Consider the following 54869-nt stretch of genomic DNA (forward strand, 5'->3'; position numbering starts at 1 on the left):
CCGCGCCCCTGACTACCAATGAATCCGAGAGAGCGCCGCGCGGCGCGTCACCAGCTGCCGCCCTCCGGGGCCGGTACCGGCCCCGGGACGCGGCGCCGCAGAGTCCCGATCACCGTGGCGCAGGTCGTCGACACCGCGCTGGACGTCATCGCCGCAGAGGGCTACGAGGCGCTCACCATGCGCCGTCTGGCCGGTGCCCTCGACACCGGACCCGCCTCGCTCTACGCCCACGTGGTCAACAAGGCCGACCTGGACGAGCTGCTGATCGCGCGCCTGTGCGCCGGGCTCGTCCTGCCCGAGCCCGACCCGGCGGCCTGGCGCGAGCAGATCCGCGGCGTGTGCGGCCAACTGCGCGACGCGTACCTGAGATACCCCGGAATCTCCCGCGCCGCGCTCGCGATGGCCCCCACCGACCTGGAGACCGTACGGCTCAGTGAGGGCATGCTCGGCATCCTCCTCGCGGGCGGCGCCGCCCCCCGGGCCGCCGCCTGGGCCGCCGACGCCCTCTTGCTGTACGTGGGCGCCTACTGCCTGGAGATCTCCGTCATGGACCAGCGCAAGGTCGACAACGACGCGGACTGGGTCGTCGACACCGACGAACTGCGGCGCCGCCTGACCGCGCTGCCCGCCGCGACCTTCCCGCACATCACCCGCCACGCGGCCGAGATCACCGCGGGCGGGGGCCACGACCGCTTCGACTTCACCGTCGCCCTGATGATCGACGGCCTGGCCGGTACGGCGGGCGGAGAAGCCTGACCGCGCCCGGTCGGGAACCCGGTGGGCCGCCGACGGCCGTCGCCGCGGGCAGGTCCCAGCCGGTACGGACGGGGGCGGGCCCGCCCCCGCCGACGTTCAGCCGCGCCGCACGGGGTGGATCGTCGCGGAGGGCGGTTCGAGGTCGACGCGGCCCCGCAGTTCCGCCTGGTCCTCGGCGAAGGCGTCCAGGAGCGGACGCAGTTGACGGCCCGTGAGGTAACGGTCGGAGACATCGGTGCCCCGCGCGTGGCCGAAGGCCAGGAAGTTGGCCGCCTCACCGTCGCGGCGCGCGGTGGCCCGGCCGAACTCCTCGCTCGTCATCGGCCGACGAGTGTCGCCGCCGTCCGAGGGGGAGACGTTGTGCGTCAGCAGCCGTTCGAAAGGCCGGTCGGTCCAGTCGCCGTACCAGCCGGAGAACTCGACGGCCGTCCTTCCGCTCGCCGTGTCCGTGAGCGAGCAGCCGGTGACCGAGGCGTCGGTGCCGGTGTGGGGCACGACGCCCCAGGGCGCGCCGGAAGGGTTCTTCGGCAGGGTGACCCCGGCCGGCCGGCCGCAGACCGTGCCCTTCGCCGCCTCGGCCGGCGGCACCGCGCTCGGCGGCTCGTACGCGTCGCTCCCTGCGGGCGGCGTCGGCAGGGGTGAGCCGGTCGTGGGCCTGTCATGAGCCGGGCGTATCCGGCCGTGCCGCCCGTTACGCCTCGCGCTGTTGCGGCGAGCGCGCCGTGACCATGACCATCGCCAGCACCGCCGCGAACAGCAGGATGGCCGCCGCCCAGGCGATGGCGACCGTGAAGCCGTGGACCGTGGCGGTGTTGGCGAGGGCGGTCTTCTGCGCGGGAGTGAGCCCGCCTTGCCTGGCCGCCTGCTCGGCCGCCTTCGCGAAGTGGCTCGTCGCGTACGCGGTCCCGCTGGTGATGGCGATGGTGTTGAGGAGCGACGTACCGATGGAGCCGCCGATCTGCTGCGCCGTGTTGACGGTCGCAGAGGTGACACCCGCGTCCTTCGGCGCGACGCCGGAGGTGGCGACGGACATGACGGGGAGGAACGTCAGGCCCATGCCCAGGCCGAGCAGCAGGGTGCCCGGCAGGATGTGGGCCAGATAGCTTGAGTGGGTGTCGATGAAGGTGAGGGTGTAGAGGCCGCCGGAGGCGAGCAGCAGACCGGGGCCCATCAGCAGGCGCGGCTGTACGTAGTGCATCAGACGGGCCGCGATCTGGGTCGAGGCGATGATGATCATGGCGCTCATCGGGATGAAGGCGAGGCCCGTCCTGAGCGGCGAGTAGCCGAGGATGTTCTGCAGGAAGAACGTCATGAACAGGAACAGCCCGAACATCCCGATCGTCGCCAGACACATGGTCAGCACCGAGCCCGCCCGGCTGCGTTCCTTGATGATGTGCGGCGGCAGCAGCGGACCGGCCGCGCGCGTCTGCCACCACGCGAAGCAGGCGAGAAGCGCCACCGCGCCGCACAGCAGCCCCAGTACCAGCGCGGACGACCAGCCGCGCGACTCGGCCTCGCTGAACCCGTAGACGAGGGCGACCAGGCCCCCGCAGCCGAGGATGACGCCGGGGATGTCGAGGCGCGACTCCCGGTGGCCCTCGCGGTCGTGCAGCAGCCCGAACGCGCCGAAGACGGCGATGACGGCGATCGGCACGTTCACGTACAGGCACCACCGCCAGGACAGGAACTCGGTGAGTACGCCGCCCAGCAGCAGCCCGATCGCCGCGCCGCCGCCCGCGATGGCGCTGTAGATCCCGAACGCCTTCGCGCGCTCCCTGCCGTCCCGGAAGGTGGTGGTGAGCAGCGAGAGCGCGGACGGTGCCAGGATCGCGGCGAACATGCCCTGGAGCGCGCGCGACGCGAAGAGCATCCCGGGGCTCTGGGCGGCGCCGCCCACCGCTGAGGCGGCGGCGAAGCCGATCAGGCCGATGATGAAGGTGCGCTTGCGGCCGACGAGGTCGGCGATCCGGCCGCCGAGCAGCAGCAGCCCGCCGAAGGCGAGGGTGTAGGCGGTGATGACCCACTGCCGGTTGCCGTTGCTGAGGCCCAGCTCGCGCTGGGCGGACGGCAGGGCGATGTTCACGATGGTCGCGTCGAGCACGACCATCAGCTGGGCCATCGCGATGACGGCCAGCCCCCACCACCGGTGGGTCTCGGGATCGGTGTCGGTGGTGCCACGCGGGGCGCCCGGCGGTGGTTCGGTGTTGCTGTTGCTGTTGCTGTTGCTGTTGCTGTTGCTGTTGCTGTTGCTGTAGCCGTCGCCGGGGTTCGTCGGGTCGCTCATCGACGTTTTGCCTCCCCATGGTGTTCCGTGGTGACACATGCGCACACCACCACAGAACACCATGAATCGGGTGCGCCCGCTACGGCTCCAGCACCACCTTGCCCATCGTGCCGCGCGTCTCCAGAGCGCGGTGGGCCTGTGCCGCCCGCGCGAGGGGGAAGCGCTGTACGGCGGGACGGAGGCGGCCGGCCTCCGCCTCGGCCAGGGCACGCTCTTCGAGGGCGCGGAGGTCACCGCCCGCCTTCTCGATCATGGCCGGGCCGAGCACGGACCCCGACGTGATGCCGCGCTCCGCCAGCTCCTCGGCGGTGAAGGTCAGCGGCGCCCCGTCGTGCGCCCCGCCGCCCGCACCAGCGCCCGACCAGCCGAACACCAGGTGCCTCCCGCCCCGGGCGAGGAGGTCGACGGCCGCCGCCCCGGTCGCCCCGCCGACGGAGTCGAAGACGACGGTCGCGCCCCGGTCGCCGTGCCGGTCGCGCAGGAAGCGGCGGACGCGCTCGGGCCAGTCGGGGAGGGTGTAGTCGACGGCGAGGTCGGCGCCGTTCTCGGCCACCCGGGTGACCTTGGCCGGGCCGCCCGCGAGGCCGACGGCGGTGGCGCCGACGTTCTTCGCGTACTGCACGAGCAAGGTGCCGATACCGCCCGCGGCGGCCGGTACGAGCGCGATGTCGTCGGCGCCGAGGTCCGCGAAGAGGAGGATGCCCATGGTCGTACGGCCCGTTCCGATCATGGCGACGGCCTCGGCATCGCCGAGGCCGTCCGGGATCTCGTGGAGCCGGCCGGAGTCGGTGACGGCGAGTTCGGCGTAACCGCCCGGGACCATCCCCAGGTGCGCCACGACGCGCTTGCCGAGCAGGTCGGCGGCGACACCCTCGCCGAGCGACTCGACCGTACCGGCGACCTCACGGCCGGGGATGGTCGGCAGCTCGGTGGGGGTGGGCAGCGGACCGAGGCGGAGCCCTTCGCGCAAGGCGGTGTCGACGAGATGGACCCCGGCGGCGGCCACCGCGATGCGCACCTGGCCAGGGCCGGGAACGGGGTCGTCGGTCCGCTCGTAGCGGAGGTTCTCGGCGGGACCGAAGGCGTGGAGGCGGATGGCGTGCATGGCGGGGCTCCTCGGGGCGGCCCCGGCGGGTGCGGGCACGGGGCGGTGGGCACGGGCGTGGGCACGGGCGTGGATACGCCCTGGGGCCGCCCGCTCGATCAGCCTCCGACCTCAAGCGCTCTTGAGGTCAAGCACCCTTGAGATCAGGCCCCTGCTCCCGTACGACCCGCTCCCGTACGACCCGCTCCCGTACGGCCCGCTCCCGTCTCCCGTACGGCCTGTTCCCGTACCACCGGCCCTCGCAGCCGCCGCACGGCCAGCGTCGCGGCCTCGATCCCGCTGTTGAAGGACACCTCGCTGAGCACTCCAGGCGCCGCCACCTGGTCGCCCGCGAGATAGACCCCGTCGCCCCGGTCGATCCGGGGCCGGTCCCGCCAGGTGGTGCCCGGCGGGTCGACCGCTCCCGTACGGCCGGTCGCGAGGGACTCGCACCGCCATACGACGCGCTCGCGCCAACCGGGAAACCCCAGGTCCAGCAGGTGTTCGCCGCGCGCGACGCCCTCGGCCCGCGACTGGCCGGGACCGAGGGGGAACTGGCCCTGGAACAGCTGCTCCCCGGCCGGGGCCAGGGTCGGGTCGTGCGCCGTGAAGCGTTCGAGCCAGCCCGGTGCGTCGAGATCCGAGACGAAGAGCGGACCGTGCCCGTCGGTGCGCAGCGCCAGGTCCAGCAGCGCCGTCCGGCCGCCGGTCCAGGTCAGCCCGTCGTCCCCGAGGAGGCGGCGGGCCGCCTCCAGGGAGGTCGCGACGATCACCGGCGCGTCCTGGGCGCTGTGTTCCGGCAGTACGTCGATCCGCGTGGACGTCTCGACCCGTACACCCAGCTCCGTGGCGCGCCCGGCCATCCGGTCGACCAGCCGTCCCCAGCCGCCCACCGGGAAGCGCGCCTCGGGCGGCAGCGCGGCGGCCCGCCGCAGCCGCTCCTGGACGAAGGCGGCGGACAGCGCGCCAGGATCGTGGTGGAAGAGGGCGACGGCGACGTAGTGGGCGGCGGCACGGGCGGTCTCGCGCCCCGCCGTCGCGGTCGCCCACGTCATGAAGTCGACATCGACCGGCGCCCGCCCCACCCCGCGCAGGCTGAGGGCGAACAGCCCCGGGGGCGGCGTCCTGCGCAGCACCCCGCCCCGGTGGAAACGGATCCGGGGCAGCTCGCGCGGCGGCGAACCGGCCATGGGGCCGAGCAGCCCGCGCCGCCGCAGCCAGGCCCAGTGCGGGCCCTGGCGGTAGAGGGCGTGCGGGCCCTCGTTGGTCAGGTACGGCCCCTCCGACGTACGCGCCCGGCCGCCCAGGGCGCGGTGGCCCTCGTACAGGGTGACGGGCACACCCGACTCGGCGGCGGTGATGGCGGCGGCGAGCCCCGCGAGGCCGCCTCCGACGACAGTGACGCGCGGACTGGCATCCATGGGTCCTCTTCTCTCCTCGGGCTCGGGCTGGGGCTCGGGCTGGGGCTCGGCCTCGGCCTCGGCCTCGGGCTTGTGCGCGGGTGCTTCCCCGCTGCGACGGGAACGCGCGAGGTGAACGTGCGACGTGAACCGGCCGTCCGTATGTGACATCGGCGTGTTGTCAGAGGCGTACGTCACCATGGGGACATGGCACGGAAGACGACCAAGAGCGACACTCCCGCGGCGAAGCGGGCGGAGGTGCGGCTGCCGCCGCTCAGCCCGTACGGCGGCGGGCTGGAGCCGGACGGCGACTACGACGGGCTGGAGTTCAAGGACCTCGACCTGGGCGGACAGGAGGGGCCGGGGGCGCGGTTCATCGACTGCGCGCTGCGTGACTGCGGGTTGGACGAGACCGCTCTCGGGAGAGCGCGCTTCGTCGACTCCGTGCTGAGCGGGGTCCGGGGTGTGGGCACGGACCTGTCGGGCGCCTCGCTGCGCGATGTGGAGGTGGTGGACGCGCGGCTGGGCGGCGTGCAGTTGCACGGCGCGGTGCTGGAGCGGGTGCTCATCAAGGGCGGGAAGATCGACTACCTGAATCTGCGCAAGTCCCGGCTGAGGGACGTGGTGTTCGAGGGCGTCGTCCTGTCGGAGCCGGACTTCGGGGGCGCGGAGCTGGAGCGGGTCGAGTTCCGCGACTGTGTGCTCAGGCGCGCGGATCTGAGCGGGGTGCGGATGAAGGACGTCGACCTGCGGACGGTCGCCGAGCTGGATATCGCCCGGGGGCTCGACCGGCTGGCGGGCGCGGTGATCAGCTCGGCGCAACTGCTGCAGCTGGCGTCGGCGTTCGCGGCGCAGATCGGGGTGCGGGTGGAGGACTGAGCAACACCGGAGGCCCCGATCCGGGGGGATAGATCGGGGCCTCGGCGGTGCTCAGGGGGTACGCCTTGTGTGGGGGGAGGAAGCGGTCACCCGCTTCCCGGCAGTACTCCCTCGGTCAAGCGTGTGCCCGGTGGTGCGGGATGTACGCGGGGCAACGCGGAAAACGATGGGGGGACTGTGTGTCCACTGTGTGGTGGCTGAGTGAGGGCGGCGATTACGGAGGGCGATCACAGAAGTGGCCGCGGCCCGGCTGCGGGCGCGGCCGTGGGCCCGGCTGTGGGGTCTGTTGCGAGGTCTGTTGCGGGGTCAGCTGCGAGGGAAGCGGGCCTGGAGGTCCCAGATGATCGGGTTGCCGGCCAGACCCTCGTGCAGATCGGCCAGATCCGCGATCAGATCGTGCAGGAAGTCGCGCGCCTCGCGCCGCAGCAGCCGGTGGCCGAAGGTGAGCGGCGGCTCGTCGCCGTGCATCCAGTCGGCCTCCACATCGACCCAGCCGAAGCGCCGCTGGAAGAGCATGCGGTCGGCCGACTCGGTGAAGTCCAGCTCGGCGTACTGCGGTTTGGCGGCCCGGCTGCCGCGCGGGTCGCGGTCGAGCTGCTCGACGATGTCGCACAGCGCCCAGGCGAAGTCGAGCACCGGCACCCATCCCCAGGCTGTGGACACCTCGCGGTCCGCGACGGTGTCCGCGAGGTAGACGTCCCCGCAGAACAGGTCGTGGCGCAGCGCCCGCACGTCCGCCTGGCGGTAGTCGGTCTGCGGAGGGTCGGGAAAGCGCCGGGAGAGGGAGTAGCCGATGTCGAGCACGGGCTCGATGGTGTCATGGCCGAACGGGTGAACGGGCCACCGAGGCATCCGCGCGACCGTACGAGCCGTACGAGCCGTACGAGCCGTACGAGCCGTACGAAGGCGAGGACGACGACGAACTCGCCTACCAGCGTCTGCTCGGCAAGCTCAAGCCGGCGCGAGGAGTCGTACCAGCTTTCCGAGGCGGTTCCGCTGCCCGAGCCGTTCGGAGTCGAGCGGGACACCGGCGCGTTCTGAGTCCGGCCGGGGTGTGACAGAGGTGGCCCGCTCTACGATCGCCGGGTGCTTCGACGCCCCACGACCCCTCTCGTACTGCTGCTCGTCCTCACGGGCTGTACCGGCGACGGCATTGCCCCAGCCGCCCCTGCCACCCCAGCCGCCCCAGCCAACCCAGCCACCCCAGCCAACCCAGCCGATCCTGTGGGGGCGTCCGGCCTCGGGGATCCGTACTTTCCCCGGCTCGGCAACGGCGGCTACGACGTCCGGCACTACGGGCTGACTCTCGACTACACCCCCGCCACCGGCCGGCTCACGGGCACCGCCGACATCACCGCCCGCGCCACCCGGGATCTCGGCTCGTTCCACCTCGACCTCGCCGGGCTGACGGTCGACTCCGCCAGCGTCGGGGGCGCCGATGCCGCCGTCCGCCGCGCCGGTACGAAGCTGACGCTGCGGCCCCGCGAGCGCCTCCGCCGGGGCGAGACCTTCCGTACGGTCGTCCGCTACTCCGGCGTCCCGCGCCGGATCACCGACCCCGACGGGTCGCGGGAGGGCTGGCTCGGGTCGGACGGCAGGGCGGTCGCGCTGGGGGAGCCGACCGGGTCGATGGCCTGGTTCCCGGGCAACCACCACCCGAGCGACAAGGCGTCGTACGACATCCGGATCACCGTTCCGGCCGGTCTGAAGGCCATCTCCAACGGCGAGTTGAGGAGCGAGCGTACGAAGGGCGGGCGTACCGCCTTCGACTGGCACGTGCCCGAGCCGATGGCGAGCTATCTCGCCACGGTGGCCATCGGCCCGTACAGGACCCACGAGACGAAGGTCACCAGAAGCGTCGAGGGCATCGAGGGCGCCGAGGCCGCCGAAGACACCGGAACCACCGAAGACACCAGGGACGCCGAAGACGCCGAAGACACCGGAACCACCGAAGACACCAAGGGCACCGGGGGCGCGCACGGTACGGTCTCCAGCTACACCGCCGTCGATCAGGCCACCGCCGCCGACCCGGCCACCGCCGACGACAGCGCGAAGCTGCTCGCCGCGATCCCCGGGATCCTGAAATGGGGCGAGAAGAACTTCGGCGCCTACCCCTTCTCCGCCACCGGTCTGATCATCGGCAGACCCGGCCAGGCGGGATACGCCCTGGAGACCCAGACCCGGCCGTTCCTCCCCGGCCCGACCGACACCGAGACGCTGGTGCACGAGCTGGCCCACCAGTGGTTCGGGGACTCGGTGACGCCCAAGTCCTGGCGGGACATGTGGCTCAGCGAGGGCTTCGCCACCTACGCCGAGTGGCTCTGGCTGGCGGACCACCGGGGCGTGCCGGTCCGGGACAGCTTCGCCGAGGCGTACGCCGACGAGGCGAACTGGGCCTTCCCGCCGGCCGTGCCGCCCTCGGCCGCGTACCTCTCGGAGCCGCCGGTGTACGGGCGGGGTGCCATGGTGCTCCAGCGGGTCCGCGAGGCCCTCGGGGACGCCGCCTTCTTCCGCGTCGTGCGCGGCTGGGCCCGGACGCACCGGCACGGCAACGCCGATACGGCCGACTTCACCGCCTACGTGGAGCGGCGGTCCGGCAGGGACCTCGGCCCGCTCTGGGCCGCGTGGCTGTACGGGGACGCCAAGCCGCCGCGCGGCTGAGCACCGGGCCACCGGCGCAGGGGCGGGTGGCCCGGTGCGGGCACGTCAGCGGAGCGTCAGAGGTTCACGCCGAAGTCCGTGGCGATACCGACGAGGCCCGAGGCGTAGCCCTGGCCGACCGCGCGGAACTTCCACTCCGCGCCGTTGCGGTACAGCTCGCCGAAGACCATGGCGGTCTCGGTGGCGGCGTCCTCGCTCAGGTCGTAGCGGGCGATCTCCGCGTCGCCGGCCTGGTTGATGATGCGGATGAACGCGTTCCGGACCTGGCCGAAGTTCTGGCTGCGGGTCTCGGCGTCGTAGATGGAGACCGGGAAGACGATCTTGTCGACCTCGGCCGGCAGGCCCGCCAGGTTGACCTTGATCGACTCGTCGTCGCCCTCGCCCTCGCCGGTCGTGTTGTCACCGGTATGGACGATCGTCTGGTCCGGCGTCGACTTGTTGTTGAAGAAGACGAAGTGGCTGTCGGAGACGACCTTCCCCGCCGCGTTCACCGCGATCGCCGAGGCGTCGAGGTCGAAGTCGGTGCCGGTGGTGGTACGGACGTCCCAGCCGAGGCCGACCGTGACGGCCGTGAGGCCCGGCGCCTCCTTGGTGAGCGAGACGTTGCCACCCTTGGACAGGCTTACAGCCATGGGATGTCCCTTTCGTTGTCGAGTGCGGGCTTCGAGTGGTCCCGAAGCTACCGTCACCCGCCATAACGCGAGCAGAGGACCAGGAGGTTCCAGCCTCTTTACTTTCTTTACCCAAGGCGGGTGAATGGCCCGAAGTCGTCTCTCCCCCCGCCGACGCCGCAGCTCGCCGCGCCGGAACGGCCCGCGTACCGGCGCCCGGCGGAAAAGATGGTGACGGGAGCGCCCCGGACACGGGACCATGGACACATGTCCGGGCCCACGCATGTCATCCGTGGCTCGGTCTCCCTGCCGGAGGCCGAGCTGATCTGGCGTTTCTCGCGCTCGTCGGGGCCCGGCGGCCAGCACGTCAACACCAGCGACTCGCAGGCGGAGCTGCGCTTCGACCTCGCGAGGACGAAGGCCCTGCCGCCGGTCTGGAAGGAGCGGGCGCTTGAGCGGCTCGCGGACCGGCTGGTGGACGGCGTGATCACCGTACGCGCCTCGGAGCACCGCTCGCAGTGGCGCAATCGCGAGGCCGCGTCCGTACGGCTCGCGGCCCTGCTGGCGGAGGCGACCGCGCCACCGCCGCGAGCGCGCCGGAAGACGAAGATTCCGCGCGGTATCAACGAGCGCAGGCTGCGCGAGAAGAAGCAGCGCGCCGACACGAAGCGGGGCCGGACCGGCCGCGACTGGTCGTAGACGGTACCGCTCTACTGCCCCAACTGCCGGTAGCGCCCCTTGAAGTACATCAGCGGATCCCCGTCCCCGCCCGGCAGCTCCGCCGCCAGCACCCGGCCGATCACCAGCGTGTGGTCACCCGCCTCGACGCGCTGCTCCGTACGGCACTCCAGCGTCGCCAGCGCCCCTTCGATCAGCGGCGCCCCGCTCAACTCGCCCCGCCGGTGGGGTGTGTCCGCGAAGAGCAGCCGGTCGCTGATCCGGCCCTTCATCGAGAACCGGCCCGCGATCTGCCGCTGGCTCTCGGTCAGCAAGGACGCTGCCCACAGCGGCTGTTCGAGGAGCAGGTCGTCCATCCGTGACCCGTTGCGCACGCTGACCAGCACCAGCGGCGGGTCCAGCGAGACGGACATGAAGGCGGTCGCCGTCATCCCGGCGTCCTCGCCGCGCGGCCCGTCCGGGCTCAGCGCGGGCTCGTGCGCCGTCACCAGCACCACACCCGCCGCCAGCCGGGCCAGGGCGGCGCGGAACTCGTCGTTGCTCACCCCCTCAGCATGGGGGATGGCGCCCCCGGCCCGGGGGAGGGTCTCACCGGCGGTCCTGGGAAGGGGCTCATCGGCGGGGGAAACGCCTTCCCCGGCGGGGGGCCTGCCCTGCTCTGTGCGGAGGGCGGCTTCGGTACGGGGGGCGGGACTCGTCTGGGGCACGCGGGAGACGCTAGTCTCGACGGTCCCCCGGTCGCATCGGGCCAGGGGACGAGTCTGGTCCTAGGACCAGACTTCCGGAAGCCGGACCGGTGACCGGAAACAGCGCGGAACGCGAGCCCGCCACCACCCGGGTTTGCGTTCAAGAACGCCATGGGGCCGCTCCCACCTGGGGCTTCGCCCACAAATGGCTGATGTGACTTGGCTCACAGAGATGGGTATTTGTTGACCCTGTGTACCGGGCGTGCAGCACCCTGTGATTCAGTGGCGAAGACCTGCAACACGAGAGCCGATGCGCATCCTGGAGTTGTTGTCGAGGTCTCGGGGAGAGCGAGCAATGGAGACCGAGTCGGAGCCCTACGTCCGCCTTGCGACCATGCGGCAGCTGCATGCGGCCATCGCCGAACTCAACACGGCGCGCAGCCTGGCCGACACCCTGCAGACCGTCGCCGACGGCGTCATCAGCGGACTCGGCTACGAACTCGCCTGCGTCAACGTCGTCCAGGCGGACGGTGATCTCGTCGTCGCCGCCTTCGCGGGCAGCGCCGCCGCCGAGTCGCTGATCACCGGCCGGGTCGGCTCCCGGGGCTCCTGGGAGCGCCGCCTCACCATGGGCGAACGCTGGGGCGACCTGCGGTTCATACCGCACACCGAGGGCTGGGTGCTGACCGAGGACGACGTGCCCCAGTGGTTCACCGAGGGCCCGTACCCGCGCTTCGAGGACGAGTGGCACCCGCAGGACCGGCTGTACGCCCCGATGTACGCGGCGGCCCGCAAGGACCCCCCGGCGCACGCCATGGGCGGCGGGGGCGAGCTGCTCGGCGTGATATCCGTCGACCGGCCGCGCGGCGGTCGCCGCCCGGGGCCCTGGGGCCAGGAAGCCCTCCAGATGTACGCGTCCCAGGCGGCCATTGCGATCGGCAACGCCCGGCTCCGAGCAAACATGCAGCGCGCCCTCGTCCGGCTGGAGCGTGAGCAGCAGGCCCTGCGCGCCAGTGAGGAATCCTTCCGGCAGGCCTTCGAGTACGCGCCCAGCGGCATGGCCATCGCCGAGATGGGCGGCGACCAGCACGGCAGGCTGCTGCGCACCAACGACGCCCTCTGCCGGCTGCTGGGCCGCCAGGCGTCGGCGATGCGCCGCTACTCCTTCGCCGACCTCGTCCACCCCGAGGACATCGGGACGCTGCTGCGCACCTCGGCCGAGGGTGGCCGCGCCGAGCTGCGCCTCGCGCGCCGCGACAGCACGTACGTCTGGGTCTCGCTCCGCAACTCGGTGGTGGCGGACACCACCGACGGCCCCCGGCTGCTGCTCACCCACGTCGAGGACATCGAGGAGCGCAAGGGCCGCGAACTCCAGCTCGCCCACCGCGCCTCGCACGACTCGCTCACCGGCCTGCCGAACAGCGCCGAGCTGCGCTCCCGCCTCAGCGCCCGGCTCTGCTCGCGTCCGCACGCCCTGCGCGAGACCGCCGTAGAGGCGCTGGACGCGGCGTACGGGGGATACGACGGCACGGTGCTCCACGAGCCGGGCTACGACCCGTACGACGGCTATGACGGTTACGACGGCTACGACAGCTACGACGCGTACGAGGAGAAGGCGCGCAGGCGCGGCGCCGCCGCCCGCGCGGCCGGCGGCCCCTTCGACCACCATGTGCACCTGACCGCGCCCGGCGAGGGCGAAGGCGCGGCCGACGACGGCACGAAGGGGCTCGCCGTCCTCTTCTGCGACCTCGACGGTTTCAAGTCGATCAACGACAGGTTCGGCCACAACACCGGTGACGAGGTCCTGATCGAGGTCGCGCGCCGGCTCACCACGGGTGTACGGGACGGCGACACGGTCGCCCGGCTCGGCGGCGACGAGTTCGTCGTGCTCGCGGACGGGCTCGGCTCGGCGGACGCCGCTGATCTCGCCGTACGCCTGCGCAACGCGATCATCCCGCCGATCAGGGTCGACGGCCGGGCGGTGCGGGTCGGGGCGAGCTTCGGCATCAGCTGGGCGAGTTGTGGAATGTCGGTGGAGGAAGTGCTGCAATCGGCCGACCAGCGGATGTACGTGGAGAAGCGCTCCCGGAGCAAGGTGCACCGGCGAGCGGGGTGACCTGGGGCCTCTCGTTTGGATCATGCCGGGCTCGCGAGCCTTGGCACCGCGCCTCGCCGCGTTGTCGTCGGTCATCCCCAAGGTCTCGGCTTCGCTCGACCAGGGGAGACCCCATCCGCTCCGCGTGGGCTCCCTCCTCCGCCTTGCGATCCACGGCACCAGACCCCGCTCCCTCATCCGGCCTGATCCAAACGAAAGACCCCAGCCCGATCGCGGGACAAACGGGCGTACCCGGAAACGCACCCAGAAACGTGCGGAGGTACGTACAAAGGAGCGCCGAAGCGTTTCCCCGGAGTTCGGGACAGGGCTGGGACATGTCCGCTATCCGTTCTTCACCCGGAGATCGCAGACTGGCTGCTACCCGTCAAGATCCGTCCGTAGGCTTACCCGCACGAGGTAGGCTCGGCCGGTCGGCGACGCTGGCGAGATGGTAAGGAGTGACCAGGGATGACGGCCGGGAACAACGGCGCGAGCAAGCCCGAGGATGACGATCCCTTCGGCTACCTGTACGAGGACGGCCAGGCCGCGGCGGCCGGTCAGCGGCGCCAGGGCGGTTACGGCTACCCGGGTCCCGCCGTGCAGCCCGGCGTGCCCAGGACGTCGTACAACCAGGTCAGGGCGGTCGGCGAACGCCAGTACGGGCAGCAGCAGGCCGCGCCGCCGCAGCAGGCGTACGGCCAGCAGCAGGGCTACGGGCAGCAGCAGGGGTACGGCCAGAGCCCCCACGGGCAGCAGGCCGCCACCGTCCAGCACTCCGCCGCGCCGCCCAGCCAGCAGCTGCCTGGCCAGCGCTCCGGCGGACGCGGCAGCGGTGGCGGACCCAACACCAAGGGCCTGCTGATCGCGGCGATCGCCGTGGTCGCGGTCGTGGTGATCGGTATCACGGCCGCGCTGCTCTCCAGCGGCAGCGGCGACGACGAGAAGAACAACGACGCGACGCCCACCGACGGTCCCGCGCCCAGCGGCGACTCCTCGCGGGAGCCGAGCGCCGACCCGTCCGGTGACGGCGGTGACGACGCGTCGGGCGAGCTGCCCAAGGGCGACGCCGTGACGATGAAGCTGACCTCGCCCGCCGCGCTGTCGACGGACATCAAGGGCGCGAAGGGCGCGACCGGCGCCTATGTGTCGCTCAACGGCGTCGGCGCGTCGGCCAGTTGGACGTTCGACGCTCCCAAGGCGGGCGAGTACACCGTCTTCGTGACGTACGGCGTGCCCGGGAAGGACGCCCGGACGACGCTGAACGTCAACGGCAAGGCGCACGGCGACGGCCTCAACATGGAGAACTTCGCGAAGGCGCCGGAGGGCGACTGGGAGAAGGGCTGGACGGTCACCTACGCCTGGGTCAACCTCGAAAAGGGATCGAACACCATCAAGATCTCCTGCGAGGAAGGCAACCAGTGCGAGACCGTGCTCGACCAGTTCACGCTCAAAGAGGGCCACGTCAAGCGCTGACGCCCTCCCGCGCGAGCTGACCGACGGCTGTTGATCCGCGACTGCTGATCCACGGCTGCTGATCCAAGACTGTTGATTTAGGGTTGCTGACCCGCGACTGCTGATCCGCGACTGCTGATCCGCGACTGCTGATCCGCGACCGTTGATCCGCGACTGCTGATCCCCACGCGCCGTCTCACCACGAAAAGCTTCCGCCCCGGCCTCGCCCCGCGAGCCGGGGCGTCGCCTTTCGCGCCGCCTTCAGGCCGGCGGATACTCCGTCACCGTGACGCGCGGCAGCAGCTCCTCGTACACCGCCGCGTCGAACTCGCCCGCCACCGGGGCCAGTACGGTCGCCGTGGACAGCGCCACCGCGCGGCTCAGCCGGGCGGGCCACGGCAGGCGTTCGACCAGGCCGGAGAGCAGCCCGGCCACGGCGGAGTCGCCCGCGCCCGTCGGGTTGCCCCGCACCGGGGCGGGCGGGCCCGCCCGCCAGACGCCGTCCGGGGTGGCGGCCAGGACGCCGTCCGGGCCGAGCGAGGCGACGACGGCGCGGGCGCCGCGGCGCCGGGTGTCGCGCGCGGCGACCAGCGGTTCGCGGGAACCGGTGAGCAGGGCGAGTTCGTCGGCGTTCGGCTTCACCAGATCGGGGCGCGCGGCGACGCCCCTGCGCAGCGGCTCGCCGCTGGTGTCGAGCAGGACGGGCACCCCCGCGCCGCGCGCCCGCCGGATCAGCTCGGCGTACGCCCCCACATGCACGCCCGGCGGCAGGCTGCCGCACAGGGCCACCGCCTCGGCGCCGGGGACCAGCCGGTCGTAACAGCTCAGGAAGGCCCGCCACTCGGCGGCCGAGACGGTCGGACCCGGCTCGTTGAGCTGGGTCGTGTCACCGGTCGCGGCGTCCACGACGGCGATGGTGCGGCGCGTCGCCCCGGAGATCGGCAGGAGCGCGTCCACCGGCCGCGCGTACGCGGCGTCGGCCCGCGACCGCGTCCCGGCGCCGCGAGGGCCCACCGGCCCGCAGCCGCCCAGCAGCTCCCGCAGCACGTCGCCCGTGCGCCCGCCCGCGAATCCGGTGACCACCGTCTCGTGGCCGAGCGCCGCCAGCACCCGCGCGACGTTCAGCCCCTTGCCGCCGGGCCGTTCGACGACCTCGTCGACGCGGTGGGTGGTGTGCGGGACCAGGGCGGGGGTCCGGTACGTGATGTCCAGGGCGGCGTTGAGCGTGACCGTGAGGATCATCCGTCGTCACGCCTCGTCATCCGTCACGCCTCCGGGACCGCGCTCGCTGCGCCGGCTCCCTGCCGACCGCCGACCGCCCGGGGCGATCATTTCAAAAAGTAAGCGGTCGGCCCAGCCCCCTGGCCGTGGTGAACCGGCAGCTGTCCGGTTGCCGCCGTCCGATTCTCGACGGACCCACGGCCCCGGGTCAGCCGACGCGGGGGTCGATCAGCCACGCGCCCTTGTGCAGCACGCCCTTGAGCCCGAAGTCCGCGTCGAGCACCACCGCGTCCGCGTCCTTGCCCGGCTCCAGCGACCCGACCCGGTCGTACACGCCCAGCAGCCGCGCCGGATTGGCGGAGATGGCACGGACGATGTCGTCCACCGGGAGCCGGTCCACGGTGGCGGCGCGCTGGAAGGCGGTGTCGAGGGTGAGCGTGGAACCGGCGATCGAGCCGCCCTCGGCCAGCCGCGCCACCCCGCCCTCGACATCCACGGCGAGCGGGCCGAGCTGGTAGCGGCCGTCGCCGAACCCCGCCGCGTCCATCGCGTCGGTGATGAAGGCGACGCGGTCGGCGCCCGCGCGGTGGAAGGCGAGTTCCAGGGCGGCGGGGTGCAGATGCGTACCGTCGTTGATCAGCTCGACGGTCACCCGCTCGTCCTCCAGCAGCGCGGCGATCGGCCCCGGCATCCGGTGGCCGAGCGGCGGCATCGCGTTGAACAGGTGCGTGGCGACGCTCGCGCCCGCGTCGATCGCCTCGACGGTCTGCTCGTACGTCGCGTCCGTATGGCCGATCGCGGCGATCACCCCGTGCTCCACGAGCAGCCGTACGGAGTCGGTGCCGCCGGGCAGTTCGGGGGCGAGCGTCATCATCCTGGCCGTACCGCGCGCGGCGTCGAGCAGCTTGCGCACCTCGGCCGGGTCCGGGTCGCGCAGCAGGCCCTCGCTGTGCGCGCCCTTGCGGCAGGGGGAGATGAACGGGCCCTCGAAGTGGATTCCGGCCAACTCGCCCTGCTCGACGAGTTCGGAGAGGACTCCGGCGCGCTGGGCCAGGAAGTCCATCTCGCCGGTGACCGCGGAGGCGACGAGGGTGGTCGTGCCGTGCTCGCGGTGCGTACGGATGCCGCGCAGTACGTCGTCCACCGAGCCGGAGGTGAACGAGGCGCCGCCGCCCCCGTGGTTGTGCAGGTCCACGAAGCCGGGGACGAGCCAGTGGCCCGTCAGATCGATCCTGACGGCGTCGTCCGGGGCGGCGCCCGCGATCCGGCCGCCCTCCACGATGACCCGGCCCCCGTCCACGATCCCGGTGGGGAGCACCACGCGGGCGCCGGTGAGAACGGTGCTTCGGGCGCGTGCGGCCATCAGGCGGTTACCTCCGTGGCGAGTGGATCGGCGGGTGCGGCGGGTGCGGCGGGTGTGGCGGGTACAGAGGATTCGACAGATTCGGCGGATTCGGCGGATTGAGTGGTTCGGGTGTCTCCGGCGACGTCGGTGGCCTCGGCGGCGTCGGTGGACCGGTCGGCGGAATCACCGGTCTCACCGGTCTCACCGGTCTCACCGGAATCACCGACCTCACCAGTGGTCTCACCGGCCTCAGCGGCCTCAGTGGATTCACGAGCCTCACCGGCCCCAGCCGCCACCAGGTCCCAGGCCAGCAGTCCGGCGCCCAGGCATCCCGCCGTGTCCCCGAGCGCCGCCGGGACGATCTCCGGCAGCGCCTGGAACGTGACGCGCGCCTCGACCGCCGCCCGCAGCGGGGTGAACAGGGTGTCCCCGGCCTCGGCGAGACCGCCGCCGATGATCAGCGTGCGCGGGTCCAGCAGAGTGAGCGCGGTGACCAGCCCGGCGGCCAGCGCGTCGACCGCCGCCCGCCAGACCCGTACGGCCGCCGGATCGCCGGACTCGACGGCCTTGGCGCAGTCGGCGGCGTCCGCCGTGGGGTCGCCGCTCGCCGCCGCCCAGGCACGGGTCACGGCGGCGGCGGAGGCCAGCGTCTCCAGGCAGCCGCGCTGACCGCAGCCGCACTCGGGGCCGTCGGGCCTGACGACCACATGGCCGATCTCGCCCGCCGAGCCGTGGGCGCCCGCCTCGATGGCGCCGTCGATGCCGATGGCCCCGGCGATCCCGGTGCCCAGCGGCACGAAGAGGAAGCGGTCGGCGCCGCGCCCCGCGCCGAGCCGCCCCTCGGCCAGCCCGCCGGTGCGCACGTCGTGCCCCAGCGCCACCGGTACGCCGCCCAGCCGGGCCGCGAGCAGCTCGCGCAGCGGTACGTCGCGCCAGCCGAGGTTCGCCGCGTACAGCGCTATGCCCCGCTCGGCGTCGACGATCCCGGGCACCGCGACCCCGGCGGCGACGGCGCCCGCGCCGAAGCGCTCCGCGCCGTACGCGCGCAGGTCGGCGGCGAAGCCGAGGATGCCCTCCACGACCGCCTCGGGCCCGCGCTCCCTGCCGGTCGCCCGGCGCACCTCGTGGAGCAGCGTGCCGTCCGCCCCCACGAGGGCGGCTTTCATGCCGGTGCCGCCCACATCGAGGGCGATGACGTGTCTCACGGGAACAGTCTCGCGCGTGGAACCGTAAAAGGTCTAGTCCACTGCTCTGCATAGATCACCGCGACAGGTGTTGCCGAAGCGAAACCACCCTCGGGTAGACCTCAAACCTCCGCATAGGAGAAAATCATGTGCCTCATCACATCGCGTCACCTTGGCCGGTTCTGTTGAGTACGGCGCGCGTGCCCCACGTACGTGCGTGTTGAGACGCGAGAAACAAAAGGGCGGGAACACAGCTGTGCGACAGCGCTACTCCGGAATGACCGCGGCGATAGCCGCACTGGGCATGACCATGGCGCTCGCCGGTTGCGGCGGTACGGGAGGCGCCGCAGACGTCACCCTCAAACTCGTGGCCGCGGATTACGGCACCAACGCGCGGACCAGTTCGGAGAAGTACTGGAAAGCGCTGGCCTCGGAGTTCGAGAGCAAGAACCCCGGTATCAAGATCGATGTCGATGTCCGCCCCTGGAAGACCATCGACGCGGATGTCGCCGAGATGGTCGAGAACGGCAAGGCGCCGGACATCGCGCAGATCGGCTCGTACTCCCACTACGCCAAGCAGGAAAAGCTCTACACCGCCGACGAACTCCTCTCCGTTCCCACGCAGTCGAACTTCCTCAGCCAGCTCTCCGAGGCGGGCAAGGTCCACCGCGTGCAGTACGGACTGCCGTTCGTCGCCTCCACCCGGCTGCTCTTCTACAACGAGGACCTCTTCACCGAGGCCGGTATCAGCGCCCCGAAGAACTGGGCGGACATCAAGTCCGACGCCGAGGCGCTCAAGGAGAAGGGCGTGACGACGCCGATCGCGATACCGCTCGGCTCGGAAGAGGCGCAGAGCGAGACGATGATGTGGCTGCTGAGCGGCGGGGGCGGCTACACGGACACCGCCGACGGCTCGTACAACATCGACTCGCCGCAGAACATAGAGACCTTCCAGTGGCTCCAGAAGGACCTGGTGGGAGCCGGGCTGACCGGTCCGGTCGCTCCTCGTGAACTGGACCGTGCCACCGCCTTCAAGGCGTTCACCAGCGGCCAGGTCGGCATGCTCAACGGCCACCCCACGCTGATGCAGGACGCCAAGAAGAGCGGGATCAAGGTCGGCATGGTGCCGCTGCCCGGCACCAACGGCAAGGCGAAGTCCACCATGGGGGTCGCCGACTGGATGATGGCCTTCAAGCAGAACGGCCACCGTCGCGAGGTCGGCCGCTTCCTGGACTACACGTACGAGGACAAGAACGTCCTGAACTTCGCCGGTCAGTACGATCTGCTGCCCGTCACCTACAGCGCGAACGACGCCATGGTGGCGGACGACTCCCACGCCGACCTGCGGAAGTTCCTGGAGGCGCTGCCGGCCTCCGAGCTGCTTCCGTACGGCAAGAACTCCTGGGGGACGGTGAGCGACAGCCTGAAGAAGAACATCGGCAGGGCGGTCGAGAAGGGCGCGAGCCCGTCCAATGTCCTCGGGCAGATCGCGCGTGACGCGTCGTCCGCCGAGGCCGCCGAGTAGCGTGTAGGTCAGATGACCGCCGCCGAGACCCCTGATACGCCGGACGCGGAGCGCCCCGCGGAGCCCGCGGAGCCTGGGGCGCCCGCGGAGCCCGCGTGCTCCGCAGCGCCCGGGGCACCCGCGGCGCCCGCCGGGCTCTCCGAGCGGGACCGCGCCGTACTCGCCGTCGAGCGGCGCGGCTGGCCGGGGCCCGGTGCCAAGGAGCGGGCGATCAGGGAGCGGCTGGGGCTGTCCCCGACCCGCTACTACCAGCTGCTCGGCGCGTTGCTGGACGACCCGCGCGCGGCCGAGCACGACCCGGTGACGGTGAACAGGCTGCGCCGGGTCCGCGACGCGAGGCGCGCGAGGCGCTAGCGAGGCGCAGGGCCCGGCCCGGCCGGGGACGGCGTGCGGACCCGGTCGAAAGGGCTGAAAGGGCTGAAAGAGCTGATGGGCGCGGATAGGCTCGGGGCATGGGCAGCCCTCCGCATCCCCTCCTGCCGGATCCGACGACCCCCGCCGGGGCCGACGGCCTGGCCGCGCTTCTCGCCCGGCCGGGGAAAGCCGTCGTCGCCCTCGACTTCGACGGCACCCTCGCCGACATCGTCCCCGACCCCGAACGGGCCCGCGCCCACCCGCGCGCCGTCCCCGCGCTGGCCGCTCTCGCGCCGCGCGTCGCGTCGGTCGCCGTCGTCACCGGCCGGCCGGCCGGGGTCGCGGTACGGTACGGCGGCTTCGCCGGGGTGCCGGGCCTGGACCACCTCGTGGTCCTCGGCCACTACGGCGCCGAACGCTGGGACGCGGTCACGGGCACGGTCCGCGCCCCCGCCCCGCACGACGGCGTCGCGGCGGTCCGCGCCGAACTTCCCGGTTTCCTGGACCGGTTCGGCGCCTGGCGCGGGACCTGGATCGAGGAGAAGGGCCAGGCCGTCGCCGTCCACACCCGCCGGGCCGGCGACCCCCAGGCCGCCTTCGACGCCCTGCGCGACCCGCTGAGCGAACTGGCCGCCCGCCACGGCCTCATCGTCGAACCCGGCCGCATGGTCCTGGAACTGCGCCCGCCCGGCATGGACAAGGGCGTCGCCCTGCTGGAGTACGTACGCGAGGTCGGCGCCGAGACCGTCCTCTACGCGGGCGACGACCTGGGCGACCTCCCGGCCTACGCGGCCGTCGAGAAACTCCGCTCCGACGGCCACCCCGGCCTCCTGGTGTGCAGCGGCACCGAAGTCCCCGAACTGGCCGAACGCGCCGACCTGGTCCTCCCGGGCCCGGAGGCGGTCGCGAACTTCCTGGGGGCGCTCGCAGTCCATTTTAGCTGAATCACTCACTGTATAAAAGGAATTATCCTACGGTGGGTGCATGGTGAACGTGAACGTGAGGCAATTACTCAGGAGCCAGGAGCGGCTGCTGCGGCGGGGGGACGAGGCGGAGAAGGGTGGTGACCGGACCACCGCCGGCCTGCTGCTCTTCTACAGCGCCGAGTGCGGACTGAAGGCAGGGATCTTGCGCCGCCGCAAGGCACGCGATACGTCCCAGCTGCCGGAGAGGACTCACGATCTCCGTGACCTGGCCAAAGAGCTGCGGCTGCCGGTGTCTGTTCAGGCGGCGGTCATGGCCTGCAAACGCAGAGAGAAGGACACTTCGGTGCCCGGTGCCGATCAGCCCGTGGCGGCGAAGGATTTGCACCAGGCATGGCGTTACGGTGCTGATCTGGACCCAGGGGAGGAGCAGCAAGCTCTCGTGGCCCTGCGCCATCTGATCGAGGCGGCACGCACATGTCCGTGAGCGGAGAATCAATGGTGGACGGTTACGCCCCGCCGGCCTCGGCAAACTTGTTGACCTGGGTCGACGTGGACGAACGCTGCGCTGAGCTGGCCGTGGCAGGCCGCTGGCCCAACTGGCTGCTGGAGGCAAGCGCCTGGTGGGACGGCCTGGAACTCACTGTCGTGCCAGGGACGACGGAGCCTCAGGCACGTGGCTGGCTGGACGATGTCTTCGGCACCGGCTCAGTCGAGGGCGAGGCCGGAGCGCCCGTCCTGCTGCTGGACCGGCCTGGAGACTTGCCTGCCGACGGGCTGATCGTCCGCCTGATCCATGAGGAGTCCTTCGACCCGGGCGAGCGTACACCGCGTCTGATGCAGCGCCGGATCACGGGCCAGCTCGCTCATCCGCTGCCTCGCCCCGAGCAGTCGGCCTTCGCCGCTGATGTACAGGTGATCGCGTTTCACTCGTTCAAGGGCGGAGCCGGCCGTACGGTTCACGCGGTTGCCCTGGCCGACCTCCTTGCTGGACGCGGGCACGGTGTGCTGCTGGTGGACGGCGATCTGGAGGCGCCGGGCATTACCTGGATGCACCAGGCGCAGGGCGGCGCCTGTGACATTAGCTACGAGGACCTGCTGGCCCTGCTGCACGGTTCCGTGGACGGTGATGTCGTTCCCGCCGCGCGAGTGGCCGCTCAGTATCTGCTCAACCAGGAGGCCGCCCGGTATCCGGAGGGCAAGCTGGTGGTGATGCCCGCCAGCCGACGGGCCAGGTTGGGGCCTTCGCGTATAGAGCCCGCCGATCTGGCCATGCCGGGCAGATCTCTTTACTTCCTGACCGAGGCGTTGGCAGAAGTGGCCGCTGCCGCTGGTCTGGATACGGTGATTGTGGATCTCCGGGCAGGCGCGTCGGAACTGTCCGCGCCGATCCTGCTCGATCCACGGGTACAGCGTATGTTCGTCGCAACGCTGAGTAGTCAGTCGCTGGACGGCACGGAGCGGTTGATCCGTCAGCTGGCGGTCGCTGCACCCGCTGTGACGGGCCAGGACCCCTCGCCGGCGGGAATTATCACGCAGTACCGGTTGGACACGCACACCGAGCAGGTAGCGACGGCCCGGACCCGGTTCTCCGAGGCGCTGGCGGAGCTGTGCGTCGCGCGCCCGGCTGGTGAGATGGCGGGAGGCGCGGGTCTTCCCACCCCAGAGGTGGACGCTCAGGTGCTCACCGAAACCATCACCAGCCCGTTCCGGGACGAATTGCTCGCTCTGCCGAGGTCCTGGAACGACGCGTTGGATGTCGTACGCCGCTGCGGGGTCGGCGAAAGGCTCGTCGAATTGGCGCCGATCCGGCCGGCGAAGCCGGAACAGAAGCCAATCGGCAGCGTCTCTGACGGACGTGATCTCCTCTACCAGCAGGCCAAGTCGCTCATCTTCGCCGAAAAGACCGCGCTGGACGGCGCTCTCGGGTTCCTGGCGACCGAGCCACTCCGGCGTCTGGTGGGTGATCATCGCACCACGCTTCCCGTCGCTGTCGTCGTGGGGGCGAAAGGCGCCGGCAAGACCTTCACCTACGCGCGGTTGTGTGCAGAGGGAGAGTGGTCGGATTTCGCCGGAAAGGCGAATGAGACCGTACAGGTGACGGCCTCGGTGGTGCCGGTCCTCGACCCCACGAACATGGATCAGTCGGTCGAGGGACGCACGGGGCCGCAGGCCCGGCGGGACATGCTGGCGAAGGGCCACGGAGCGACCGCGCAGGACATCAAGCGTATCCTCCGGGAAGAACTGAAGAGTCCGCGCAGCGAAGACGTCGACTACTGGCGCACAGTGTGGCTGCGGTGCATGGTCCTCGCCGCGTATGGGCCCGCAGTGCGGGACGAGGACCCGGAGCGGCTGCTCATCGAGCGAGGGAAGCAGCGTCGCCTGATCTTCGTGCTCGACGGTCTTGAGGATTTCTTCCAGGCGCTCGACGGAGAGAACAAACTCACCGCCTTGCGGTCTCTGTTCACCGAAGTGCCGGACTGGCTGCGGATGCTGCGGGGCCGCCCGCTCGGCATCGTGATCTTCGCGCGGCGGGACCTGGTTCTCGCGGCCCTGCGCCAGAACAACGGCCAGTTCTTGGACCGATACGCCCCGTACGCGCTGCACTGGGACGCGCAGGAGGCGCTGCGGCTTGCCCTCTGGGTAGCCGTGACCGCAGGGGCGGTTCCGCGTCCGGTGGAAGATCTGATGGACCTGTCCCGGGAACGGATCGCCGAGGAATTGGTTCCGGTCTGGGGCGCCAAGATGGGGCGGGAGAAGTCCCGCCAGGCCATTTCGCACCGATGGGTGCCGGCGGCCCTCGCTGACTTCAACAAGCAGGTACAGGCCCGCGACGTGGTGCGCTTCCTCAGCGAGGCGGCTGAAGGGTCCCGTGGCGACCGTGATTGGGAAGACCGATTGCTCACCCCAGCTGCTATGCGTGATGCCCTCGTGCCGTGCAGCGAGCATAAGTTTGTCGAACTGGCCCAGGAGAACCCGACGCTGGAGGACCGACTCAGACGCTTGAGGGAATTTGCCGCCACAGTGCCCATGCCTTTCACGGCGGAGGACGTGGGGCTGGAGCCTGGAGAGGTCGCCGAACTCACCGAGGCCGGAGCTCTGGTGAGGGACCATGACGGGCGCTACCGACTTCCGGAGATCTACCGACATGCGCTGAAGTTCCGAACTGCGCGCGGTAGCGCGCGCATCGTGAATTGAGCCGGTCCTCTGCACTTCGCACCACTCGCCTGGGGCCCCGGCTCAGCCCTCGCGCAGCGCCTCCAGCTGGTCCAGGAACCAGCGTTGCGGCGGCAGCGCCGTCGCGGCGGCGGCCAGGCGCTTGGTGCGTTCCGCGCGGTCGCCGTCCGGGAGGGAGAGGGCGTCGTGGAGGGCGGTCGCGGTGGCGCTGATGTCGTACGGGTTGATCACCAGCGCGTCCTCGCCCAGCTCCTCGTAGGCGCCCGCCTCACGCGAGAGGACCAGCGCGCAGCCGCGCTCGGAGACGACGGGGATCTCCTTCGCGACCAGGTTCATCCCGTCGCGGATCGGGTTGACCAGCGCGACATCGGCCAGCCGGTAGGCGGCCAGGGAGCGGGCGAAGTCGTCCTTGACGTGCAGCACGACCGGGGTCCAGCCGTACGTGCCGAACTCGGTGTTGATCTCGTCGGCGACCCGCTGCACCTCGGCCGTGTAGTCGCGGTAGACCGCCAGGTCCTGCCGGGAGGGGTAGGCGAAGGCGACGTGGGCGACGCGCTCGCGCCACTCGGGGTGGTCCACGAGGAGCTGGCGGTAGGCGAGCAGTCCGCGGACGATGTTCTTCGACAGCTCCGTGCGGTCGACCCGCACGACGGTCCTGCGCCGCGAACCGTCCGGAGCCCTGCCGATCTGCTCGCGCAGGGTCGCGATGCGCTCGTCCACATCCGGGCGGTGGGCGCGCTCGCGCAGGAAGTCGGCGTCGGCGCCGAGGCCGTGCACGCCGACGCGCGTCTTGCCCGTACCGCCCAGCAGCTCCGCGCAGCACGCGGTGAAGGCGTCGGCCCAGCGGTGGGTCAGGAAGGCGGCGCGGTCGGCGCCCAGGATGCCGCGCAGGAGCTGGCGCGCGATGTCGTCGGGGAGCAGCCGGAAGTAGTCGACGGGCGCCCACGGGGTGTGCGAGAAGTGCCCGATCGACAGGTCGGGGCGCAGCGCGCGCAGCATTCCGGGCACCAGCGCCAGGTGGTAGTCCTGCACGAGGACGGCCGCGCCGTCGGCGGCCTCGTCGGCCAGGGCCTCGGCGAAGGCCCGGTTGTACGCCTCGTACGAGGCCCACTGGGCGCGGAACTCCGGGCCGAAGGACGGCTCCAGCGGGGTCTGGTAGAGGAGGTGGTGGACGAACCAGAGCGTCGAGTTCGCCACGCCGTTGTACGCGTCCGCGTACACCTCGGGCGGGATACCGAGCATGCGGACGCGCTGCCCGCCGGTGTCCGCGGGGTCGAGCCTGCCGTCCAGCCGCCGCACGGCCTCGCGGTCGCCGTCGCCGAGCGCGGCGCACACCCACACGGCATCCGTGTCCGGGCCGATGGCCGAGAGCCCCGACACCAGCCCGCCGCCGCCCCTCTTGGCGACCAGGGCGCCGTCGTCGCGCAGGGTGTACGAGACCGGGCCGCGGTTGGAGGCGACGAGGACCCGGGCGCGGGCGGGGCCAGCAGAGGCGGAGGAGGCCGCGGGGGCAGACGGGACAGGGTGATCGGAGACCATGTGCCGAAACCTAGCCCGTACGGGAAACGCTCAAACGTACGGGAGGCCGCCGTACCGGCCAGGTACCGGCCAGTGGTACCAGCCAGTGATACCGGCCAGTGGTACCGGCAGTCGTACCGGCCGGTCGTACGGTTCCGTCGCGCCGCTCCGCCGTACCGCCGCTCCGCCGTACCGCACGCAGTGCCGGTCAGTCGCGCCCGCCGCGCGCGGCGGCCAGCGCGACGACCCCGGCCCCGGTCAGCGCGAGCGCCACGCCGCCCAGCAGCCACAGCCGCTCGGCGGCGCTCCCGGTCTGGGCCAGGGCGGTCACCGCCCACTGCCGCATGCCGGCGACGCCGACGAAGCTCGGGTCCATGAGGTTCGGGGTCAGGAGGCCGTTACTCGTCCAGAGATCTGCGCTCATGGAGCGAGAATCTAGACATTGGATACGAAAATAATCTGTTACGCCGCGCGTCCGGCCGGGTACTCCGCGATCTCCCGCACCGGCGGACGCTCCTCCGTGTCCACCGCGTGCGTGTGCGGCGTGAACCCGTCCCCGTCCCGCTCGAACTGCGTCAGCCGCGGCCGCACCAGATGGCCCCGGGAGAGCCGCAGCTGCGCCGTACGGTAGATCGCCGCGGCCATCCGCCCCAGCGCCCGGTCGTCCTGATGGCGGTGGCGCCGTACCCCGACATCGACCTGCGCCAGCGCGTCGAGCCCCACCGTGTGCAACGCGTCCACCAGGAGCCCCAGCTCCACCCCGTACCCCACGGGGAACGGCAGCCGCTCCAGCAGCGAGCGCCGCGCCGCGTATTCCCCGCCCAGCGGCTGTACGAACCCGGCCAGCCGGGGCCAGTGCAGATTGAGCAGCGGGCGCGCCACCAGCTCGGTCACCCGCCCGCCCTGGCCGCCCGCAGGACCGCCGCCCTGCCCGCCGGTCCGGCCACCCTCGTGATCGCCGGTCTCTCCTGGCAGCGTCAGGGGGCGGTCGTACATCGCCTTCACGAACTGCACATCCGGCTCCGTCAGCAGCGGGCCGACGATCCCGGAGACGAAATCCGCCGAGAAATCGCGCAGATCCGCGTCCACGAAGCAGACGATGTCCCCGCGCGTCACCAGCAGCGACCGCCACAGCACCTCGCCCTTGCCGGGCAGCGCGGGCAGCCGCGGCAGTATCGCGTCCCGGTGCACCACCCGCGCCCCGGCCGCCGCCGCCACCTCGGACGTACGGTCGGTGGAGCCCGAGTCGATCACCACCAGCTCATCGACCAGCCGGGCCTCCACCATCAGCTCACGCCGGATCACGGAGACGATCTCCCCGACCGTCTCCTCCTCGTCCAGCGCCGGAAGCACCACACTCACGGTGGCGCCCCGGGCGGCCTTCGCCGCCAGCAACTGGTCGAGCGTACGGTCGGTGGCTGACCAGGAACGCCTGGTCAGCCAGCGTTCCACCTCTTCCAGCACGTTCGGTACTCCCTGCGCTGATCCATAAAACGTGATCCATCTCGCGGTGCGGACGGCTATCTCAACCGTGCACTCCTTCGGTTACAGTCTTGAACAACGTCCTTGACCGCCGCATGCCGGGGTCGAGGGGGAAACAAAAGCACCGGACCCCAGGTCCGGCGCCATAGCGCTCATCCAGAGGGACTGAGGGAACGGCCCGTTGAAGTCCCGGCAACCCTCCCGCCGACCGCGAGGTCACGGTGGGGAAGGTGCCAATTCCGTCTCGTGGCGAAGTACGTCGCGAGGAAGATGAGGAGAAAGGGCCTCGCCTCCATGGCTGTGCAGACCGTCCAGAACGGCACCGGCGCCAACGCCGCCGGCACCACCGTCGACCTCGGACCCGCCGCCGCGCTCTCGTGCCGCGAATGCGGAGAGCGGTTCGACCTCGGCCCCATCTTCGCCTGTGCGAGCTGTTTCGGGCCGCTCGAAGTCGCGTACGACCTGCCGAGCGGCACCCCCGACGAGCTGAAGAAGCGCATCGCCGCGGGACCCGACAACATCTGGCGCTACGCGCCGCTGCTGCCCGTCCCCGCCGACGTCGCCTCGAAGCCGAACATCAACCCCGGCTTCACCAAGCTCGTCAAGGCCGACAATCTCGCCCGTGAGCTGGGCATCACCGGCTCGCTGCACGTCAAGGACGACTCCGGCAACCCGACGCACTCCTTCAAGGACCGCGTCGTGGCCATCGCCGTCGAGGCCGCCCGCGCCTTCGGCTTCACCACGCTCTCCTGCTCCTCCACCGGCAACCTCGCGGGCGCGGTCGGCGCGGCTGCCGCCCGCGCCGGTTTCCGCTCCTGCGTGTTCATCCCGCACGACCTGGAGCAGGGCAAGGTCGTCATGGCCGCGGTGTACGGCGGGGACCTGGTCGGCATCGAGGGCAACTACGACGACGTGAACCGTTTCTGCTCCGAGCTGATCGGCGACCCGCTCGGCGAGGGCTGGGGCTTCGTCAACGTCAACCTCCGGCCGTACTACGGCGAGGGCTCCAAGACCCTCGCGTACGAGATCTGCGAGCAGCTCGGCTGGCGCCTGCCCGACCAGCTCGTCATCCCGATCGCCTCGGGATCGCAGCTCACGAAGATCGACAAGGGTCTTCAGGAGCTGATCAAGCTCGGTCTGGTCGAGGACAAGCCGTACAAGATCTTCGGCGCCCAGGCCAAGGGCTGCTCGCCGGTCTCGACCGCCTTCAAGGCGGGCCACGACGTCGTACGGCCGCAGAAGCCCGACACCATCGCCAAGTCGCTGGCGATCGGCAACCCGGCCGACGGACCGTACGTCCTGGACATCGCCCGCCGTACCGGCGGCGCCGTCGAGGACGTCGACGACGAGCAGATCGTCGACGCGATCAAGCTGCTGGCGCGCACCGAGGGGATCTTCGCCGAGACGGCGGGCGGGGTCACCGTGGGCGTCACGAAGAAGCTCATCGAGTCCGGGCTCCTCGACCCGACCCTCACCACCGTCGTCCTGAACACAGGCGACGGGCTGAAGACCCTCGACGCCGTGGCGCCGACGACCGGACCGACCGCGACCATCCGCCCGAGCCTCGACGCGTTCCGCGACGCGGGCCTCGCGGCGAGCTGAGGCCCGGGACTTCCCCCGAGGACGTCCTCGGGCGTCCTCGCGGCGTCCTCGGATTCCGCGGGCTTTTCCGGCTGGCTCGCGGGCTCGCAGGCTCGCGAGTTCGTGGGCTTCCGCAGACTTTCAGCAGGCTCGCGGGCTTCCGCGGCCTTACCCAGGCTTCCGCAGAAAGGCAGGGCACCCGTCATGAGCGTCAAGGTCCGTATCCCCACCATCCTCCGTACCTACACCGCGGGACAGGCCGAGGTCCCGGCGGAGGGCGCCACCCTCTCCGAGGTCATCCAGTCCCTGGAGAGCAACCATCCGGGCATCGCCGCCCGCGTCCTGGACGACCAGGGCAAGCTGCGCCGCTTCGTGAACGTGTACGTGAACGACGACGACGTCCGGTTCGAGCAGGGCCTGGAGACCGCCACCCCCGCGGGCGCCGGCATCTCGATCATCCCGGCCGTCGCGGGAGGCTGACTCTCCGTACGCGCACCCCGGGTGCCGCGTACTCCCCGTCACCGGCATGGCCCTCTCCGCGGCAGAAGCGGAGGGGGCCATTCTGCATGGTTGAGCGCGATAGAGTAGGGGAAGGCCCCTCCGTCGATCTTGATCGGCGCACGCGAGAACGCGACAACATGGGACCGATCTCCGGATGGCCTTTGCGCGTTAGATGCGCTTTGCCCGGCCCGACTTGCCCTGGATCGCAGCGAATTCAACGCTATGCGAGTTCGGCCACCCCCAGATTTCTCCGCCGATTGCCCTGTTGCAGAGGGCAGTTGGGCAGATACATTCAGCGGCGGTCGATGCGTTCCGGCGCGAAGTGTGGCCCCGTGCAAGGGCCAGTAATAGGGGAGTTAGGCATGGCTCAGGGCACCGTCAAGTGGTTCAACGCGGAGAAGGGCTACGGCTTCATCGCGGTAGACGGTGGTGCGGATGTTTTCGTCCACTACAGCGCGATTCAGATGGACGGCTACCGCACCCTTGAAGAAGGTCAGCGAGTGGAGTTCGAGATCTCGCAGGGCCAGAAGGGTCCGCAGGCTGACATGGTCAAGCTCGCCGTCTGACCCGGCGCGATCGGCCACCGACGCACTCACGACACATCGCACGTCACTCACGCCCGTGGGGCCCGCATCCAGAACATGGATGCGGGCCCCACGCGCGTGAGTGACGTCTCCCCCTCGGTACCACGATGCCCTGCGGGCGCTTGCACTCTCTGGGGTCGAGTGCTAATTATTGGCGTTAGCACTCTGCAAGTGAGAGTGACAACTTAGGACCGGGTCGGCGAGGCCCGCAGGGTCGGTGGGGCAAGGAACCACACGACTCTCAGGCCGTCCGTCGCGGGCGCCAACGCGGTCCGGAGCAATCCACCCCAGTCCGGGAGGACCACTTCACATGGCCAAGATCATCGCGTTCGACGAGGAGGCACGGCGCGGTCTCGAGCGCGGGATGAACCAGCTCGCCGACGCCGTCAAGGTCACCCTTGGTCCCAAGGGTCGCAACGTCGTCCTCGAGAAGAAGTGGGGCGCCCCCACGATCACCAACGATGGTGTGTCCATCGCCAAGGAGATCGAGCTCGAGGACCCGTACGAGAAGATCGGCGCCGAGCTGGTCAAGGAAGTCGCCAAGAAGACGGACGACGTCGCTGGTGACGGTACGACCACCGCGACCGTTCTCGCCCAGGCGCTCGTCCGCGAGGGCCTGCGCAACGTGGCCGCCGGCGCCAACCCGATGGCCCTCAAGCGCGGTATCGAGAAGGCCGTCGAGGCCGTCTCCGGTGCCCTGCTGGAGCAGGCCAAGGACGTGGAGACCAAGGAGCAGATCGCTTCGACGGCCTCCATCTCCGCCGCCGACACCCAGATCGGCGAGCTGATCGCCGAGGCCATGGACAAGGTCGGCAAGGAAGGCGTCATCACCGTCGAGGAGTCGCAGACCTTCGGTCTCGAACTCGAACTGACGGAGGGCATGCGCTTCGACAAGGGCTACATCTCGGCGTACTTCGCCACCGACATGGAGCGCATGGAGGCGTCGCTCGACGACCCGTACCTCCTGATCGTCAACTCCAAGATCGGCAACGTGAAGGACCTCCTTCCGCTGCTGGAGAAGGTCATGCAGTCGGGCAAGCCCCTGCTGATCATCGCGGAGGACGTCGAGGGCGAGGCGCTGTCGACCCTGGTCGTCAACAAGATCCGCGGCACCTTCAAGTCCGTCGCCGTCAAGGCCCCGGGCTTCGGTGACCGCCGCAAGGCCATGCTCAACGACATCGCCATCCTCACCGGCGGTACGGTCATCTCCGAGGAGGTCGGCCTCAAGCTGGAGAACGCCGGTCTCGACCTGCTGGGCCGTGCCCGCAAGGTCGTCATCACCAAGGACGAGACCACCATCGTCGACGGTGCCGGTGACAGCGACCAGGTCGCCGGTCGGGTCAACCAGATCCGCGCCGAGATCGAGAACAGCGACTCGGACTACGACCGCGAGAAGCTCCAGGAGCGCCTCGCGAAGCTGGCCGGCGGCGTGGCCGTCATCAAGGCCGGCGCCGCGACCGAGGTCGAGCTGAAGGAGCGCAAGCACCGCATCGAGGACGCGGTGCGCAACGCCAAGGCCGCCGTCGAGGAGGGCATCGTCGCCGGTGGTGGCGTGGCTCTGCTCCAGGCTTCCTCGGTCTTCGAGAAGCTTGAGCTGACGGGCGACGAGGCGACCGGCGCCAACGCCGTGAAGCTCGCGCTGGAGGCCCCCCTCAAGCAGATCGCCGTCAACGGTGGTCTTGAGGGCGGCGTCGTCGTCGAGAAGGTCCGCAACCTGACGGTCGGTCACGGCCTGAACGCCGCGACCGGCGAGTACGTCGACATGATCGCCGAGGGCATCATCGACCCGGCGAAGGTCACGCGCTCCGCTCTGCAGAACGCCGCGTCCATCGCCGCGCTGTTCCTCACGACGGAAGCCGTCATCGCCGACAAGCCCGAGAAGGCCGGCGCGGCCCCCGCGGGCGGCGGCATGCCGGGCGGTGACATGGACTTCTGATCCGACCGGGGCCCCGGCCCCAGCGGATCGACTTGTCCTGACCGAGGGCGGCATTCCTTCTGGCAGTCTGCGGATTTCCGCAGTCCGCGGAGGGGATGCCGCCCTCGGGCTTTTCCGTACCCTTCCGTACCCTTCCGGGTCTTTCGGGCCTTTCGGTGTCGCGGTCGTGGGAAGTGACCTCGACGGTCAGCTGGGCGTGATCAGCTGGACTGGGGGGGCATGGCGGCGCCTCCTCCCCTGTGTGGTGCCCTGCTTTCGGTACGGGTGAGCTGACGAGTCACGCCCGGGTCCGCGCGTTCGCGGGGTCGGGGGCGCACAGCCAGCCGTTGACGGCGAAGCGGCTGTCCGCGTGCCGCTTGCCCGGACAGCTGACCGGCCGTACCTCGTGCCAGGCGGTGGGGCGGAAGAAGACGATGCTGTCGTGCTCGGGCTCCCAGTCCCGCCAGGTGTGCTCCTGCCACGCTCCGGTGGTCCCGGTGTGCAGGGGGAGGGCCGCGTCGAACATCCGCAGCTCGCCGCCGTCGAACGGCCGGGGCGTGCGGTGCAGGTAGTACACGAACGTGAGCAGACGCCTGGGGGAGAACTCGGCGGTGGAGTCCTGGTGCGCCCGGTAGAAGTCACCGTCGTTGTGGACGTTGAGGGTGTAGTCGGGTTCCGTATACCGGCAGGAGACTCCCAGCGTGTGCTCGACCGCCTCCACCACCTCGTCGATGGCCGACATCAACTCGGGTGCGGTGAAGTCCTGGTGGGACCGGGAGCTGCGGAAGTCGGGGACCAGCTCGTGGTCCCGGATCGTGGAGGGCTGCCACGCGTCGTCGGTGGCGGCGACGGCGCGCTCCAGCAACGCGTCGGCCGTCCGCTCGCCCAGGAACTGGGTGATACGGCAGACCGTCACGGGAAGCCGCCAGATCGCGTCCGTGCTCACGGGGGACGGCTGATCCGTCGCCTCGGGCGCTTCGGCGGGTGGCGGCACGGCGGTGTCCTGCCGTGCTGTGGTGGTGTCCTGCTGTGCTGTGGTGTTCTGGCGTGCCATGGTGTCCTGCCTCGTCGTGGTGTCCGGCCCTCGGTCGGTCACGCGGCCCCGGGTTCGTCGTCGGCGCTCGCCGCTTCCCGCAGGCGCTCCACCTCGGCGGTGAGTTCTTCCACGCGGCGGTTGAGGGCCTGGACGCACACCAGGGCGACGCCGAGGCCGTCGACCACGGGGATGGTGGTGTCGTCCTGGTGGAAGCCGAAGGCGGCGTGCCAGTCCTGGGCCATCGGCCCGAGGTGGCGTACGCCTTCGGGCTCCCAGAGGTAGCGCCAGGTGCTGACGGGCAGCGCGGCCACGGTTGCCAGGACCGCGTGGCCGTTGACCGCGCCGATCGGAGCGGCGGGGGTCACGGGGGCGGCTGGGGCGACGGGGGCGACGAGGGTGGCTGGGGTGGTCGGGGTGACCGGAGCGGCCGGGGCGACGGCGGCTTCTGGGGCGGCTGGGGCGGCCGGGGCCATGGCGGATTCCGGCGGCGCGTCGGCCGAACGGCCGCCCGTGGCACGGCGATCGGCGGCCCCGGACCGCCGGGGGAAGATCCGCATCCCTACCGGCTCCAGTCGACCGGGACCACGTCCCGCTTGAGCCCGCTGTCGCTGCAGATGCTGCACGGGGCTCCCGGGACGCCGGGGCCCTGGTCGATCCCGATGGTGATCGCCCCGTGCGCCCCGGCCGGGGCGTGGACGCCGTCGCCGACCATCGCGGCTTCGTAACCGCCCAGCAGCTCCTGGACGGTTCCGACACCCAGGTTCTCCGGGGCGGTGATCGCGGCCACGCCGTCGTAGTCGGTGTACGCGGCCCCCAGGGTCCGGCCGCCGATGGTGGCGAAGACGATCCTGGCGCCGCGGATGGGCTCCCCGGTCACCGCGTCGGCCGCCATCGCGTGGAGGTTCTCCAACTGCATCTGGGTGACGTTCAGGCTGCCCTGGCTCGCCGTGAGCCTGGTCGGCTTCAGGCTCGGGCACTCCGCCCCGCTGCACGGCGCGTTCGACGGCGCGTCCGACGGAGCCGCCGCGGACGCGGTGACTCCGCTCCCCGCGCCCAGCGATGCCAGAGCCGCGGCCATCACCGCGATGGTCTTGCGTCCTGTGAAACTCATGTCCACTCCCATGGGAACTGCCCGAGCGGGCGCGTCCGTACCGGTGAGGACAGCCGGGGCTGCCGGGACGGCGGCGGACACGGGCTCAAGCACGTACGGCACACACGACGGGTGCCGCCCTCCTCGGACGGCGCACCGAACGTATCCACGCCCATCGGGCCCAACCGGCCGACCATCGTGAGTTAGCGCGATCTGATGAACGGTCGGCAGGGCGGTGACGAACGCGAGCGACCCGGACAAACCAATGAGCGAGCGCCGAAGAAGGCGTCACGAGACCGGCGTGCCGAGGCGGGGACCGGTTCCTCGCGGGGTCGGCGGCCCTTGATAAACGGAACGGTGTTCCGTATCGTATTAAGCGGAACGACGTTCCGTTTGCGTGGGCGCGAGGTGTCGACGCGGGCACCCCAGCACAGGAGGAGCACCATGAAGTACCGCACACTGGGCCGGACCGGCATCAAGGTCAGCCCGTACTGCCTGGGCGCGATGATGTTCGGCGCCCTGGGCAATCCCGACCACGACGACTCGATCCGCATCATCCACAAGGCACTGGACGCGGGCGTCAACTTCATCGACACCGCCGATGTCTACTCGCGCGGCGAGTCGGAGGAGATCGTCGGCAAGGCCCTCAAGGGCCGCCGGGACAACGTCGTCCTCGCCACCAAGGCCCACCTCCCCATGGGGGACGACCCCAACCAGCAGGGCAACTCGCGCCGTTGGCTGGTGCGCTCGCTGGACGACTCGCTGCGCAGGCTCGGTACCGACTACGTCGACCTGTTCCAGCTGCACAGGCCCGCACCGGACACCGACGTGGAGGAGAGCCTCGCGGCCCTCACCGACCTGATGCGCGCGGGCAAGATCCGCGCCATCGGCGCCTCGTCCTTCCCCGCGTCCGACATGGTCGAGGCGCAGTGGGTCGCCGAGCGGCGCGGCCTGCGACCGTTCCGCACCGAGCAGCCGCCGTACTCGATCCTCACCCGGGGCATCGAGCGCGAGGTCCTGCCCGTCTGCGAGCGCTACGGCATGGGCACCCTGGTGTGGAGCCCCCTCGCGGGCGGCCTGCTCACCGGCCGTTACCGCAAGGGCGAGCAGGCGGAAACCCACCGCGCCCGCTACGGCTTCAAGCACCTGACCGACGAGCGCAGGCTCGACGCCGTCGAGCAGCTCATCCCGCTCGCCGAAGAGGCCGGAATGCCGCTGACGCACCTGGCGATGGCCTTCGCCATCGCCCACCCCGGCGTCACCTCCGCCATCATCGGACCGCGCACCATGGAGCACCTCGACAATCTCCTCGCAGGTGCCGGGACCACCCTCAGCGAGGAGATCCTCGACCGCATCGACGCCATCGTGCCTCCCGGCACCGACATCGGAACCCTCGACATGGCCTACGACCCGCCGGCCATCCAGCGGACCGCGCTGCGCCGCAGGCCGGTCGGCGAGCGCGCCGCCGCCTGACCGCGTACCCGCGAACGGGTGCTCAGTCGAACGGGCGCCGAGCCCGAAGGTGTTCGGTCGGCGGGCGTTCGGTCGGTGGGTGCCCAGTTGGCGGGTGTGCGGTCCGCGGGTGTGCGGTCGACGGGTGTGCGGTCGACGGGTGTGCGGTCCGCGACCTTGCGGCCAGCGACCTTTCAGTCCGCGGGCGTTCAGTCGGCGGGCGTTCAGGAGCCGGTGGTGCCGTCCGTCAGCCGGACCGTGCCGAGGATCTCGCGGACCGTCGCGTCGGGGACCTCGTCGTCGACACCCTTCGCGCCGTGGAAGGTCCAGGAGACGAAGTCACCCTTGGAGTTCTTGAAGGCGAAGGCCGTGGCCTTGCCGTCCGTGTCGCACTTGCCGCTCCGGTCGGCACCGGAGGACTCGGACGTCGCCAGACTGCCCTTGATGCCGGAGGCGGTGGTGTACGACGCCACGGGGCCGTTGGAGATCTTCGTCCGGTCGGGCTGCGCATACCGCCCGTACACCCACAGTTCGGCGTTCTTCCGGGCCGCCTCCGCGACGTCCTTGGCGCTGTTCTCGCTCCTGGAGCCGGCCGAGGCGAGCGCGGTGTCCTCGTCGACGCCGTCCTTGTTGTCGTCGGACGCGCACCACTTCTCCTTGAGCACCGCGGGCGCGGCGAAGCCGACGAGGATCTTCTCCTCGTCGCCGCCCTCGACGGCGTAACTGGCCCAGGTCGCCGCCTTGCGGTCCCACTCGGGGGGCACGTCGAAGGCGATGCCGGTCTTCGGATTGACCACGGTCTTCCAGCCCGCGACGACCGGCTTCGGCTCCCCCGAGGAGCGCGCCGGAGGCCCGGAGGGCGACGGCGACACGTCCGTCGCCTCGTCCTTCCTGGTGCCGTCCTCGCCGCTGTCGCGGCCGAGGACCAGCCACCCGGTGACACCGGCGGTCATCAGGACGGCGGCCACCGCGACCAGGGCGACGACCATGGTCCTGCGGCGGTCGCCGCCCCCCTCCTCACCCCCGCCGCCGCTACCGCTGTCGCCATCGCCGCCGGGGCCACCGTTGGGGCCACCGCCGGGGCCGGCCGTCACCGTCGGGGCGTCCCAGGGCGCGGGCCGCAGGTACGGGTTCGCGCTCGGGGGCTGCTGCCGCGGCTCGTTACCCGACGGCTGCTGTCCTTGCCACATAAGGGAGTTCCTGATCCATCGGTCCGGGCGGGAGCAGCGACCAGGATAGGCGGCGGGGATCAGGGAACGGAGGGGACGAGAGGCGACAGATCGGGACAGCGCATTCGTTCACCTGGAGTTCAGCCAGAAAATTCATTCTGTTCATATTCAACTCATAACTCACGCACAGGCTTGACCGATTCCTTACTCAAGGACGCATCCACGCACTTGAGTGAGGAGAGCCATGTTCCGCCTGCGGAAGACCCCCGCACCCCGCACCGGCGACGCGGCGCGGGCCGACCCGCCCGAAACACCAGAAGAGGCAGCCACACCGGATACAGCCGCCCCCGAGGTAGCCGCACCGGATACAGCCGCTCCCGAGGCAGCCGCGCCGGAGGCGCTGCAAGTCGCCAGCCGACTGCACTCCTTCAACCGGTACGAGTTGAAGTACCTCGTCCCCGTTGACTTGGCCGCCGCCATCCGCGACGAGCTGGCCGAGCGCATGGACCGCGACGCGCACAGCCCCGTCGGCGGCTACGGGGTGTGGAGCCTGTACTACGACACCCCGCAACTCCGCTTCTACTGGGAGAAGATCGAGGGGCTGAAGTTCCGCAGGAAGCTCCGGATCCGGCACTACGGAGACCTCACCGGGGTCACCGACGACGCGCCCGTCTGCGTGGAGATCAAGCAGCGCGTCAACCGCGTCACGCAGAAGCGCCGCATCACCCTCCCGTACGCCACCGCGCGCGAACTGGTCGACGGGCGGCGGCTGATCGACCACGCCGCCAAGGAGCGCGCCTTCGTCGAGGAGGTGCTCGAACTGGTCGTACGGCTCGACCTGCGGCCCATGGTCATCACCGGCTATCAGCGCGAGGCGCTGGTCGGCCGCGACCAGGACACCGGGCTCCGCGTCACCTTCGACCGGCGCGTACGCGGCCGGGACCGCGACTTCGACTTCACCGCCGAGGGCGCGGAGAACCGTTACACCCTGCCGCCGCACCTCACGGTGATGGAGGTCAAGGTCAACGAACGTACGCCGTACTGGATCACCGACCTGGCCGCCCGCCGCGATCTCAACCTCGTGCGGGTCTCCAAGTACGTGCAGTCCGTCGAGGCGTTCGGCATGGCACCCCGGTCGGTCTTCCACGTACGCGAAGAGGACCACCCCCGTACGGACCACCCCCGCACGGATCACCGCGCGGACCACCCCGTCGGCCAACCGGCGGACCGCTCCGCGTCCTTCCCCCCACCCACGCCTGTGGAGGCATGAGCAACCGTGAATTTCGACCTTCAGGACCTGAGCGGGACGTTCAGCGTCACGGACATCGTGATCGCGATGTCCCTCTCGTTCATCCTCAGCACGATGATCGGGTACGTCTACCGGGCCACGCACCGGAACGTCTCGTACAGCCAGTCGTACGTGCAGACCCTGGTCATCGTCGGCATGATCGTCGCCCTGATCATGCTGGTCGTCGGATCCAACCTGGCCCGCGCCTTCTCGCTGGTGGGGGCGTTGTCGGTGGTCCGCTTCCGTAACGCGATCAAGGAAACCAGGGATGTCGGCTTCATCTTCCTGGTGATGGGCATCGGCATGGCGGCGGGCGCGCGCTTCTACACGCTGGCCTCCGTCGCGGGTGTGGCGATCTGCCTGATCATCTACGTGATGTACAAGTTCAACTGGTTCCACCTCGACGTCCAGCGCCAGGTGGTCAAGGTGCAGGTGCCGGCCGGGGACGACTACAGCGAGGGTATCCGCGACGTCCTCATCCGCTACACCAGCGAATTCGAGCTGGTCAGCACGGAGACGATCCGGGGCGGCGCGCTGACCGAGGTCTTCTACACGGTACGGATGAAGAAGGGCACCGAGCCGGGCGAACTGGTGGCGGCGCTCCAGGAACGCACCTCCGGTCAGCGTGTCACCGTGCTGACCGGATACGACCAGACCGACCTGTGATGGGCGCGCCGAACGGGCGTCGGCCTCTGAAGCACCGGATTCCGGTACGGCTACGCCACCACTGGAAGCCCGTCGTGGCGCTGGGGCTCGGGCTGACCGTACTGCTGGCCTTCTTCGGCGACGCCCGGGTCACCCCCTGGGTGACGAGCGCCTCGGCCGCGGACAGCGACGAGATCACGGAGAACGTGGCGGGGTCGGTCGGGCTGTACGACGCGACGACGTCGCACCGTATCCAACTCGCCTATGACGAGTCGGAGTTCACCAAGATGATGAAGGACTTCAAGGACGAAGGGACGAAGGACTACATCCGCGCGGACCTGACGATCGACGGGGTCTTCCTGAAGGACGTCGGCATCCGGCTCAAGGGCAACTCGACGCTCCAGAGCCTGCGGGGCAACCGACGGGGAGGAGCCGGGGGACCGGGCGGCGCCGGACAAGGCGGCGGTCAGGGAGGCGGTCAGGGAGGTGGCCAGGGAGGCGATCAGGGCGGCGGTCAGGGAGGCAGGCAAGGAGCCGGACCGGGCCAAGGCGCTGGCCAGGACCAGGGCCAGGACCAGGGCCAGGGCCAGAACGCTGCCCCCGGCGGCGGGGGCGGGGGTGGCGGAATGGTGAACTACGAACTCTCCGCGTCCAAGCCGGAGGAGCTGCCCTGGCTCATCAGCATCGACGAGTACGTCGAGGGCCGGGCCTACCAGGGCCACCGGGAGATCTCCATCCGTCCCGGAGCGGACGCCGACGTCCCGTTCAACGAGGCGCTGACGCTCTCGCTGATGGACGCGACCGACCAGACGGCGGAGGGGTTCGCCTTCTCCTCCGTGCAGGTCAACAACGGTCCCACGGTCACCCGGCTGCTGGTCGAGAACCCGAGCATGGACTACGCGGACGCCTCATACGACACCGACGGCGTGATGTACAAGGCGCGGGCCAGCGGCAGTTTCGCGTACAAGGGCGACGATCCCACCGACTACAAGACGTCCTTCAAGCAGCTGAACAAGAAGGGCAGCCAGGATCTCGCCCCGGTGATGAAGCTCATCAAGTGGGCGAACGAGGCGTCGGACAAGGAGTTCGCGGCAGAGCTGGCCGACCACGTCGACGTGAAGTCCTTCGCGGAGTACGTGGCCACGCAGAACCTGCTGATGAACTTCGACGACATGGCGGGCCCCGGCAACAACTACGTGCTCTGGTACGACCTGAGCACCAAGAAGTTCTCGGTCCTCGGCTGGGACTTCAACCTCGCGTTCAGCGGCTCCACCGACACGGGCCCGGACGACGAGACGGGCATGGGCATGGGCCGGGCAGCCATGCCCGCCGGGGACGCGGCCGGAGACGACAACACCGACGGCCCACCGGCCGACGGCTTCCCGGAGGGCGGTTTCCCCGAGGGCGGCTTCCCCGGCGGCGCTCCCGGCGGCGGCGACGATGCCGACGGCAAGGCCGGTGCCGGAGGCGGTGGCGGGGGGCCCAGGGGCGGTCACATCCTCAAGGAGCGCTTCCTGAAGCTCGACGCCTTCGACACCGTCTACAAGACCGCCTACCGCGAGCTGTACGAGAAGTTCTACAGCTCCGGCACCGCGTCCAAGACACTCACCACCCTGGCGGCGGGCGCGAAGGCGAACGGCGCCGACGCCAAGGGCGTCGACAAGGCCGTCACCACCCTGCGCGCCACCGTCACCGCCCGAACGAAGGCGCTGGCCAAGAACAAGGAGGTGGTGCGGGAGCCATCCTGACGTCAGATCCCAGCACCGCGCCCCGCGTGCTCCGTCCGGCGAACAAGCCGCGACGGGCGCGCGGGGCGTTGTGGAGCGTGGCGAATACCGTGATCAGGAAGCGTCGTCCAGGGGAGTGCAATCGGATTTCTTGGAGACAGCTTTCTTGAAGTTTTCGAACAGTTTTTCTTCGGGCAGTACGGATTCGCTACCCGCCCGCCGCTTGAAAAACATGGCGGAGTTCACCTCCAGTAGCGTCTCTTTTCCGTCGCAGAGCAGGCTGGCCGACCGTCCTGTCGTTCCCCGGGCTAGCCGTAGCAGCTGTGCCTCCTGGGTTATGGTGAATTGCAAGAGGGTTTCCTGTTTGATTTCTTCCGTGGCGATGAGTGAGCAACTCCACATGCGGTAATCGCCGGATGTTACGAACTCGCTGAAAGGAACCTTCGACGACGAAAATGCTGTGAAGCCGGGAAGCTCGCACGTTTCATCGGAGGCGAGAGGGGAGGGGGTGATGGCCGGAGGCGTATTCTCCGGGGCGACGAAAGCTCCATCGGAGCAGTCGAGTTTTTTTGAAATGCCCGTTGCGCTCTTCATGAGCAAATGCAGGAGTCTGGATCGAAAAGCGCCGTCCATGTCAAATGCCTCGCGTGCCCGGGACGAACTTTCGATTCTTACGTAAGCGGCGCCGTTGAGGCGCAGCTTCTTGTTGCAGGAATCCGGCAGGAGGACGCCTGCATGGTTCGGGGTCAGCCAGCCTGGTACCCCTTGAATGGGTGTCCTGGATGGTGTCGCGCCGACGATTTCGTCGCCGATCGACCCGACAGAAAAGTTATTCGAGAGCCCCTGGACCGTTACGCTGAATTCTGATGTTTGTAGTGGGCTGTTGGCGCCCTCCTTCACGGGACCCACAAGGCACGTGAACGGGTATACGCTCCCCAACTGTTGCTGCGTGTCGTCGGAAACGTACCGCGCCGCACGTTCGGCGCTCAGCGATGCCGCGTCGCGCGCGTCAAGCGTTCCCCAGCAGAAACTCTCCTGCGCGGGCTCGTCCTTTTCGCGTACGACGTGGGTGATTCCCAGAGCTGTCCCGGCCACGACCAATGCGACCGTGCCCGCCATGATTGCCCTGAGGCGCTTGGACGATCGCGCCACTGCCTTGAGTGCCGCAGTCATTAATTCGCCCTTCTGCCAGTGTTTCCGGCGCCGCCCGTGAGCCCGTTGTAGTAAGAGTTCTCGACGCCCGTCTGCAATATGCTCTCGAACTGCCCCGTGTCGGTGTCCATGAGGTACCACTGATCCTCGGGGAATTTATCCTTGAACGCCGTCTCCAGCATTTTTTGGATTTGCTGCTCTCCGCTGGAGAAATGTCGGGCCAGATTGTTTCTGGTTTCTTTGTCGATTTCTTCGACCAGGCCGTTCATGTATTCGGCCGTGCCGACGTCGACGAGTCGTTGGATCGAGTCACCCGCCAGAGGGATATTTGTAAATGGTGCGCCGATCATGTGGTACTGCATCATCTTGTTCCAGGCAGCTGCGCTTGCCTTGTCTTCGCCAATTTTATGGATGACATCGGCGCGCAATTCGTCCAGATGCCCCATTGTGGATGCCGATTGATTCGCGAAGGCGGCGAGCTTGTTGCTGCTCTTTGAATCCTTGGTCACGAAGTCCTCGGCCGGATGATCGTCGATGCCCGTGGCGATGTAGGTTGTCAACGCGTCATGTATTCGCCCGAATGCCGTGGGGTCCTCCGCGACCGCGCGCATGGCAGGGATGAGATCATTGCGGCCGATTTCAAGATGGCTGAATTCTGTATTGGTGTTGACGCTCTTGCCGAGTATCTGGTGGATATCCCCTGCGTAGTCCGCGAACATCGCACCCACCCCCGAACGGAGCCCCGCCGGCATACCCTGCGGATCGCCTGCGATGTCCGCACCATACTGTTTGACCACATCGGTGAAGATCGCCGCTTGAGTGGCGCTGTGCCGCGCCGGGATCTCCTGAGGGCCCGCATTGGCTTCGTGGCCGGTGGCGGCGGCTTCGAGGGCCTGGCCGAAGTAGTGGCGTGCGGAGGTTTCGATGGTCTCCTGGGGCATGTCGTTCTCGACTGAACTGCCGGGCCAGTCACGGTCCTTCAAGAAGTACTGGAGGTTGTCCGACTTCTTCGGATCGAAGAATGCCTCTGCTGCCTCCGGGCTGCGGCTGAACGCCTGCATCAGCCCACCCATGGGGTCTGCCTGGGTGCCCTTCCAGTTGTCCTTGACGTAGGAGTACGGGTCGGACGAGTGCTCCTCGTAGTCACGTACGGTCGACGCCGCCGATTCGAGGAATGCTCCGTCGTACTTCGCGTCGCCCGCCCCGATCAGGCCGGTCAGCCGACTGAGCGTTTCGAAGCCGCCCTTGATGGAGCCCGGATGCCTGTCGGGCAGCCCGTTTCCGTCGCGGGCCACGTCGAGCAGCTTGGTGGCCCAGTCGGAGGTGACTCCGTTCACCGGCCCGAGCGGGGCGCCCGGCTGGGTGGCGGCCGCGAGACTGGCGGACAGCGAGGAGCGGAGCTGAGCGTGCGTCTCGGGCAGCCCGCCGGAGGCGTCGTGGCTGTCCAGTGCCGTGGTCAGCTTGAGGAGCGCCTCCTGGCCTTCCCTGCCATCGACACTGAGGTTCTTGAGCAGTTCCGCACTGAAGGCGGCGGAGTTCTCCCCGTTCTTCGTCAGCGTCAGAAGCCGCTCCATCTCCTTGTCGCTGAGGTGGTCGAGACGGCCGAAGAGCTGGGCCGCCTCCCGTCCTTCCTTGCGGTCCTGGACCGCTCGCTCGGCGTCCCTCGCCTGCTTGGCGTCCTTGAGGGAGCTGTAGCTGGTGCTGCCGAAGTCGTGCGGATGGTCCTTGACCAGGCTGCGCAGACCCCAGGCGCAGAGCTTGTCCGCTTCCGCCGCTCGCTTGAGGACGGCCTCAAGCTTGGTCCGCAGCGCCTCGAACTCGGCCGGAGTGGCGGACTCCTCGGTGCTGCCCTTCGCGCGGCGGTCGGGGTGGACGCGGTGGCTGAGGACACCGTCGGGATGGATCACGATGCCCTTGGGCGGGTTGTCGCAGATCGCCTTGAGTTCTGTCTGCGCCGACTGGAGCTGCGTATGGGCATCCTTGAGGAGATCGCGGATGCTCGTCGCCTCGGTATGGGCATCGGTGAACTCTTTTGCCGTCTTGCTGACGAACTCTCTTGTGACGGTGGCGTTCTCACCCTCCCACTGGGCGCCGTTCGCACGCTGCTTCATCGCCTTCGCGTCGTCCACGAGGTGTTTGAGCTTCTCGATCGCCTGGGTCCAGTCGGTGATCGCGCTGCTCAGAGGAGTCAGCTTCACGTTCAGGAGGTCCTGCATCGATGTCATCTCGGTCTGCCTCTCCCTACTTGAAGTACTCGCTGAGCTTGGACACCGAGATGCGTTTCAGGTCTGTCTCGATCCACTCGTCGTCCTGCTTGCTGGACTTGGCGGTGTAGTCGAGGTGGTTGGAGATGTGGGCACATGCCTGCATCAACGACTTGACCTGCGTTTCCCACGTCTTGTTCACCGTGGCCAACGCGGCTCCCATGGCGAAATTCTCGGCCTTGAGAGCCGCCGCCGCGGCCTCGCTCTCGACCTTCGCGTGCTTGCCGCCCGACTCCATGCCGTTGAAGAGGAGGAAGGCGTCGTGTCCGATGGCGCCCAGGTCATCCCTCTGGACGACGTAGTCGGGCGCGGGAGCCGTACCGCCGCTGGCGGGGTATCTGGGGCCGCCCGGGTCCATGGCCGGAAGGCCGTTCAGCCGCATCCCCGAACTCTTCGCGGCCGCGTCTTCTTTGAGTTGTCGCCACTCGTCCTCGAATGACATGCGATGTCCCCCGTTGTGTTCGTGTGTTTGATGGCGCAAACGCACGCTACAGAAGCGGCAAAGGCAAGCTCAAGCCTGATCAACCGCCCTCACGCCGGGGATGGTTGCTCTCTGTTGCCAGGGCGTCGCTTCGTGTAGTGTCGGGCTTGAAGGGAGAGCGCGCCGGGTTCACCCGCCGCTCTGAGGAGACCAACGAGAAAGCAGGCGCATGTGATGGGCACTCATGGAGCACCTCCACCGCCGAACCCGCCGGCCCCGGAACCGTCCAAGAGGGACTCGGACGGGCAGCATCCGGATGTCTCGAAGCCCGGTTCCGGTACACGCGGAAAATGACGGCGCCAACCGAACCGGTGGACCTCGACGCCCTGCGCGCCCGTACGGCCGCCCGGCTGGACGAGGCCGGAGGCTTCGAACTGCCGTGGATGCGTACGGCCTTCGAGAAGGTCGCGCGTCACGCCTTCGTCCCACAACGCGTATGGGAGTGGCGCCAGGACGACCGCGCGTACCAGCCGTTGGACCGCGCCGATGCCCCGGACGACTGGGCCCGGCTGGTCTACGACGTGACCGGCTCGGTGGTGACGCAGGTCGACGACGGGCGCCCCGGCCCTCTTGGAGGGGCGCTTCCCACCAGTTCCATCAGCGCGCCCGACGCCGTGTTCACCATGCTCGCGGCAGCGGACGTGCGTCCCGGCCAGCGGATCCTGGAAATCGGGGCGGGCACCGGATATAACGCGGCCCTGCTGTGCGAACGGGCAGGCGCGGAGAACGTGACGACGGTGGAAATCGATCCCGAGGTGGCCGAAGGCGCCGAACGAGCACTGCGGGTCACCGGATACCGGCCCGTCGTGGTGGTCGCGGACGGCGAGAAGGGCTTCGAGCCCCGGGCTCCCTTCGACCGGGTCATCTCCACCGCGTCCCTGAGCCGGGTACCCGGCGCGTGGATCGCGCAGACCAGGCCGGGCGGGCTGGTCGTCGCCCCGTGGCGCAGCGCCCTGCAGCCGCGCGGCATGGCCGTACTGCGCATCACAGAAGAGGGCCGTGGAGAAGGGCACTTCGGCTACCCCATGGCGTTCATGGACCTGCGCGGTCAGCGCCGGGGCGACCAATCGCCCCTGCACACCCTCTACAGCCACGACGCCTGGACCGGTGCCAGGGCAGGCGCCACCAGCCTGGACATGGGGTGGCTCGACACCGATTTCCACGCCCGGTTCGCCGTGGGCCTGATGCTCCCCGGGCTCCACGCCGACCGGCAGGACACCGCCGACGGCTCCGCGTGGTGGCTGTCCACCGGCACCTCCTGGGCGCATGTGGCCGGCAACGAGATCCGGCAGTGGGGACCGCGTGACCTGGTCTCCGACCTGGAGCGCTCCTACCTGAACTGGACGCGGGCCGGTCGGCCGGACCTCTACGAGTACGGGCTCACCGTCACCGCCGACGGCAACCAGCACCCGTGGCTGCGCACCCCGGATCAGCCGCTTTGACGCAGTGCGGCGCGCAGCAGCCGGATCTCCCGCTCGACGTCCACATGCCGGTCGTCCACGTACGGGAGCAGGACCCGACGGCCGCCGTGGGTGTGGGCGTACGTCACGGTGTCGGGGGCGTCGCTCCGGCCCGGGGCGCGGTTGCTGGGGGCGGAGCGGAAGTCCTGGACGTCGGACCAGCCCAGGTGGCGCGTGCGGCTGAGGGTACGGATGTGGATGCCGGTGGAGTCGACGACGGTCACCGAGCGGCCGGCCCGGACGCAGAGGACGAGGAAGAGAGCCAGAAGTACCACGCTGACCAGCCGCTTTGTCGCCCCCGCGAGGCCGGTGGCGGTCCACAGCGGCAGCAGAGGCGCCATCGTGACGAACGCGATGACCACCACCAGTCCGAAGACACGACCGGGCCGCACGCGGTACTCGCGGGTCATGATCCTCCTCCGCCGTGGCCCCCAGTAGAGCGTAGGACACGTGCGTACGGGCAGTCCGTCAGTCCGCGCTCGTCGATCGCGGCCCGTCCACGGCCCGTCCATGGCCCATCCATGGCCCGTTCGGGCACCGTTGCCTGCTCGCTTTCCGGCTCGGAGGCTCAGTCGTGCGTCGCCGCGCGGGCGTGGAACGAGATCCAGACATCGGGCGGCGCTTCGGGCCGCCCCGGTACCGCTCTGCGCTCCTCCGTCCACGCGTCGTCGGCGATCTCCGTGGCCACGCGCCGCCAGAAGCGCACGGCGGCGCTGTTGGCGTCCTGGAACGCGACGGACCACGGGCCCGGGTGCCTGGCCGTGATCTCCCGGACCGCGCGCAGCCCGATCCCCGTCCGCCGCGCGCCGCGCACGACAAAGAAGCTGTTCAGCACGCGCGTCGGACCGGTCAGACCCCGGACGAACGCGAACCCGGCAGGGCTGTCACCGCTCGTGAGCAGGTAGGGAACCCAGTCCGGCTCGGAGAACGCCGTACGGAGGCGGTCGCCTCGGAAGGTCCCGTCGGCGCGGGGCAGCAGACCGTGGAACTCCGACATGTCGTGGCGGAACATCAGCCACAGCCGCTCCACCACGGGGAGATCGGCGACGCCCGCGACGGAAAGGGATACGTCAGGCCCGTCAGGCCCGTCAGGCACGTCAGGCACGGGACTCCTTCTTCTGTCCGGGGCATGAAAACCCGGTCATGGAAACCGGGGCATGAAAAAAAGCCTCCACGGTGGATGGTGGGCATCCGGGCCGTGGAGGCTTACTGCTGGCGGGGACCCTAGCAGGCAGGCAGGCAGGCAGGCAGGCGCGCGCCGCCGGGCGGCGCCGCTGCCGCCCCGCCGTCCTTCGCCTACCGGGTGCCCGCGCAGGCGCGCAACTGTTCGGCCAGCCGGTCGAGTTCCGCCACCGCCGTGGGCGAGGCGTCGCTGAGCCCGCTGTGCACGGCCGTCGGGCTCCGCAGGAAGCGCCGGAACACGGCCACGAGCAGTCCTACCGGCAGCGTCCGCAGAACGTTGAACGCGCGCGGGACCGGCCGCGTCGGCAGGGCGGCCAGGTTCCGCCGTATGTGGTGGATCATGTCCCGGATCGCCCGCGGATCGTCGGCCAGCGCCACCGGGCCGCCCGCCGCGTGCACCGCCTGGCCGAGCGGCACCTCGAACGCGGCGTGCGTCTTGAGCCAGGCGTCCATCCGTGGCTCGGCCTTGGCGTTGATCCCGGTGGTGCGGAACGCCTCCACGATCCGTCCCAGCCGCGCGGTGGTACGGCCGTCGGGCTCACCGATCGACATCGGGACCCGGCGCGTCATCAGGCTGGGCGCGCGGTAGCGCACCACATCGCCGTCCATCGTGCCGCCGAACGTGGGGAAGCCGAGCAGCACCCGCCCGTGGCCGATCCCCTCGCCCAACGGCTGTGCTCCAGCAGCCCAGTTGAGCAGAAACAACACGTCGCCTTCGAGTCCGGCGAGTGACTCCAGCACCGCGTCCACCTGGTGGGCGCGGACAGGGACGAGGGTCAGCTCGTACGCGCCGCCCGGATGCTCGACCACGCGCAGGGGCACCTGTTCGACGGCCGGGCTGTCCTCCTCGGCGAGCCGCAGGCCGTGTCGGCGCAGGGCGGCCAGGCGCTCACCCCGGGCGAGGAGCGAGACATCGTGCCCGCCCTTGTGCAGGTGGGCGGCGAGCAGGCTGCCGGTGACCCCGGCGCCGTAGACGAGCAGTTTCATGGCAGCCCTCTTCCGGACGTTCGCATCAATCATACGTTCGTTTTAATCAAGCGTATGTACAGTATGCACCCATGGCGCCACCCGATACCCGCACCCAGATTCTCGACGCGGCCGAACGCCTCTTCGCGGAGCGCGGTTACGGCGGCACCTCGGTCCGCGCGATCACCGACCTCGCCGGAGCGAACCTGGCCGCCGTCTCGTACCACTTCGGCTCAAAGGCGGCGTTGCTGACCGAGGTCGTCCGCCGCGCGATCGAGCCCATCACCGCCGCGCAGCGCGCCGGGCTCGACCGGCTGCTGGCCCGGACCCCGGACCCGCCGGTCGCCGAACTGGTCGAGGCGTTCGCGGGTCCGCTGTTCGACGGGATGCCGGCCGACGACGAGGGCGGCGCCCGGAGGTCCCGGCTGATCGTGATGATCATCAGCGACCCGGCCGAGGAGATGCGCGCCTGGACGGGCCCGGCCGAGGGCGCGGTGCGCGAGCGCTACCTGGCGGCCTTCGAGCGCGCCCTGCCCGACCTCTCCTCGGAGGAGCTGGGGTTCCGGCTGCGAGGGATCCTCGCCGTGACCGCCGTCGACCGCGTCGAGGTCTACAACCGGCACTCCCCGGCCGACCTGTGCCCGAAGACGGGCGAGGGCGCCCGGCGCTGGGCGGTCACCTTCCTCGCGGCAGCGATGAGCGCACCACCGACCGGGACCTGAACCTGAACCCGAATCCGACGTCTGCGCCCTGCCTACGGCATGACTTTGACCTCGTTCACGAAGGCCGCCCACGCCCCGGCCCAGAAGACCAGGGCAGGCGCGGCCGGGGTCTTGGAGTCGCGCACGGGGACGATGCCGGTGAGGCCGTCGGTCACTTCGAGGCAGTTGCCGCCGCTGGCGCCGCTGTACGTGGACTTGCGCCAGGTCGCGGATCCGGGGAAGTCTCGGGCGACTTCGAGGCAACTGCCGCCGCTGCCACCGCTGTATGTGGACTTGTGCCACGTGGCTGCGCCGGGGAAGTCCCGGGCGACCTCAAGGCAGTCGCCGCCGCTGCCGCCGCTGTACGTGGATTTGTGCCACGTGGCTGCGCTCAGGTCGTACTCATGGCTGCTGCTCTGCATGTTCGTAATCCTCCGCCACTGACTCCAGCAGGGCCAAGGAAGTTTCCGGTGACAGTGCGCTGGCCCCCACCAGATCGTAGGTCAGTTCGTGCCGGGCTACCGTCGCCGGATCGTCCAACAATCGGCCCGAGCCCATGCTCTGGAGATAGGCCAGTGGGGGCGCGTCGTCGAACGCCATGAGTTTCAGGGTGCCCTCAAGTGCCGCGTGTGCGCCTGCGCTCAACGGAAGCACCTGCACGATAATTCGGTGCTTACGAATCAACCGCGCCACATGACGCAGCGCCTCCGCCATCACCGCAGGTCCGCCCACCGGACGCCGCAGCACTGCCTCGTCAAGCACCGTCCAAACCATCGGCTTTGTTGGATGTTTGAGGAGGTTGGCTCGTTCCAGCCTCGCCGTGATCAGTTCCTCTATCGTCTCTTCCACCGCCGTCGGGTTATACGCGCGGAAGACCGCCCGCGCGTACCCCTCCGTCTGCAACAGCCCCGGGATCAGCAGCGGCGCGTACTCCTTGATCACCGTCGCGATCGCCTCAGCCTCCGCCGCCTCCGCGAAGTGATCCGGATACTTCGACGTCTTCAGCGCCTCGCAGTTGCGCAGGAAGTACCCGTTCGTCTTGAACGTCTCGTCGAAGTACGTCGCGTACTCCGGCTGCATCCTGCGCGTCCCCGACTCCAGCTGGCCGATGAAGGAGCCGCTCACGAAGAGCGGCCTCCCCAACTCGCCCTGCGTGAGTCGCGCTTGCACGCGCTGATGTCGTAGCTCCGCGCCGAGCATGGCGCGTGGTGAGGAGGACGGGTCGAGGGGTTTGGATCCGGGCATGACGGTCTCCCTGTTCATCACCTGTCGGTGTTGGGGCGAACTGTCTATTCAGGCTAGCCACATTCGGCCACGCTGTGTGGTGCGAATCAATACACACCGTGCTGGAGTGCGCTTATGGCTACGCAGGACACAAAAGAACGCGAAGACGCGGTAGAGGGGGTTAATCGTTACCAGTTCAACCTCCTCCACTGCCTGGCCGAGGGGCTCCCGGATCTCCACGACCCCCGCTACGACTCCCTGAAGGCCGCCCCGCCGCCCGGGTGTTCGGCCGGACGGTACGGCGACTTCTTCTGCCTCCGCTGTGAGCGCGAGGGCCTGAACCTGCTCGACGCCGTCGCGCCTGTCTGCGCCGAGGTCCGGGCCGCGTCCGGGGTGCTCATGACGGACCTCGGGGTCGAGGGGCTCTGGGAGTGGAAGGCCGACGGGCGCGACGGGCGCGGGGCCACCGTCGTGGCGCAGTTGCTGCTCATGGCGGCCGAGCGGGCGTCGCTGATCGGGTACGGCGTGGACGACCTGGTGCGGTTCCTCCGTACGGCGGCGGGCTGAGGCGCCACCCGCCGCCGTGGCGGACGGGCCTCGCTCAGACCTGGGCCGGCTGCGCCGCCGTCTCCGGGGGCGGCTGGTCGCCCGGGGTAGCCGGGGTGGCCGGGGTGGCCGGGGTGGCGGTCGGCGCCTTGCTGGTGGTCGTACGGGCGGCCGTCTCCGTATCGGTGTTCAGCTCGTGCAGCATCGTCTTCGTGAAGCCGAAGTAGTACGTGGCGACGAAGCCCACCGCGTATCCCACCAGCAGCCCGCCGCCGTACACGGCGATCATCTCGCCCAGGCCCTTGTTGCCCGACAGCAGTGGGAACAGGGCCCAGCCGGAGGGGCCGATCGCCGTCGAACCGACCGCCGCGCCCAGCTGGTTGAACAGGCCCACGAAGCCGCCTCCGAAGGCGCCGCCCACGCAGGCGGTGATGAAGGGGCGGCCCAGGGGGAGGGAGACGCCGTAGATGAGGGGCTCGCCCACGCCGAGGAAACCGGCCGGGAGGGCGGACCTGATGGTGCGGCGGATCGAGGTGTTGTGCGGGAGGCGCAGGTACACGGCCGCCGCCGCGCCGACCTGGCCCGCGCCCGCCATGGCGAGGATGGGCAGCAGGACGGTGTAGCCCTGCTGCTCGATCAGGGTGGTGTGGATCGGGATGAGCGCCTGGTGCAGGCCCAGCATCACCAGCGGCAGGAACAGGCCGCCCAGGACGAAACCGGCGCCTGAACCGCCGTGCGAGAGCAGCCAGTCGGCGAAGGTGCCGATGGCGGTGGAGATCTCCCCGGCCACGTACATCAGGCCGAAGATCGTGACCAGGCCGGAGACCAGCACGGTCAGGGTGGGGGTGACCAGGACGTCGAGCGCCTCCGGGACCCGTCGCCTGCACCACTTCTCGACGTACACCGCCAGGACCGCCGCGCCCAGCGCGCCCAGGACGCCGCCCTGGCCCGGGGAGAGCTTCTGCCCGAACGCGTCGATGTTGGCGACGCCCGGGAAGACGATGATCGCGGCGACCGCGCCGCCCAGGATGGGCGTACCGCCGAACTCCTTCGCCGTGTTGTAGCCCACGAATACCGCGATCAGCGACATGAAGCCCGACGCCATCGCCGCCAGGGCCGGGACGACAGCGGGCAACCAGTGCAGGTTCGTCAGCAGACCGTTGAGACCGGCGATGATGCCGCAGCCGATCAGCGCCGGGATGAGCGGCACGAAGATGTTGGCGATCCGGCGCAGGAAGAGCTTGAAGGGCGTGGCGTTGCGCGCCTTCCGTTCCGCCTTGATCTCCGCTCCCCGCGCCGCCAGCTCGTCCGCCGAGGCCGTGGCCGTGGCTGTGGCCGTGGCGGAGGAGGGGGCGGGCGAGGAGGCTCCGGGCGTGGGGGCCGCCGTCTCCTCGGCCTCCGCCACCAGCCGCTCGAACTCCGGCGTCACCCGCGCCACCGTCCCCGGGCCCAGCACGATCTGGTACGTCTCGTCCTCGATCACCCCCAGTACGGCGGGCAGCGCCTTGAGCGCCTCGTCCCGCACGAGAGAGCGGTCGTGCAGACCGAGCCGCAGCCTGGTCATGCAGTGGGCGACGGATGCCACGTTTCCCGCTCCCCCGACGAGCGGGAGGATCGCCTCGGCCGTGGCGCGGTTCTTGTCGGGCGTCTTGTCCGGTGTCTTGTCTGCTGCTGATCCTGTGGTTGCCATGGTGCTTCGTGCCTTGCTGTGCGAAGGGATGATCAGGGAGTACGTGGTGGGGTGGGGGCGGCCCGCAGCGCCGCGCGCAGATGGCCGTTGTTCGCCGCGAGGAGTGCGGCGGCCGTCGGGCCGTCGACCGAGCCGAGGAGGGCGAGGACGGCGTTCTTCACCTCGCCGTCGCTGTCGTGCAGCGCCTTCTCGATCTCCTCGTCGGAGGCGCCGGTGGCGAGGGAGACGATCCGGCGCGAGCGGGCACGCAGCTTCTCGTTGGAGGCGCGCACGTCGACCATCAGGTTTCCGTACGTCTTGCCGCGCCGGATCATGGTGATCGTCGAGAGCATGTTCAGCACGAGCTTCTGCGCCGTCCCCGCCTTGAGCCGGGTGGAGCCCGTGAGCAGCTCGGGGCCGACGACCACCTCGATGCCGTGCTCGGCCGCCGCCGCCAGCGCGCTGTCCGCGTTGCAGGAGAGGCCGACGGTGAGCGCGCCGAGGCTGCGGGCGTGCTCGACGGCTCCTATCGCGTACGGGGTGCGGCCGGACGCGGAGATCCCGACGACGGTGTCGGCGGCGGTGAGCTTCACCGCCGTCAGGTCGGCGGCGGCCAGCTCCTTGGAGTCCTCGGCGCCCTCGACGGACGTCACCAGCGCGCCCGGCCCGCCCGCGATGAGGCCGAGGACCTCCTCGGGGTCGGTGTTGAACGTCGGCGGGCACTCGCTGGCGTCCAGCACGCCGAGCCGTCCCGCCGTCCCCGCGCCCGCGTAGATCAGCCGCCCGCCGTGCGCCGCGCGCTCGGCGATCGCGTCGATGGCGGCGGCGATCCGGGGGAGCTGGGCGGCGACGGCCGCGGGGACGGTGGCGTCCTCGCCGTTCATGATCCGGGCGATCTCCAGCGTGGGCAGCTGATCGATCTCGGCCAGCTCGGGGCGGAACGCCTCGGTGGTGAGGGAGTCGAGCTGCGCGCGGAGGTCTCGGGAGGTGGCGGACGTGGCGGACGTGGCGGACGCGGCGGACGAGGCAGACGAGGCAGACGAGGCGGATGTGGTGGACGAGGCGGACGAGGAGACAGGCGAGGCTGATGAGGCCGGTGTGGTCATGGAGAGGGCGGCTCTTTCTTCCGGGTGTGCGGGTGCGGGTGCCGGGTGCGGGTGCGGGTGCCGGTACGGATGTGGGTGCGGTGCCGTGCGGTGCCGTGTGGTGTGGTGCCGTGCCGTGCCGTTACGGGGCGACCCGTCACGGAGTGGCCGTTACGGGGTGACCGGTGCGGGTACCCCGAAGCCGGGGTCCGGCACCGGGGCGCCCTACCGGGTCAGCGCCTTCCGCCGCGCGGGCTGTGGCGGTGCGCGAGCGCCTCGTACGACGCGGAGAGGGCCGGGGCGGCCGTCCCGTACGTGCGCTGCGCGACGCCTATGAACAGGCAGTCGACGACGAGGAGCTGGCTCGTACGGCTCGACATCGCGGCCGGGCGCAGCTCGCTCTCGCGGGCGGTCGAGGTGGTCAGGACGTGGTCCGCGTACTGCGAGACCGGGCCGTCGGGGCGGCCGGTGATCGCCACCGTCGTCGCGCCGCGGTCGAAGGCCACGCGGAGCGGCTCGATCACGTCGCCCGTGGACCCCGAGTGCGTTATCGCCACGGCCACATCGCCCGCGCGCAGCTGCACGGCGTTGGTGACGGCCTGGTGCGGGTCGCTGTGGGCGTGCGCGATCAGGCCGATGCGCAGGAACTTCTGGGCGAGGTCCATGCCCACGAGCGACGAGGCGCCCACCCCGTAGATGTCGATCCGCCGGGCCGCCACGGCGGCGGCGATCACCGCGCCCAGCTGCACGGTGTCGAGCCCGGCGGCGGTGTCGGCCAGCGTCTGCTGCTCGTCGTAGGCCAGCTTGGCGACGACATCGGCTATCGGATCGTCCACCGCGATGTCCGCCGTGACGGCGGGCGCGCGGCCCGACTGCTGCTGCGCCGCCAGCCCGGCGAGCGCGAGGCGCAGATCGCGGTAGCCCGGGTAGCCCAGGAGACGGGCCGTGCGGACGACGGTCGCCTCGCTCGTGCCCGTCAGCTCCGCGAGCCCGGTGACGGTGAGCGCGGCGCAGCCCGCCGGGTCCCCGGCGACCGCTTCGGCGACGAGCTGCATGGAGCGGGTCATGGTCGGCGCGAGCGTCCGCACCTTGGCGGCCAGGGCGGCGGGCGCCGGTGGGGCGGCACCGCTGAAACTTTCCTTCACGACTTGGGTCACACCTGAAAGATATTTTCGAATCTCGGCGTCGGTCAACCCTTAGATCTCCCTGACAATGGCGGGATGAACGACGCGAACCCCGACCAGCCCGCCCCCGCCCCCGGAACGCCCTCCTCCCTGGAGTCGGCGCTGCACGCCGCCCGCGCCCTGGTCCTCGCCGATCTGGCGGCGAGCGATGTGGCGCGCGCCGACGTGGTGTCGCTGGTGGAGGACGCCGTGGCGCACCGCCGCTGGTGGGTCGAACAGTGGCCGGAGGGGGTCGCGTACGTGACGGGCCTGGTCGCCCAGGACGTTCAGGACGCGCTGCTGGAGCGGTACGGGCGCTGGCCGCTCTGCCCGGTCTGCGCCGAGGGCCCCGACGCCGACCCGCACGCGCTGGAGGTGGAGCCCGAGCTGGGGGCCGACCCGCACTGGGTCTGCGCGAAACAGGCGGTGATCGTCGCGGCGGTGGGGTCGCTCGCGCCCGGCGCGGCGCGCCCGGACGCTCCGTAACCCCGGTCCGGGCCGAGGCGCATGGCCCGACCCCGGGCCGGGCCGAGCTGTGCGGCCGACCGCCTACCGCTGGTGCCAGACCAGCGTGTAGCGCCAGAACAGTCGGCGGCGCAGCCGTGCGCCGGGCAGCGCCCGGCGGGCGTCGCGGACGGTGTCCGCGAAGGTCGCGGTCGCCGGTCGGGTCGGG

The 54869-nt window shown here is 70.3% G+C and carries 50 protein-coding genes, 2 pseudogenes and 1 riboswitch; of the genes and pseudogenes, 23 read left to right on the forward strand and 29 right to left on the reverse strand.

Features of this window, described 5'->3' with window-relative positions; translation table 11 throughout:
- Positions 1–18 precede the first annotated feature (18 nt).
- Entirely contained in the window at positions 19–756 is a 738-nt protein-coding gene (locus tag DVH02_RS08230; protein ID WP_114623054.1) for a TetR/AcrR family transcriptional regulator, read from the forward strand.
- Between the two features lie 96 nt (positions 757–852).
- Here DVH02_RS08230 and DVH02_RS08235 read toward each other — a convergent pair whose 3' ends face one another.
- The 4 genes from DVH02_RS08235 to DVH02_RS08250 all read right to left on the reverse strand — a co-directional run bounded on the left by DVH02_RS08235 (position 853) and on the right by DVH02_RS08250 (position 5545).
- The gene (locus DVH02_RS08235) at positions 853–1344 is read right to left on the reverse strand and encodes a hypothetical protein (protein WP_114623055.1); all 492 of its coding nucleotides are present in this window, start codon (positions 1342–1344) and stop codon (positions 853–855) included.
- A 103-nt stretch (positions 1345–1447) separates the two neighbouring features.
- A complete protein-coding gene (locus tag DVH02_RS08240) occupies positions 1448–2875 on the reverse strand; it encodes an MFS transporter (RefSeq protein ID WP_233518099.1) in 1428 nt (475 codons plus the stop codon).
- Positions 2876–3119: 244 nt separating this feature from the next.
- Positions 3120–4145 carry a zinc-binding dehydrogenase gene (locus tag DVH02_RS08245; protein WP_114623057.1) on the reverse strand — a complete coding sequence of 342 codons (1026 nt, stop codon included), beginning with the start codon at positions 4143–4145 and terminating at the stop codon, positions 3120–3122.
- Positions 4146–4288: 143 nt separating this feature from the next.
- A complete protein-coding gene (locus DVH02_RS08250; RefSeq protein WP_114623058.1) occupies positions 4289–5545 on the reverse strand; it encodes an NAD(P)-binding protein in 1257 nt (418 codons plus the stop codon).
- A 186-nt stretch (positions 5546–5731) separates the two neighbouring features.
- Here DVH02_RS08250 and DVH02_RS08255 point away from each other — a divergent pair, with 186 nt between their 5' ends.
- A complete protein-coding gene (locus DVH02_RS08255) occupies positions 5732–6403 on the forward strand; it encodes a pentapeptide repeat-containing protein (RefSeq protein ID WP_114623059.1) in 672 nt (223 codons plus the stop codon).
- A gap of 306 nt (positions 6404–6709) precedes the next feature.
- Here the strand turns inward: DVH02_RS08255 and DVH02_RS08260 are convergent, their stop codons facing one another.
- Complete coding sequence (locus DVH02_RS08260) at positions 6710–7207, reverse strand: hypothetical protein (protein ID WP_114623060.1); 498 nt, start codon at positions 7205–7207, stop codon at positions 6710–6712.
- Positions 7208–7489: 282 nt separating this feature from the next.
- Between DVH02_RS08260 and DVH02_RS08265 the strand changes: the two genes are divergently transcribed.
- A complete protein-coding gene (locus tag DVH02_RS08265) occupies positions 7490–9064 on the forward strand; it encodes a M1 family metallopeptidase (protein WP_407697604.1) in 1575 nt (524 codons plus the stop codon).
- Positions 9065–9120: 56 nt separating this feature from the next.
- On the opposite strand, the gene DVH02_RS08270 is transcribed toward DVH02_RS08265, so the two are convergent.
- The gene (locus DVH02_RS08270) at positions 9121–9696 is read right to left on the reverse strand and encodes a TerD family protein (RefSeq protein WP_114623061.1); all 576 of its coding nucleotides are present in this window, start codon (positions 9694–9696) and stop codon (positions 9121–9123) included.
- Between the two features lie 246 nt (positions 9697–9942).
- Here DVH02_RS08270 and arfB point away from each other — a divergent pair, with 246 nt between their 5' ends.
- Positions 9943–10374 carry an alternative ribosome rescue aminoacyl-tRNA hydrolase ArfB gene (arfB, locus tag DVH02_RS08275; RefSeq protein WP_114623062.1) on the forward strand — a complete coding sequence of 144 codons (432 nt, stop codon included), beginning with the start codon at positions 9943–9945 and terminating at the stop codon, positions 10372–10374.
- A gap of 11 nt (positions 10375–10385) precedes the next feature.
- Here the strand turns inward: arfB and DVH02_RS08280 are convergent, their stop codons facing one another.
- On the reverse strand, positions 10386–10916 hold the full coding sequence (locus tag DVH02_RS08280; RefSeq protein ID WP_114623096.1) for a flavin reductase family protein: 531 nt from the start codon (positions 10914–10916) through the stop codon (positions 10386–10388).
- A 478-nt stretch (positions 10917–11394) separates the two neighbouring features.
- Here DVH02_RS08280 and cdgB point away from each other — a divergent pair, with 478 nt between their 5' ends.
- Positions 11395–13155: a diguanylate cyclase CdgB gene (cdgB, locus tag DVH02_RS08285; RefSeq protein ID WP_114623063.1), complete on the forward strand. Its 1761-nt coding sequence runs from the start codon at positions 11395–11397 to the stop codon at positions 13153–13155.
- Between the two features lie 447 nt (positions 13156–13602).
- On the forward strand, positions 13603–14607 hold the full coding sequence (locus DVH02_RS08290) for a carbohydrate-binding protein (RefSeq protein WP_114623064.1): 1005 nt from the start codon (positions 13603–13605) through the stop codon (positions 14605–14607).
- 240 nt (positions 14608–14847) lie between these two features.
- Here the strand turns inward: DVH02_RS08290 and DVH02_RS08295 are convergent, their stop codons facing one another.
- The 3 genes and pseudogenes from DVH02_RS08295 to DVH02_RS08305 form a co-directional block, all read right to left on the reverse strand.
- A complete protein-coding gene (locus DVH02_RS08295) occupies positions 14848–15828 on the reverse strand; it encodes a 1-phosphofructokinase family hexose kinase (protein WP_114623065.1) in 981 nt (326 codons plus the stop codon).
- A gap of 187 nt (positions 15829–16015) precedes the next feature.
- The gene (gene nagA, locus DVH02_RS08300) at positions 16016–17170 is read right to left on the reverse strand and encodes an N-acetylglucosamine-6-phosphate deacetylase (RefSeq protein ID WP_114623066.1); all 1155 of its coding nucleotides are present in this window, start codon (positions 17168–17170) and stop codon (positions 16016–16018) included.
- Positions 17171–17442: 272 nt separating this feature from the next.
- Positions 17443–18357, reverse strand: a pseudogene (locus DVH02_RS08305) (ROK family protein); the annotation flags it as partial.
- A 235-nt stretch (positions 18358–18592) separates the two neighbouring features.
- On the opposite strand from DVH02_RS08305, the gene DVH02_RS08310 reads away from it, so the two are divergent.
- The 5 genes from DVH02_RS08310 to DVH02_RS08330 all read left to right on the forward strand — a co-directional run bounded on the left by DVH02_RS08310 (position 18593) and on the right by DVH02_RS08330 (position 24336).
- Positions 18593–19861, forward strand: coding sequence for an extracellular solute-binding protein (locus DVH02_RS08310; RefSeq protein WP_456113488.1), 1269 nt, complete (start codon positions 18593–18595; stop codon positions 19859–19861).
- A gap of 12 nt (positions 19862–19873) precedes the next feature.
- Positions 19874–20215: a DUF3263 domain-containing protein gene (locus tag DVH02_RS08315; RefSeq protein ID WP_114623068.1), complete on the forward strand. Its 342-nt coding sequence runs from the start codon at positions 19874–19876 to the stop codon at positions 20213–20215.
- Positions 20216–20313: 98 nt separating this feature from the next.
- The gene (gene otsB / locus DVH02_RS08320) at positions 20314–21159 is read left to right on the forward strand and encodes a trehalose-phosphatase (RefSeq protein WP_114623069.1); all 846 of its coding nucleotides are present in this window, start codon (positions 20314–20316) and stop codon (positions 21157–21159) included.
- Positions 21160–21199: 40 nt separating this feature from the next.
- The gene (locus DVH02_RS08325) at positions 21200–21625 is read left to right on the forward strand and encodes a hypothetical protein (RefSeq protein ID WP_114623070.1); all 426 of its coding nucleotides are present in this window, start codon (positions 21200–21202) and stop codon (positions 21623–21625) included.
- An 11-nt stretch (positions 21626–21636) separates the two neighbouring features.
- A complete protein-coding gene (locus tag DVH02_RS08330) occupies positions 21637–24336 on the forward strand; it encodes a KGGVGR-motif variant AAA ATPase (RefSeq protein WP_114623071.1) in 2700 nt (899 codons plus the stop codon).
- 42 nt (positions 24337–24378) lie between these two features.
- Here DVH02_RS08330 and DVH02_RS08335 read toward each other — a convergent pair whose 3' ends face one another.
- From DVH02_RS08335 to DVH02_RS08340, 3 genes are all read right to left on the reverse strand, one after another.
- Positions 24379–25854 (reverse strand): alpha,alpha-trehalose-phosphate synthase (UDP-forming), encoded by a 1476-nt coding sequence (locus tag DVH02_RS08335; RefSeq protein ID WP_114623072.1) that lies wholly within the window; start codon positions 25852–25854, stop codon positions 24379–24381.
- A 187-nt stretch (positions 25855–26041) separates the two neighbouring features.
- Positions 26042–26257 (reverse strand): hypothetical protein, encoded by a 216-nt coding sequence (locus DVH02_RS34715; RefSeq protein ID WP_147286019.1) that lies wholly within the window; start codon positions 26255–26257, stop codon positions 26042–26044.
- Positions 26258–26295: 38 nt separating this feature from the next.
- A complete protein-coding gene (locus DVH02_RS08340) occupies positions 26296–27297 on the reverse strand; it encodes a glucosyl-3-phosphoglycerate synthase (protein ID WP_114623073.1) in 1002 nt (333 codons plus the stop codon).
- Positions 27298–27464: 167 nt separating this feature from the next.
- A riboswitch (SAM riboswitch) is annotated at positions 27465–27592 on the forward strand.
- Positions 27593–27609: 17 nt separating this feature from the next.
- Between DVH02_RS08340 and thrC the strand changes: the two genes are divergently transcribed.
- The 4 genes from thrC (at position 27610) to groL (ending at position 31917) form a co-directional block, all read left to right on the forward strand.
- Positions 27610–28917 carry a threonine synthase gene (gene thrC / locus DVH02_RS08345; RefSeq protein ID WP_114623074.1) on the forward strand — a complete coding sequence of 436 codons (1308 nt, stop codon included), beginning with the start codon at positions 27610–27612 and terminating at the stop codon, positions 28915–28917.
- 183 nt (positions 28918–29100) lie between these two features.
- Complete coding sequence (locus tag DVH02_RS08350; protein ID WP_114623075.1) at positions 29101–29376, forward strand: ubiquitin-like small modifier protein 1; 276 nt, start codon at positions 29101–29103, stop codon at positions 29374–29376.
- A gap of 383 nt (positions 29377–29759) precedes the next feature.
- The gene (locus DVH02_RS08355) at positions 29760–29963 is read left to right on the forward strand and encodes a cold-shock protein (protein WP_005315736.1); all 204 of its coding nucleotides are present in this window, start codon (positions 29760–29762) and stop codon (positions 29961–29963) included.
- A 328-nt stretch (positions 29964–30291) separates the two neighbouring features.
- Positions 30292–31917 (forward strand): chaperonin GroEL, encoded by a 1626-nt coding sequence (gene groL / locus DVH02_RS08360; RefSeq protein WP_114623076.1) that lies wholly within the window; start codon positions 30292–30294, stop codon positions 31915–31917.
- Positions 31918–32194: 277 nt separating this feature from the next.
- On the opposite strand, the gene DVH02_RS08365 is transcribed toward groL, so the two are convergent.
- From DVH02_RS08365 to DVH02_RS08375, 3 genes are all read right to left on the reverse strand, one after another.
- A complete protein-coding gene (locus DVH02_RS08365) occupies positions 32195–32950 on the reverse strand; it encodes a 2OG-Fe(II) oxygenase (protein WP_114623097.1) in 756 nt (251 codons plus the stop codon).
- 38 nt (positions 32951–32988) lie between these two features.
- Positions 32989–33405: a tail fiber domain-containing protein gene (locus tag DVH02_RS08370; RefSeq protein WP_233518098.1), complete on the reverse strand. Its 417-nt coding sequence runs from the start codon at positions 33403–33405 to the stop codon at positions 32989–32991.
- 86 nt (positions 33406–33491) lie between these two features.
- A complete protein-coding gene (locus tag DVH02_RS08375) occupies positions 33492–34043 on the reverse strand; it encodes a hypothetical protein (protein WP_114623098.1) in 552 nt (183 codons plus the stop codon).
- Between the two features lie 423 nt (positions 34044–34466).
- On the opposite strand from DVH02_RS08375, the gene DVH02_RS08380 reads away from it, so the two are divergent.
- Positions 34467–35495 (forward strand): aldo/keto reductase, encoded by a 1029-nt coding sequence (locus DVH02_RS08380; protein WP_114623077.1) that lies wholly within the window; start codon positions 34467–34469, stop codon positions 35493–35495.
- A 203-nt stretch (positions 35496–35698) separates the two neighbouring features.
- Here DVH02_RS08380 and DVH02_RS08385 read toward each other — a convergent pair whose 3' ends face one another.
- A complete protein-coding gene (locus tag DVH02_RS08385; protein WP_114623078.1) occupies positions 35699–36664 on the reverse strand; it encodes a hypothetical protein in 966 nt (321 codons plus the stop codon).
- A gap of 223 nt (positions 36665–36887) precedes the next feature.
- Between DVH02_RS08385 and DVH02_RS08390 the strand changes: the two genes are divergently transcribed.
- Genes DVH02_RS08390 through DVH02_RS08400 form a run of 3 tightly spaced genes read left to right on the forward strand, consistent with a single transcriptional unit; the run spans position 36888 to position 40324 of the window.
- Positions 36888–37913 (forward strand): polyphosphate polymerase domain-containing protein, encoded by a 1026-nt coding sequence (locus DVH02_RS08390; RefSeq protein WP_114623079.1) that lies wholly within the window; start codon positions 36888–36890, stop codon positions 37911–37913.
- Between the two features lie 6 nt (positions 37914–37919).
- Positions 37920–38597 (forward strand): DUF4956 domain-containing protein, encoded by a 678-nt coding sequence (locus tag DVH02_RS08395; RefSeq protein WP_114623080.1) that lies wholly within the window; start codon positions 37920–37922, stop codon positions 38595–38597.
- On the forward strand, positions 38597–40324 hold the full coding sequence (locus DVH02_RS08400; protein ID WP_114623081.1) for a CotH kinase family protein: 1728 nt from the start codon (positions 38597–38599) through the stop codon (positions 40322–40324). Before DVH02_RS08395 ends, DVH02_RS08400 begins: the two co-directional genes overlap by 1 nt.
- Before the next feature lie 93 nt (positions 40325–40417).
- Here DVH02_RS08400 and DVH02_RS34720 read toward each other — a convergent pair whose 3' ends face one another.
- Genes DVH02_RS34720 through DVH02_RS08410 form a run of 3 tightly spaced genes read right to left on the reverse strand, consistent with a single transcriptional unit; the run spans position 40418 to position 44161 of the window.
- Entirely contained in the window at positions 40418–41476 is a 1059-nt protein-coding gene (locus DVH02_RS34720; protein WP_147286020.1) for a hypothetical protein, read from the reverse strand.
- Positions 41476–43680: a DUF6571 family protein gene (locus tag DVH02_RS08405; RefSeq protein ID WP_147286021.1), complete on the reverse strand. Its 2205-nt coding sequence runs from the start codon at positions 43678–43680 to the stop codon at positions 41476–41478. Before DVH02_RS08405 ends, DVH02_RS34720 begins: the two co-directional genes overlap by 1 nt.
- A gap of 16 nt (positions 43681–43696) precedes the next feature.
- On the reverse strand, positions 43697–44161 hold the full coding sequence (locus DVH02_RS08410; protein ID WP_114623083.1) for a hypothetical protein: 465 nt from the start codon (positions 44159–44161) through the stop codon (positions 43697–43699).
- 329 nt (positions 44162–44490) lie between these two features.
- On the opposite strand from DVH02_RS08410, the gene DVH02_RS08415 reads away from it, so the two are divergent.
- A complete protein-coding gene (locus DVH02_RS08415) occupies positions 44491–45642 on the forward strand; it encodes a methyltransferase domain-containing protein (RefSeq protein WP_114623084.1) in 1152 nt (383 codons plus the stop codon).
- Here the strand turns inward: DVH02_RS08415 and DVH02_RS08420 are convergent.
- From DVH02_RS08420 to DVH02_RS08430, 3 genes are all read right to left on the reverse strand, one after another.
- Positions 45630–46070, reverse strand: a complete 441-nt coding sequence (locus DVH02_RS08420) for a PH domain-containing protein (RefSeq protein WP_158575850.1) — start codon at positions 46068–46070, stop codon at positions 45630–45632. The genes DVH02_RS08415 and DVH02_RS08420 overlap by 13 nt on opposite strands.
- Positions 46071–46228: 158 nt before the next feature.
- Positions 46229–46672, reverse strand: a complete 444-nt coding sequence (locus tag DVH02_RS08425; protein ID WP_233518100.1) for a GNAT family N-acetyltransferase — start codon at positions 46670–46672, stop codon at positions 46229–46231.
- 284 nt (positions 46673–46956) lie between these two features.
- Positions 46957–47829, reverse strand: a complete 873-nt coding sequence (locus DVH02_RS08430) for a ketopantoate reductase family protein (RefSeq protein WP_114623087.1) — start codon at positions 47827–47829, stop codon at positions 46957–46959.
- Between the two features lie 71 nt (positions 47830–47900).
- On the opposite strand from DVH02_RS08430, the gene DVH02_RS08435 reads away from it, so the two are divergent.
- Positions 47901–48530, forward strand: coding sequence for a TetR/AcrR family transcriptional regulator (locus DVH02_RS08435; protein WP_114623088.1), 630 nt, complete (start codon positions 47901–47903; stop codon positions 48528–48530).
- Positions 48531–48562: 32 nt separating this feature from the next.
- On the opposite strand, the gene DVH02_RS08440 is transcribed toward DVH02_RS08435, so the two are convergent.
- Together DVH02_RS08440 and DVH02_RS08445 are read right to left on the reverse strand one after the other, a co-directional pair.
- The gene (locus DVH02_RS08440; RefSeq protein WP_114623089.1) at positions 48563–48931 is read right to left on the reverse strand and encodes a DUF397 domain-containing protein; all 369 of its coding nucleotides are present in this window, start codon (positions 48929–48931) and stop codon (positions 48563–48565) included.
- Positions 48912–49754, reverse strand: a complete 843-nt coding sequence (locus tag DVH02_RS08445) for a helix-turn-helix domain-containing protein (protein ID WP_114623099.1) — start codon at positions 49752–49754, stop codon at positions 48912–48914. Before DVH02_RS08445 ends, DVH02_RS08440 begins: the two co-directional genes overlap by 20 nt.
- A gap of 114 nt (positions 49755–49868) precedes the next feature.
- On the opposite strand from DVH02_RS08445, the gene DVH02_RS08450 reads away from it, so the two are divergent.
- Positions 49869–50300, forward strand: coding sequence for an amidase (locus DVH02_RS08450; RefSeq protein WP_114623090.1), 432 nt, complete (start codon positions 49869–49871; stop codon positions 50298–50300).
- 34 nt (positions 50301–50334) lie between these two features.
- Here DVH02_RS08450 and DVH02_RS08455 read toward each other — a convergent pair whose 3' ends face one another.
- From DVH02_RS08455 to DVH02_RS08465, 3 genes are all read right to left on the reverse strand, one after another.
- Positions 50335–51969 carry a PTS transporter subunit EIIC gene (locus tag DVH02_RS08455; RefSeq protein WP_114623091.1) on the reverse strand — a complete coding sequence of 545 codons (1635 nt, stop codon included), beginning with the start codon at positions 51967–51969 and terminating at the stop codon, positions 50335–50337.
- 32 nt (positions 51970–52001) lie between these two features.
- Positions 52002–53054, reverse strand: a complete 1053-nt coding sequence (gene murQ, locus DVH02_RS08460; protein ID WP_114623092.1) for an N-acetylmuramic acid 6-phosphate etherase — start codon at positions 53052–53054, stop codon at positions 52002–52004.
- Between the two features lie 212 nt (positions 53055–53266).
- Positions 53267–54190, reverse strand: coding sequence for a MurR/RpiR family transcriptional regulator (locus DVH02_RS08465; protein WP_114623093.1), 924 nt, complete (start codon positions 54188–54190; stop codon positions 53267–53269).
- 63 nt (positions 54191–54253) lie between these two features.
- Here DVH02_RS08465 and DVH02_RS08470 point away from each other — a divergent pair, with 63 nt between their 5' ends.
- Complete coding sequence (locus DVH02_RS08470; protein WP_114623094.1) at positions 54254–54682, forward strand: hypothetical protein; 429 nt, start codon at positions 54254–54256, stop codon at positions 54680–54682.
- A gap of 63 nt (positions 54683–54745) precedes the next feature.
- On the opposite strand, the pseudogene DVH02_RS08475 reads toward DVH02_RS08470, so the two are convergent.
- Positions 54746–54869 (reverse strand): annotated as a pseudogene (locus DVH02_RS08475) (SAM-dependent methyltransferase); the annotation flags it as partial.

Source organism: Streptomyces corynorhini, assembly GCF_003346515.1.
Classification (GTDB): domain Bacteria; phylum Actinomycetota; class Actinomycetes; order Streptomycetales; family Streptomycetaceae; genus Streptomyces; species Streptomyces corynorhini.

Excerpts from the sequence above, each read along its gene's own strand:
- DVH02_RS08230 (WP_114623054.1), top strand. The coding sequence starts at position 19 with ATGAATCCGAGAGAGCGCCGCGCGGCGCGTCACCAGCTGCCGCCCTCC.
- DVH02_RS08240 (WP_233518099.1), bottom strand. The coding sequence starts at position 2,875 with ATGGCCCAGCTGATGGTCGTGCTCGACGCGACCATCGTGAACATCGCC.
- DVH02_RS08245 (WP_114623057.1), bottom strand. The coding sequence starts at position 4,145 with ATGCACGCCATCCGCCTCCACGCCTTCGGTCCCGCCGAGAACCTCCGC.
- DVH02_RS08250 (WP_114623058.1), bottom strand. The coding sequence starts at position 5,545 with ATGGATGCCAGTCCGCGCGTCACTGTCGTCGGAGGCGGCCTCGCGGGG.
- DVH02_RS08255 (WP_114623059.1), top strand. The coding sequence starts at position 5,732 with ATGGCACGGAAGACGACCAAGAGCGACACTCCCGCGGCGAAGCGGGCG.
- DVH02_RS08270 (WP_114623061.1), bottom strand. The coding sequence starts at position 9,696 with ATGGCTGTAAGCCTGTCCAAGGGTGGCAACGTCTCGCTCACCAAGGAG.
- arfB (WP_114623062.1), top strand. The coding sequence starts at position 9,943 with ATGTCCGGGCCCACGCATGTCATCCGTGGCTCGGTCTCCCTGCCGGAG.
- cdgB (WP_114623063.1), top strand. The coding sequence starts at position 11,395 with ATGGAGACCGAGTCGGAGCCCTACGTCCGCCTTGCGACCATGCGGCAG.
- DVH02_RS08290 (WP_114623064.1), top strand. The coding sequence starts at position 13,603 with ATGACGGCCGGGAACAACGGCGCGAGCAAGCCCGAGGATGACGATCCC.
- DVH02_RS08295 (WP_114623065.1), bottom strand. The coding sequence starts at position 15,828 with ATGATCCTCACGGTCACGCTCAACGCCGCCCTGGACATCACGTACCGG.
- nagA (WP_114623066.1), bottom strand. The coding sequence starts at position 17,170 with ATGGCCGCACGCGCCCGAAGCACCGTTCTCACCGGCGCCCGCGTGGTG.
- DVH02_RS08315 (WP_114623068.1), top strand. The coding sequence starts at position 19,874 with ATGACCGCCGCCGAGACCCCTGATACGCCGGACGCGGAGCGCCCCGCG.
- otsB (WP_114623069.1), top strand. The coding sequence starts at position 20,314 with ATGGGCAGCCCTCCGCATCCCCTCCTGCCGGATCCGACGACCCCCGCC.
- DVH02_RS08325 (WP_114623070.1), top strand. The coding sequence starts at position 21,200 with ATGGTGAACGTGAACGTGAGGCAATTACTCAGGAGCCAGGAGCGGCTG.
- DVH02_RS08330 (WP_114623071.1), top strand. The coding sequence starts at position 21,637 with ATGGTGGACGGTTACGCCCCGCCGGCCTCGGCAAACTTGTTGACCTGG.
- DVH02_RS08335 (WP_114623072.1), bottom strand. The coding sequence starts at position 25,854 with ATGGTCTCCGATCACCCTGTCCCGTCTGCCCCCGCGGCCTCCTCCGCC.
- DVH02_RS34715 (WP_147286019.1), bottom strand. The coding sequence starts at position 26,257 with ATGAGCGCAGATCTCTGGACGAGTAACGGCCTCCTGACCCCGAACCTC.
- thrC (WP_114623074.1), top strand. The coding sequence starts at position 27,610 with ATGGCTGTGCAGACCGTCCAGAACGGCACCGGCGCCAACGCCGCCGGC.
- DVH02_RS08350 (WP_114623075.1), top strand. The coding sequence starts at position 29,101 with ATGAGCGTCAAGGTCCGTATCCCCACCATCCTCCGTACCTACACCGCG.
- DVH02_RS08355 (WP_005315736.1), top strand. The coding sequence starts at position 29,760 with ATGGCTCAGGGCACCGTCAAGTGGTTCAACGCGGAGAAGGGCTACGGC.
- groL (WP_114623076.1), top strand. The coding sequence starts at position 30,292 with ATGGCCAAGATCATCGCGTTCGACGAGGAGGCACGGCGCGGTCTCGAG.
- DVH02_RS08365 (WP_114623097.1), bottom strand. The coding sequence starts at position 32,950 with ATGGCACGCCAGAACACCACAGCACAGCAGGACACCACCACAGCACGG.
- DVH02_RS08370 (WP_233518098.1), bottom strand. The coding sequence starts at position 33,405 with ATGGCCCCGGCCGCCCCAGCCGCCCCAGAAGCCGCCGTCGCCCCGGCC.
- DVH02_RS08375 (WP_114623098.1), bottom strand. The coding sequence starts at position 34,043 with ATGAGTTTCACAGGACGCAAGACCATCGCGGTGATGGCCGCGGCTCTG.
- DVH02_RS08380 (WP_114623077.1), top strand. The coding sequence starts at position 34,467 with ATGAAGTACCGCACACTGGGCCGGACCGGCATCAAGGTCAGCCCGTAC.
- DVH02_RS08385 (WP_114623078.1), bottom strand. The coding sequence starts at position 36,664 with ATGTGGCAAGGACAGCAGCCGTCGGGTAACGAGCCGCGGCAGCAGCCC.
- DVH02_RS08390 (WP_114623079.1), top strand. The coding sequence starts at position 36,888 with ATGTTCCGCCTGCGGAAGACCCCCGCACCCCGCACCGGCGACGCGGCG.
- DVH02_RS08400 (WP_114623081.1), top strand. The coding sequence starts at position 38,597 with ATGGGCGCGCCGAACGGGCGTCGGCCTCTGAAGCACCGGATTCCGGTA.
- DVH02_RS34720 (WP_147286020.1), bottom strand. The coding sequence starts at position 41,476 with ATGACTGCGGCACTCAAGGCAGTGGCGCGATCGTCCAAGCGCCTCAGG.
- DVH02_RS08405 (WP_147286021.1), bottom strand. The coding sequence starts at position 43,680 with ATGACATCGATGCAGGACCTCCTGAACGTGAAGCTGACTCCTCTGAGC.
- DVH02_RS08410 (WP_114623083.1), bottom strand. The coding sequence starts at position 44,161 with ATGTCATTCGAGGACGAGTGGCGACAACTCAAAGAAGACGCGGCCGCG.
- DVH02_RS08415 (WP_114623084.1), top strand. The coding sequence starts at position 44,491 with ATGACGGCGCCAACCGAACCGGTGGACCTCGACGCCCTGCGCGCCCGT.
- DVH02_RS08420 (WP_158575850.1), bottom strand. The coding sequence starts at position 46,070 with ATGACCCGCGAGTACCGCGTGCGGCCCGGTCGTGTCTTCGGACTGGTG.
- DVH02_RS08425 (WP_233518100.1), bottom strand. The coding sequence starts at position 46,672 with ATGTTCCGCCACGACATGTCGGAGTTCCACGGTCTGCTGCCCCGCGCC.
- DVH02_RS08430 (WP_114623087.1), bottom strand. The coding sequence starts at position 47,829 with ATGAAACTGCTCGTCTACGGCGCCGGGGTCACCGGCAGCCTGCTCGCC.
- DVH02_RS08435 (WP_114623088.1), top strand. The coding sequence starts at position 47,901 with ATGGCGCCACCCGATACCCGCACCCAGATTCTCGACGCGGCCGAACGC.
- DVH02_RS08440 (WP_114623089.1), bottom strand. The coding sequence starts at position 48,931 with ATGCAGAGCAGCAGCCATGAGTACGACCTGAGCGCAGCCACGTGGCAC.
- DVH02_RS08445 (WP_114623099.1), bottom strand. The coding sequence starts at position 49,754 with ATGCCCGGATCCAAACCCCTCGACCCGTCCTCCTCACCACGCGCCATG.
- DVH02_RS08450 (WP_114623090.1), top strand. The coding sequence starts at position 49,869 with ATGGCTACGCAGGACACAAAAGAACGCGAAGACGCGGTAGAGGGGGTT.
- DVH02_RS08455 (WP_114623091.1), bottom strand. The coding sequence starts at position 51,969 with ATGGCAACCACAGGATCAGCAGCAGACAAGACACCGGACAAGACGCCC.
- murQ (WP_114623092.1), bottom strand. The coding sequence starts at position 53,054 with ATGACCACACCGGCCTCATCAGCCTCGCCTGTCTCCTCGTCCGCCTCG.
- DVH02_RS08470 (WP_114623094.1), top strand. The coding sequence starts at position 54,254 with ATGAACGACGCGAACCCCGACCAGCCCGCCCCCGCCCCCGGAACGCCC.